The organism is Ornithinimicrobium cavernae (genome assembly GCF_003121625.1).
GTDB lineage: Bacteria > Actinomycetota > Actinomycetes > Actinomycetales > Dermatophilaceae > Ornithinicoccus > Ornithinicoccus cavernae.
In genome coordinates, this window is sequence record NZ_QDDJ01000006.1 from 1 (window position 1) to 56605 (window position 56605).

Annotated in this window: 56 protein-coding genes (1 of these 56 cut by a window edge); 44 read left to right on the forward strand and 12 right to left on the reverse strand. The window is 72.6% G+C overall.

What is annotated here, in order from left to right; translation table 11 throughout:
• Window positions 1-308: 308 nt before the first annotated feature.
• Entirely contained in the window at window positions 309-1505 is a 1197-nt protein-coding gene (locus DA085_RS07665; protein WP_109472383.1) for a 3-hydroxyisobutyryl-CoA hydrolase, read from the reverse strand.
• Between the two features lie 64 nt (window positions 1506-1569).
• On the opposite strand from DA085_RS07665, the gene DA085_RS07670 reads away from it, so the two are divergent.
• The 3 genes from DA085_RS07670 to DA085_RS20900 all read left to right on the forward strand — a co-directional run bounded on the left by DA085_RS07670 (window position 1570) and on the right by DA085_RS20900 (window position 4818).
• A complete protein-coding gene (locus DA085_RS07670) occupies window positions 1570-2439 on the forward strand; it encodes a DUF5926 family protein (RefSeq protein ID WP_109472384.1) in 870 nt (289 codons plus the stop codon).
• 2 nt (window positions 2440-2441) lie between these two features.
• Window positions 2442-3227, forward strand: coding sequence for a glycosyltransferase (locus DA085_RS07675; RefSeq protein WP_109472385.1), 786 nt, complete (start codon window positions 2442-2444; stop codon window positions 3225-3227).
• Window positions 3228-3306: 79 nt separating this feature from the next.
• Window positions 3307-4818: a plasmid pRiA4b ORF-3 family protein gene (locus DA085_RS20900; protein WP_154402130.1), complete on the forward strand. Its 1512-nt coding sequence runs from the start codon at window positions 3307-3309 to the stop codon at window positions 4816-4818.
• Window positions 4819-4902: 84 nt separating this feature from the next.
• On the opposite strand, the gene DA085_RS07685 is transcribed toward DA085_RS20900, so the two are convergent.
• Complete coding sequence (locus tag DA085_RS07685) at window positions 4903-7002, reverse strand: hypothetical protein (RefSeq protein ID WP_109472386.1); 2100 nt, start codon at window positions 7000-7002, stop codon at window positions 4903-4905.
• Window positions 7003-7237: 235 nt separating this feature from the next.
• Here DA085_RS07685 and DA085_RS07690 point away from each other — a divergent pair, with 235 nt between their 5' ends.
• A complete protein-coding gene (locus DA085_RS07690; RefSeq protein ID WP_237565376.1) occupies window positions 7238-7723 on the forward strand; it encodes a DUF4446 family protein in 486 nt (161 codons plus the stop codon).
• A gap of 6 nt (window positions 7724-7729) precedes the next feature.
• Here the strand turns inward: DA085_RS07690 and DA085_RS07695 are convergent, their stop codons facing one another.
• Complete coding sequence (locus DA085_RS07695; protein ID WP_237565377.1) at window positions 7730-8947, reverse strand: diacylglycerol/lipid kinase family protein; 1218 nt, start codon at window positions 8945-8947, stop codon at window positions 7730-7732.
• A gap of 52 nt (window positions 8948-8999) precedes the next feature.
• On the opposite strand from DA085_RS07695, the gene serS reads away from it, so the two are divergent.
• The 9 genes from serS to DA085_RS07740 all read left to right on the forward strand — a co-directional run bounded on the left by serS (window position 9000) and on the right by DA085_RS07740 (window position 17385).
• A complete protein-coding gene (serS, locus tag DA085_RS07700) occupies window positions 9000-10268 on the forward strand; it encodes a serine--tRNA ligase (protein WP_109472388.1) in 1269 nt (422 codons plus the stop codon).
• 150 nt (window positions 10269-10418) lie between these two features.
• Window positions 10419-11801: a sensor histidine kinase gene (locus tag DA085_RS07705; protein ID WP_109472389.1), complete on the forward strand. Its 1383-nt coding sequence runs from the start codon at window positions 10419-10421 to the stop codon at window positions 11799-11801.
• 44 nt (window positions 11802-11845) lie between these two features.
• On the forward strand, window positions 11846-12481 hold the full coding sequence (locus DA085_RS07710) for a response regulator (RefSeq protein WP_109472609.1): 636 nt from the start codon (window positions 11846-11848) through the stop codon (window positions 12479-12481).
• Window positions 12482-12614: 133 nt separating this feature from the next.
• Window positions 12615-13499: an ABC transporter ATP-binding protein gene (locus DA085_RS07715; protein WP_109472610.1), complete on the forward strand. Its 885-nt coding sequence runs from the start codon at window positions 12615-12617 to the stop codon at window positions 13497-13499.
• A complete protein-coding gene (locus DA085_RS07720; RefSeq protein WP_109472390.1) occupies window positions 13496-14674 on the forward strand; it encodes an ABC transporter permease in 1179 nt (392 codons plus the stop codon). The genes DA085_RS07715 and DA085_RS07720 overlap by 4 nt, the downstream gene beginning before the upstream one ends.
• Window positions 14675-14903: 229 nt before the next feature.
• Window positions 14904-15428 (forward strand): alternate-type signal peptide domain-containing protein, encoded by a 525-nt coding sequence (locus DA085_RS07725; RefSeq protein WP_109472391.1) that lies wholly within the window; start codon window positions 14904-14906, stop codon window positions 15426-15428.
• A gap of 40 nt (window positions 15429-15468) precedes the next feature.
• Entirely contained in the window at window positions 15469-16407 is a 939-nt protein-coding gene (locus DA085_RS07730) for a hypothetical protein (RefSeq protein WP_109472392.1), read from the forward strand.
• The gene (locus tag DA085_RS07735) at window positions 16404-16997 is read left to right on the forward strand and encodes a signal peptidase I (protein ID WP_109472393.1); all 594 of its coding nucleotides are present in this window, start codon (window positions 16404-16406) and stop codon (window positions 16995-16997) included. The genes DA085_RS07730 and DA085_RS07735 overlap by 4 nt, the downstream gene beginning before the upstream one ends.
• Window positions 16998-17112: 115 nt before the next feature.
• Entirely contained in the window at window positions 17113-17385 is a 273-nt protein-coding gene (locus DA085_RS07740) for a hypothetical protein (protein WP_109472394.1), read from the forward strand.
• Window positions 17386-17477: 92 nt separating this feature from the next.
• Here DA085_RS07740 and DA085_RS07745 read toward each other — a convergent pair whose 3' ends face one another.
• Together DA085_RS07745 and DA085_RS07750 are read right to left on the reverse strand one after the other, a co-directional pair.
• Complete coding sequence (locus DA085_RS07745; protein ID WP_109472395.1) at window positions 17478-17813, reverse strand: ribosomal protein L7/L12; 336 nt, start codon at window positions 17811-17813, stop codon at window positions 17478-17480.
• A 1-nt stretch (window position 17814) separates the two neighbouring features.
• Window positions 17815-18666, reverse strand: a complete 852-nt coding sequence (locus DA085_RS07750; protein WP_109472396.1) for an HAD family hydrolase — start codon at window positions 18664-18666, stop codon at window positions 17815-17817.
• Between the two features lie 96 nt (window positions 18667-18762).
• Between DA085_RS07750 and DA085_RS07755 the strand changes: the two genes are divergently transcribed.
• The 4 genes from DA085_RS07755 to DA085_RS07770 all read left to right on the forward strand — a co-directional run bounded on the left by DA085_RS07755 (window position 18763) and on the right by DA085_RS07770 (window position 21674).
• Entirely contained in the window at window positions 18763-19581 is an 819-nt protein-coding gene (locus DA085_RS07755; RefSeq protein WP_109472397.1) for a TrmH family RNA methyltransferase, read from the forward strand.
• Between the two features lie 211 nt (window positions 19582-19792).
• Complete coding sequence (locus DA085_RS07760; protein ID WP_202619148.1) at window positions 19793-20056, forward strand: hypothetical protein; 264 nt, start codon at window positions 19793-19795, stop codon at window positions 20054-20056.
• Between the two features lie 111 nt (window positions 20057-20167).
• Complete coding sequence (locus tag DA085_RS07765) at window positions 20168-20803, forward strand: VOC family protein (RefSeq protein ID WP_109472398.1); 636 nt, start codon at window positions 20168-20170, stop codon at window positions 20801-20803.
• Window positions 20804-20993: 190 nt separating this feature from the next.
• Window positions 20994-21674: a hypothetical protein gene (locus DA085_RS07770; RefSeq protein ID WP_109472399.1), complete on the forward strand. Its 681-nt coding sequence runs from the start codon at window positions 20994-20996 to the stop codon at window positions 21672-21674.
• Between the two features lie 110 nt (window positions 21675-21784).
• On the opposite strand, the gene DA085_RS07775 is transcribed toward DA085_RS07770, so the two are convergent.
• The 6 genes from DA085_RS07775 to deoD all read right to left on the reverse strand — a co-directional run bounded on the left by DA085_RS07775 (window position 21785) and on the right by deoD (window position 26698).
• On the reverse strand, window positions 21785-24094 hold the full coding sequence (locus DA085_RS07775; protein ID WP_337189768.1) for a heavy metal translocating P-type ATPase: 2310 nt from the start codon (window positions 24092-24094) through the stop codon (window positions 21785-21787).
• 67 nt (window positions 24095-24161) lie between these two features.
• Complete coding sequence (locus DA085_RS07780) at window positions 24162-24395, reverse strand: heavy-metal-associated domain-containing protein (RefSeq protein WP_109472400.1); 234 nt, start codon at window positions 24393-24395, stop codon at window positions 24162-24164.
• 28 nt (window positions 24396-24423) lie between these two features.
• Window positions 24424-24705, reverse strand: a complete 282-nt coding sequence (locus DA085_RS07785; RefSeq protein ID WP_109472401.1) for a metal-sensitive transcriptional regulator — start codon at window positions 24703-24705, stop codon at window positions 24424-24426.
• A gap of 105 nt (window positions 24706-24810) precedes the next feature.
• Window positions 24811-25434 (reverse strand): guanyl-specific ribonuclease, encoded by a 624-nt coding sequence (locus tag DA085_RS07790; RefSeq protein WP_109472613.1) that lies wholly within the window; start codon window positions 25432-25434, stop codon window positions 24811-24813.
• Window positions 25435-25439: 5 nt separating this feature from the next.
• Complete coding sequence (locus DA085_RS07795) at window positions 25440-25985, reverse strand: barstar family protein (RefSeq protein ID WP_109472402.1); 546 nt, start codon at window positions 25983-25985, stop codon at window positions 25440-25442.
• Window positions 25982-26698 (reverse strand): purine-nucleoside phosphorylase, encoded by a 717-nt coding sequence (gene deoD / locus DA085_RS07800; protein ID WP_109472403.1) that lies wholly within the window; start codon window positions 26696-26698, stop codon window positions 25982-25984. The genes DA085_RS07795 and deoD overlap by 4 nt, the downstream gene beginning before the upstream one ends.
• A gap of 69 nt (window positions 26699-26767) precedes the next feature.
• On the opposite strand from deoD, the gene DA085_RS07805 reads away from it, so the two are divergent.
• From DA085_RS07805 to DA085_RS07935, 27 genes are all read left to right on the forward strand, one after another.
• On the forward strand, window positions 26768-29197 hold the full coding sequence (locus DA085_RS07805) for an excinuclease ABC subunit UvrA (RefSeq protein ID WP_109472404.1): 2430 nt from the start codon (window positions 26768-26770) through the stop codon (window positions 29195-29197).
• A 213-nt stretch (window positions 29198-29410) separates the two neighbouring features.
• Window positions 29411-30061 carry a hypothetical protein gene (locus DA085_RS07810; RefSeq protein ID WP_109472405.1) on the forward strand — a complete coding sequence of 217 codons (651 nt, stop codon included), beginning with the start codon at window positions 29411-29413 and terminating at the stop codon, window positions 30059-30061.
• On the forward strand, window positions 30049-30999 hold the full coding sequence (locus DA085_RS07815; protein WP_109472406.1) for a hypothetical protein: 951 nt from the start codon (window positions 30049-30051) through the stop codon (window positions 30997-30999). The genes DA085_RS07810 and DA085_RS07815 overlap by 13 nt, the downstream gene beginning before the upstream one ends.
• 49 nt (window positions 31000-31048) lie before the next feature.
• On the forward strand, window positions 31049-31753 hold the full coding sequence (locus DA085_RS07820) for an SAF domain-containing protein (RefSeq protein WP_237565378.1): 705 nt from the start codon (window positions 31049-31051) through the stop codon (window positions 31751-31753).
• 1 nt (window position 31754) lies between these two features.
• A complete protein-coding gene (locus tag DA085_RS07825; protein ID WP_109472407.1) occupies window positions 31755-32543 on the forward strand; it encodes a CpaE/TadZ family protein in 789 nt (262 codons plus the stop codon).
• Complete coding sequence (locus DA085_RS07830) at window positions 32540-34195, forward strand: TadA family conjugal transfer-associated ATPase (protein ID WP_109472408.1); 1656 nt, start codon at window positions 32540-32542, stop codon at window positions 34193-34195. The genes DA085_RS07825 and DA085_RS07830 overlap by 4 nt, the downstream gene beginning before the upstream one ends.
• A complete protein-coding gene (locus DA085_RS07835; RefSeq protein WP_109472409.1) occupies window positions 34192-35049 on the forward strand; it encodes a type II secretion system F family protein in 858 nt (285 codons plus the stop codon). Before DA085_RS07830 ends, DA085_RS07835 begins: the two co-directional genes overlap by 4 nt.
• Window positions 35046-35957: a type II secretion system F family protein gene (locus DA085_RS07840; RefSeq protein ID WP_109472410.1), complete on the forward strand. Its 912-nt coding sequence runs from the start codon at window positions 35046-35048 to the stop codon at window positions 35955-35957. Before DA085_RS07835 ends, DA085_RS07840 begins: the two co-directional genes overlap by 4 nt.
• Window positions 35958-36027: 70 nt before the next feature.
• Window positions 36028-36228 (forward strand): hypothetical protein, encoded by a 201-nt coding sequence (locus DA085_RS07845; RefSeq protein WP_109472411.1) that lies wholly within the window; start codon window positions 36028-36030, stop codon window positions 36226-36228.
• Window positions 36228-36659: a TadE/TadG family type IV pilus assembly protein gene (locus DA085_RS07850; protein ID WP_237565379.1), complete on the forward strand. Its 432-nt coding sequence runs from the start codon at window positions 36228-36230 to the stop codon at window positions 36657-36659. Before DA085_RS07845 ends, DA085_RS07850 begins: the two co-directional genes overlap by 1 nt.
• Complete coding sequence (locus DA085_RS07855) at window positions 36656-37117, forward strand: TadE/TadG family type IV pilus assembly protein (protein WP_109472413.1); 462 nt, start codon at window positions 36656-36658, stop codon at window positions 37115-37117. The genes DA085_RS07850 and DA085_RS07855 overlap by 4 nt, the downstream gene beginning before the upstream one ends.
• 2 nt (window positions 37118-37119) lie before the next feature.
• Window positions 37120-37563: a pilus assembly protein gene (locus DA085_RS07860; protein ID WP_237565380.1), complete on the forward strand. Its 444-nt coding sequence runs from the start codon at window positions 37120-37122 to the stop codon at window positions 37561-37563.
• Window positions 37560-40973 (forward strand): LysM peptidoglycan-binding domain-containing protein, encoded by a 3414-nt coding sequence (locus DA085_RS07865; RefSeq protein ID WP_154402131.1) that lies wholly within the window; start codon window positions 37560-37562, stop codon window positions 40971-40973. The genes DA085_RS07860 and DA085_RS07865 overlap by 4 nt, the downstream gene beginning before the upstream one ends.
• Before the next feature lie 379 nt (window positions 40974-41352).
• Window positions 41353-42153 (forward strand): hypothetical protein, encoded by an 801-nt coding sequence (locus DA085_RS07870; protein WP_109472415.1) that lies wholly within the window; start codon window positions 41353-41355, stop codon window positions 42151-42153.
• Between the two features lie 64 nt (window positions 42154-42217).
• On the forward strand, window positions 42218-43045 hold the full coding sequence (locus tag DA085_RS07875; protein WP_109472416.1) for a hypothetical protein: 828 nt from the start codon (window positions 42218-42220) through the stop codon (window positions 43043-43045).
• A complete protein-coding gene (locus DA085_RS07880; RefSeq protein WP_109472417.1) occupies window positions 43042-43347 on the forward strand; it encodes a hypothetical protein in 306 nt (101 codons plus the stop codon). Before DA085_RS07875 ends, DA085_RS07880 begins: the two co-directional genes overlap by 4 nt.
• A complete protein-coding gene (locus DA085_RS07885) occupies window positions 43347-44210 on the forward strand; it encodes a hypothetical protein (protein ID WP_109472418.1) in 864 nt (287 codons plus the stop codon). Before DA085_RS07880 ends, DA085_RS07885 begins: the two co-directional genes overlap by 1 nt.
• Before the next feature lie 24 nt (window positions 44211-44234).
• On the forward strand, window positions 44235-45791 hold the full coding sequence (locus DA085_RS07890) for a hypothetical protein (RefSeq protein WP_109472419.1): 1557 nt from the start codon (window positions 44235-44237) through the stop codon (window positions 45789-45791).
• A 73-nt stretch (window positions 45792-45864) separates the two neighbouring features.
• Window positions 45865-47367 carry an SCO6880 family protein gene (locus DA085_RS07895; RefSeq protein WP_109472420.1) on the forward strand — a complete coding sequence of 501 codons (1503 nt, stop codon included), beginning with the start codon at window positions 45865-45867 and terminating at the stop codon, window positions 47365-47367.
• Between the two features lie 4 nt (window positions 47368-47371).
• Window positions 47372-48922 carry an ATP-binding protein gene (locus tag DA085_RS07900; protein ID WP_109472421.1) on the forward strand — a complete coding sequence of 517 codons (1551 nt, stop codon included), beginning with the start codon at window positions 47372-47374 and terminating at the stop codon, window positions 48920-48922.
• 3 nt (window positions 48923-48925) lie between these two features.
• Window positions 48926-50533: a peptidoglycan DD-metalloendopeptidase family protein gene (locus DA085_RS07905; protein WP_109472422.1), complete on the forward strand. Its 1608-nt coding sequence runs from the start codon at window positions 48926-48928 to the stop codon at window positions 50531-50533.
• 28 nt (window positions 50534-50561) lie between these two features.
• Window positions 50562-51020, forward strand: a complete 459-nt coding sequence (locus DA085_RS07910; RefSeq protein ID WP_109472423.1) for a conjugal transfer protein — start codon at window positions 50562-50564, stop codon at window positions 51018-51020.
• Window positions 51017-52465 carry a type IV secretory system conjugative DNA transfer family protein gene (locus tag DA085_RS07915; RefSeq protein ID WP_109472424.1) on the forward strand — a complete coding sequence of 483 codons (1449 nt, stop codon included), beginning with the start codon at window positions 51017-51019 and terminating at the stop codon, window positions 52463-52465. Before DA085_RS07910 ends, DA085_RS07915 begins: the two co-directional genes overlap by 4 nt.
• A 2-nt stretch (window positions 52466-52467) precedes the next feature.
• Complete coding sequence (locus tag DA085_RS07920; protein WP_109472425.1) at window positions 52468-53115, forward strand: hypothetical protein; 648 nt, start codon at window positions 52468-52470, stop codon at window positions 53113-53115.
• The gene (locus DA085_RS07925; RefSeq protein ID WP_109472426.1) at window positions 53112-54671 is read left to right on the forward strand and encodes an ATP-binding protein; all 1560 of its coding nucleotides are present in this window, start codon (window positions 53112-53114) and stop codon (window positions 54669-54671) included. The genes DA085_RS07920 and DA085_RS07925 overlap by 4 nt, the downstream gene beginning before the upstream one ends.
• On the forward strand, window positions 54668-55357 hold the full coding sequence (locus tag DA085_RS20905) for a hypothetical protein (RefSeq protein WP_154402132.1): 690 nt from the start codon (window positions 54668-54670) through the stop codon (window positions 55355-55357). The genes DA085_RS07925 and DA085_RS20905 overlap by 4 nt, the downstream gene beginning before the upstream one ends.
• Window positions 55350-55529: a hypothetical protein gene (locus DA085_RS07935; RefSeq protein ID WP_109472427.1), complete on the forward strand. Its 180-nt coding sequence runs from the start codon at window positions 55350-55352 to the stop codon at window positions 55527-55529. The genes DA085_RS20905 and DA085_RS07935 overlap by 8 nt, the downstream gene beginning before the upstream one ends.
• Before the next feature lie 7 nt (window positions 55530-55536).
• On the opposite strand, the gene DA085_RS07940 is transcribed toward DA085_RS07935, so the two are convergent.
• Window positions 55537-56605, reverse strand: partial view of a tartrate dehydrogenase gene (locus tag DA085_RS07940; protein WP_109472428.1) — the 3' portion only. The gene runs 23 nt beyond the window's last position; only the last 1069 of its 1092 coding nucleotides appear in the window; its start codon lies off the right edge, out of view; its stop codon occupies window positions 55537-55539.

The window sequence follows — 56605 nt, forward strand, 5'->3', positions numbered from 1 at the left end:
AGACCGAGGTCATCTGGCACATCCCGCGACCCTTCACCGCCACCGGCTTCGGGTGACCACCCCGCCCCGCACCCCGCCACCACCGGCGGGGTGCACACCCATGTCGAGAACCCCCCAACACGGCCCGCCGACCGAGGACCCGCCACCGGCTGCCGTCGACCGAGGACCGGCCACCGGCTGCCGTCGACCGAGGACCGGCTACCGGCTGCCGTCGACCGAGACCAGACCACCGGGGCGCAGCCGGCCGACGACTGGGCCCGTCATCCAGCCGATGTGTGCTGGGGGACTCCGGTGCGCAGGAGCAGACCCTAGTTCTCCGAGTGGTGATCGAACGCGGCCAACACCTGCGTGGGGTCGACGTCCGCGACAGAGGCGTCCGCCCACCGTGGGGCGTTGTCCTTGTCGACGAGCAGGGCCCGCACGCCCTCGACGAAGTCCGGGTGCGCCGCGAAGTGCCGGCCGAGCCGGGTGTCCTGCGCCAGCACCTGGTGGACGTCCATGTCGGCGGCCCGGCGGAGCGCCTCGAGGGTGACCACGACCGAGTGTGGGGAGCGGGCCGCGATCGCCTGGCCGGCGGCGCGTGCCGCAGGGTCGGCGTGCTCCCGGAGGCGACGCAGGATCTGTGTCGCGTCGCGGCCTGCGTAGCACTCGTCGATCCAGCCGCGCTGCGCCTCGAGCTCCGAGACGGGGGCGACCTGCGCCTCCTCCTGTGCTGCCTCGTCGCCGCCGTCCGGTTCGACATCCTCGCCGTCCGGTTCGGCAACCTCGCTGGACGGTTCGACATCCTCGCCGGACCGTGCGGCGCCAGACCGTTCCGCGCTGGACGGCTCGGCCCCGTCGGGTCGTGACGCCTCGAGCCCCGCGGCCAGGTCGGCCAGCACGCGCTCCTTGTCACCCTGCGCCACCACCCCGTCGGCCACCCCCAGCACGACCGCATCGGCGGGTCCGACCGGCAGGCCGGTCAGTGCCACGTGGGTGCCCAGCTCGCCGGGGGCGTGGGCCAGGTAGTAGAGCCCGCCCACGTCCGGGAAGAAGCCGATGATGGTCTCGGGCATCGCGACCTTGGCGCGCTCGGTGACCAGCCGCTTCGAACCGTGCGCCGAGATCCCGACCCCGCCGCCCATCACGACGCCGTCCATCCAGGCGACATACGGCTTGGGATAGTCCGCGATCAACGCGTTCAGCTGGTACTCCTCCTGCCAGAAGCGCAGCACCTCCTCCTGCTCGCCCGCCAGGATCAGCTCGCGCAGCGCCCGCACGTCCCCTCCGGCGCACAGGCCCTTGTCTCCCGCGCCCTCGATGAAGACGGCCCCCACACCGTCGTCGACCGCCCAGGCCCGCAGCTGGAACAGGAGTGAGACGCACATGTCCGTCGTCAGCGAGTTCAGGGCCCGCGGACGGTTGAGCCGCACCCGACCGATCCGGTGCGCGACGGCATACTCCACATCAGGGGTGTGGCCGGGAGCGGGGGCGAACGTGAGCTCGGCAGCAGTGGTGGAGGTCATGGGCACGACCCTACGGCGACGGCGCGAGCCGGTGGGTGGTGGCTGCGCACGTAGACTTCCGCGCATGGGTAAGGCATCACGACGCAAGCGGCAGGCCGAGGGCACCAAGGCTCCGGCCCGGGCCCCGTTCGTCAACCGACCGTTCGAGGGACTGGCCAACGAGACCGACTGGGTCGCGATGCGCGAGATCATCCCGGCGGCGACGGCTCAGGTCACCATGGAGCTCGACGGCACGCCGCGGGAGGTGACCCTGGTTTCTGTGCTCCCCGGGGCCCTGCCGGCGCTCCACCGTGCCAGCGGAGAGATCCTCGTGGCGCTGCAGTCGCGCACGCACAGCGGTGACGCCAGCCGGGACATCGTGCTCGCCGCGCAGACCGCGCAGGCCACCGAGCCCGGCCAGCCGGTGCCGGCGATCCCGACCGCGACGGCCGAGACCCCTCGCCTCCAGGACGTCCTGGCCGACGGGACCGAGCTGGTCGTGCAGGTGCAGGACAACTTCAACTTCTGGATCGCCGAGGAGGACGCCACTCCCGAGGTGCTCGCCTCCCTCGAGCAGACCAACGAGGCCGCCGTCCCGACCGTGCCCGTGCCCGGCCGGCCCTCGACCTACTGGTGCAAGATGAGCGACCGCACCTACGTCCGCTGGATCCTCGGCGAGGACGAGGACGAGGCGACCAGGGCGTTCGCCCGTCTGCAGGCGGCCGGCGAGCACACCCTCGGCGAGGGCACGGCGCTGCTCGGGGCGTTCCGGGCCGCCGGGCTGCTCGTCCCGGTGCTCGAGGTCGACCCGGCCACCGACCCGGCCGACCTGACCGGCCCCCTGCAGGAGCTGGCCGACCGGTATGCCGCCGCGCTGGCCGAGGACGACCCGCTCACCCCGGAGGAGCGCCGGGCCCGCGACGGCCTGGTCAGCCGGCAGGTCACGCTGCGGTGAGTATGCCGTCAGGCACCGACAGCGGACCGGCTCCGGACCCGCAGGGGTCGGGTCGTGGTCCGGAGGGTCGGTTGCCGGAGCGGGTGGCCGCCATCGTGTCGGCCAAGGACGAGGAGGAGCGCCTCGGCGCAACGCTGGATGCGCTCGCCCGGATCACGGTGGTCGACCTGGTCGTCGTGGTCGACGACGGCAGCACGGACGGGACCCTGCGTGTCGCCAACCTGGCCGGCGTGCAGACCGTCAAGCACCAGGCCAATATGGGCAAGGCGCAGGCGATGACCAGCGGTGCGAAGGTCGTCGCCCTGCTGGAGGCGGAGGAGGGCGGAGCCCACCAGACGGACAATCCGCGTGCGCTGCTGTTTGTCGACGCGGACCTGGAGGAGAGCGCCGTCAACCTGGATCACCTCTGCGTGCCCGTCGTGACTGGCGAGGCCGACATGGCGATTGCCACCCTGCCGCCGCAGAGGACCTCGGGCGGTGGTTTCGGCTTCGTGGTGCGTCTGGCCCGCGACGGCATCGCCCGGCTGGCGGGCCGCACGATGGCGCAACCGCTGAGCGGCATGCGCTGCCTCACGAGGGAGGCCTTCGAGGCGGCCCTGCCGCTGGCCCCGGGCTGGGGCGTCGAGGTGGGCCTCACCGTCGACGTGCTGCGCAACCGTGGACGCGTCGTTGAGGTGCCCGTCGAGCTGCACCACCGGGTCACCGGGCGCGGACCGGGGGCACAGCTGCACCGGCTGCGGCAGTACCGCGACGTCGCCCGGGCACTGAAGGTGCGCGGAACCAGCTGACGCATCCGCGGCGACGGGCACGCCCTCAGAGGCGTGCGTCCTCTACACAGTCGGCCGATCCCTCGGGTACGTTGTGCGGGTGTCGCCCGACGACCCCATGGACCACGTCCGCCGCAGGGTGCTGAACATGTCACCGGAGGAGGTCTCCGCCGCTCTCGAGCAGATCAGCGCCCTCGGGACGGGGGAGCAGTTCGACTTCCGACCGGTGCGCAACCGCGCCGTGGAGCTGCCGGCCCCGCCGTCCACGCCCCAGTCCCTCACGGTGCGGGTTGCGGTGGACCACACCACTCCGCTGGTCTGGCGACGACTCGTGGTGCGCGGGGACGTGACGCTCGACGCGTTCCACGAGGTGATCCAACGCTCGCTCGGCTGGCAGGGCCACCACCTTCACCGCTTCTGGGCACCCACGGATGAGGGGCGCACGCGTGGGGCACACTTCGAGACCGAGGCCGACCTGGCCGAGGGCGAGGAGGGTACCCCCGAGGCCGAGGTGCGCCTGGACCAGCTCCTGCGGGAGCCGGGGGACCAGGTCGCCTACACCTACGACTTCGGCGACGGCTGGGACCACACCGTCGACCTCGAGACCACCGGACCGCTCGACCGGGACGCGCCGAGGGCCCGGTGCCTGGCCGGGGAGCGGGCCGGGCCGCTGGAGGACTCGGGAGGACCCCCGGGCCACCAGGAGCTCGTCGAGGCCTTCGCCAGCGACCCGGCCCTGTCCTCGCTCCGGGAGGAGGTGCGGGAGTGGCTACCGACGGGGTGGGACCCCGGCCACCTGGACCTGGACCAGGTCAACACGGCGCTGTCCCTCGTCGGAGCCACCGCCGACGAGATCTTCGCGACCTGTGCCGGCGGCCACCCGCCCCCCGAGGCCCTCGGACCGCTGCTGGAGATCGCGCCGCCCGATGTGGTGATCGAGATCGCCGCCATGTGCCGGGACGCGGCCACCACAGAGCTCGACCTGGACGCCGACGACCTCGCCCAGCTGGCCCGGCCCTACCGGTTCCTGGTCGACCTGGCCGGTGCGGACGGCATACCGCTGACCTCGGCCGGGTGGATGAAGCCGGCCGTCGTCGAGCAGATCTTCACCGGGCTCCGCATCGGCGAGCGGTGGATCGGCAAGGGCAACCGCGAGGACCTGACACCGCCGGTCGCCGAGCTGCGCGCGCTCGCCGTGGACCTGGCTCTGCTCCGCAAGCACAAGGGACGGCTGCTGCGCACCCAGGCTGCAGCCCGACGGTCCACCGACCGGGAGTTCGTGGGCCTCATCGCCGGTGCGCTCCTGCGCCACCGCAACCCCTGGGTCCAGTCGGCGCGGGCGCTCTTCGCCCTCTGCACGGCGAGTCGCGGTCGGCAGGCCGGGGAGTGGGCGGACACCGTGGCCGACCTGATGACACGCAGCGGGCTGGGCACCGGAGCCTTCGGGATGGACCGGTGGGACGTGCTGGACCTGGTGGATCCGACCAAGGCGGTCCTCCACCCCTCCGGGACACCCTGCCTGCCGCCGCACCCGCGTGAGGACCAGCACGCCGTGGCGCTGGCGGTGTTCGCGCTCTGGCCGGCGCGGCTGTCGGAGCTGGGCGCGCAGTAGGAGGGGTGCCACGGGCCAGTCGCGTCCGGTGAGGGCACACCGGGCGCGAGTCAGTGGTCGTGCGTGGGCGGCTCCGGATGGTTGTCACTGGTCCCGCGAGGGCTCCTGGGGGACGCCGGTCGTGACCTGGCTACCGACGGCGACGGCAGCGGCGATGGCCACGGCCAGGCCGATGCCGACGATCGCGATGCCCGAGTCGTTCAGCGCCCACCCGAGGGTCACGCAGGTCAGCACGGCGCCGGCGGTGGCGCGCGACAGCGGAAGGTGCCACAGGGGAGCGAGCCGCCGACCGGCCCACGAGGTGGGACGGAGCACCGCCCACACCAGCACCACCAGGACGAGGACCGCCACCCAGGAGACGGGGTAACGCACCAGGATGCCCAGGCTCTGGTCCAGCTTGCGGGCCACGATGTCCACGGCTCCGCCGTCCATCACCGACTGCAGGAAGTCGCCCAGGTGGGTGCGCGAACCAGCCGGCCGCAGCCAGTCGACGAGCATCAGGACCCCTGCCACGACCACGGCTGTGGCACCCATCAGGAGAGCACGGAGGGGAGTGAGATGGATGCCGGCCGCAGCCAGGCCGAGGACGCCCACCGCCACGACGAGCGCGGGCACCCCGCCGAAGTCCGCGCCCCACATCGGTGCCCCGTCGGTCAGCACCAGCAGCAGGCCCAGAACCCCGACGACGAGCACCGCCGCCGTTCGTCGTGCCATCGGTCTCGACCGCAGCAGGCCCGCGAGGAACCCGGCGAGCAGCAGCCCGGACACCGCGAAGATGCCGTAGCCCACGTTGCCCATCCCGTGGAAGCGTCCCGCGGTGAGGGGCTGCACGCCGAGGATCGAGATCAGCCCCAGCCTGCCGCCGAGGACGACGTCGGCGCCGAGCACCACCACGGTGAGCGCGGCCACCACGATCGGTGGGCCCAGCGGATGCCGCCGCCACGGTCCGGCCAGCGCGACCGTGGCGTGGACCGCGGCGAGGAGAACGGTCGCGGCGACGAGCGCCACCCAGCGGGGCTCGGCCCGCCACCACGGCACAAGTCCGGCGAGGAACGTCGAGGACGGGAACGCCATCGCGCCCAGCGCCACCCACCGGGTCGCTGCGCGGCGGCCCGTCGCCGCGAGCACGCCGAGCACCCCCAGCACGAGGAGGCAGCCCAGACCGAGCAGCGGCACGGCGAGGGCCTGCGCTCCGCCGGTCGCGGCGGCGAGTCCCTGCAGGGTGTCCAGCCGCTCGCTGGCGCCCGCCCTGGTGGGCACCACCTCCACGGGTTTCCCGCTCACCTCGTCGGGGGCCTGCGCGCCCGCCAGGGCCAGGACGGTCGCGGTCAGGTCGGTCGTCTGCACCAGGCCGGTCTGCTGCGTCGTGCCCGAGTGCAGTGCCCCGGCGACCACGCCCTCCCGCCACACGACCGCCGCCTGCACCGCGGCCCGGTCGTCCCGGTCGGCGAGTCCGGCCACCACCAGCGTCGCGTCACGGGGCAGCCGGTCCTGCAGCGCCGCCAGCTCGGCGTCGAGGGCGGCCGCGTCGCCCGCGTCCGAGACGACCCCGCCGTCCAGCAGGGTGACCCCGCAGACATCCGGCTCGTAGGCCGTCAGCCCACCCTCGGCATACCGGCTCACCCCTCCCTGTGGCGCGGCTGCCCCCAGCGCAGCGAGCGGACCGACCGCCCGGACGCAGCCCCCGGACGCCTTGAGGGTGGCAGCGAGGGTGCCGAGGCGGGAGTCCAGGGGGCGTCGTTGCGCGGCCTCGACCCAGGAACGCCACTCGGGGACGCTCGCGGTGACGTCACCCCCTGTCATCGACTCGCCCGTCACGACCTCCGGCACTGCCGCACAGTCCTGCACCCCGTCGTCGTCCGCCGATGCGCGCTGGCCGGCCCCCAGCGTCAGCCAGCCGTCGGCGGGGCAGGTGACCTCGTGGGTCCCTCGGACGATCAACCCCGCCGACGCCCCGTCCGCGACCAGGGACCAGAGCGTCGGGGTGCCCTGCCTGCTGACGTCGGACCAGGTCAGGCCCGGTGCCCCCACGAGCACGACCTCGCCCCCGGTCCTCTCCACCGGCTCCGCGCCCACGCCCGTCGTGCGCGCTCCGAGCAGGCTCGCCGCCATCGTGCCGACGAGCAACAGGACGACCAGTCCGAACACCGCCCACGCGAAGCGGCGCCCTCCGGACTCGGTCATGACCCGACACTATCCAGGCCTCCTGACCCTGACCTGGAGGTTGACCCTCACCACACGGACTGGCAGTTCGCGCTCCCCGACGACCCGGTCGTGCTGAGTCCGGATCGGGATGGCCCGAACTGCCAGTCCGTGTGGCGGCTCTGGGCGGACGGCACTGGCGAGCGAGTGCGATGGGGGGACGCCTGCGGGCGTGCCGTCGCCGGGGAGAGGTGAGCGATCGGCATACGCTCTGGGGGTGAGCACCACCGCCCTGATCGTCGCCGTCGCGGCCCTGCTCGTCGCGCTCGCCGCGCTCGGTCTGGGGTGGCTCGCCCACCAGCGGCACCAGCTCATCCAGCGCCGGTATGCCGTGCTGTGGGGCGAGGGGACGGCTGACGTGACCTCGGTGCTGGCTCAGCAGGCCCGGCGGATCGGTGTCGAGCGCGCCCGGATCGACGCCGTGGAGAAGTCGGTGACCGGCCTGCGTGGAGACCTCGCCCAGGCGCTGCAGCACGTCGCTGTCGTGCGCTACGACGCCTTCGGTGACATGGGCGGGCGGATGTCGTTCTCCGTGGCGGTCATCGACGACAACGGCGACGGCATGGTGATCAGCTCGATCCACGCGCGGGGGGAGTCCCGCACCTATGCCAAGGGGATCGTCGGCGGTGGCAGCGACACCACGCTCACGCCGGAGGAGCAGCAGGCACTCGCGGCCGCACGGGACGACTCCGCCGGGGGGTGACCGGTCTCAGTCACGGGGGAGGCGGACCAGCAGGCTGCCGGGGTTGACCGTGACGCTCATCGCGGTGGCCCGGCCCAGGGTGTCGCCGTCGAGCTGGATCTCCACCGGGGAACCGGCCACCACCTCGACCGTCTTCGCCGTGAAGTAGTCGACCCGCTGGTGCCCCCGGCTGCTGCGGGTCACGAGCCGGGTGACCACCGCGCCCCAGCCGACGAGTCCCTCGGGGGAGAGCAGCACCAGGTCGAGGATCCCGTCGTCGGCCCTGGCCTGCGGCACGAGGTTGAGCCCGCCGGTCAGCTTGCCGACGTTGCCGACCATCACGCTGCGCACCCGGCGGTGCATGCGGGTGTCGTCGTCGGCCTGCACCTCCACCTTGAACTGCGGGCCGCGCAACCGCTGCACCCCCGAGACCAGGTAGGCGGCCCAGCCCATCTGCTTCTTGAGCTTCTCCGGCGCGTTGGCCATCACCTCGGCGTCGAACCCGAGCCCGGCCATCACCAGGAAGACGTGGTCCTCGACCTCCCCCTCGCCCCGGCCGGGCACCGGCGGGACCTCATCCAGGTCGTCCGCGTCGACCGGCGGCGGGGTGTCCTCCTCGTCGGCGTGCAGCGGCCGCCGCAGCCGCAGGCTGCCCGTGTCGATCGGAGAGCTCTCACCTGTCAGCGCAACCGTCATGCCCTGGGAGAGGCTGGTGACCGGCAGCGAGAGGTTGCGCGCCAGGAGGTTGCCGGTGCCACCGCTCAGCAGACCCATCGGCACCCCGCTGCCCACCAGCGCCGACCCCACGATGCGGACCGTGCCGTCGCCACCGAGGGCGCACACCAGGTCCACCCCCTCGGCCAGCGCCTGCTTGGTCTGCCCGTAGCCGGGGTCGTCCTCGGTGGTCTCCAGCCACAGCGGGTCGGCCCAGCCGTGCGTGCGGCACACCTCCTCGATCTCGGCGCGCGGCTTGTCGGTGTTGTTGCCGTCGAACTTGGTGGGGTTGACGACAACGGCGGCACGGGGCCGGTCCGCCTGGGCCTGCCCCTCAGTGGCCGGCTCGGTGCGTTGCCGCCCCCGCTTGCCGCCTGCCGGGGCGACCGAGCCGAACACTCCCGCGCCGACCGCCAGGACCGGGCCCAGCCCGGGGAGCCGTCCGGCTGCGTGGGTCTGCGACATCGCGAGGCGTAGCAGCAGGGCGATCAGCACGAGGACGATCAGGGTCAGGAACCACCAGTCGGTCACCTGCTCAACGTACCCGCCCGTAACCCCGTTCGCGGACACGTACCCTGGGAGGGTGATCGATATCCGGCAGCTTCGTGAGGACCCAGAGCGGGTGCGCGCCTCGCAGCGCGCCCGCGGTGAGGACGACGGCGTGGTCGACGCCGTCCTGGACGCGGACCGCAGGCACCGTTCCGGCCTGTCCCAGTTCGAGAGCCTGCGCGCCGAGCAGAAGTCGTTCGGCAAGAAGGTTGCTGCCGCCAAGGGCGAGGAGAAGCAGGCGCTCCTCGCCGAGGTCAAGGAGACCGCCGCCCGCGTCAAGGAGCTGGAGGCGGCCAAGGACGAGGCCGCCGTCGAGCGCGACCGGCTGCTCCGCTCGATCGGCAACGTGATCATCGAGGGTGTTCCCACGGGTGGCGAGGACGACTTCGTCACCCTCGAGGAGGTCGGCTCGCCGCGTGACTTCGCGGCCGAGGGCTTCGAGCCCCGGGACCACCTCGAGCTGGGTGAGCTGCTCGGTGCCATCGACATGTCCCGGGGGGCCAAGGTCTCCGGCTCGCGCTTCTATTACCTGACCGGGCCCGGCGCCCGGCTGGAGCTCGCCCTGATGAACCTGGCGCTCGACCGCGCCCGGGACGCCGGCTTCGTGCAGATGCAGGTGCCGACGCTGGTGACCCCCGAGACCATGGCTGGTGCCGGGTTCCTCGACGCCCATGCCGACGAGGTCTACCGCCTCGAGGCCGACGACCTGTTCCTCACCGGCACGTCCGAGGTGGCGCTCGCCGGCTTCCACGCCGACGAGATCCTCGACCTCAGCGCCGGACCGCGCCGCTACACCGCGATGAGCACCTGCTACCGCCGCGAGGCGGGCAGCTACGGCAAGGACACCCGGGGCATCATCCGGGTGCACCAGTTCCAGAAGGTCGAGATGTTCGTCTACTGCCGTCCCGAGGACGCGGAGACCCAGCACGAGAGCCTGCTGAAGTGGGAGCGCGGCATGCTCGACGACCTGGGCCTGGCCTACCGCGTCATCGACGTGGCTGCCGGCGACCTCGGCGGACCCGCGGCCCGCAAGTTCGACTGCGAGGCCTGGATCCCTACGCAGGGCGCCTACCGGGAGCTGACCTCCACCTCCAACTGCACGACCTACCAGGCACGCAGGCTCAACACCCGCGAGCGTGCCGAGTCCGGGACCCGGATGGTCGCCACCCTCAACGGGACCCTGGCCACGACACGGTTCCTCGTGGCGCTTCTGGAGACCCACCAGCAGGCCGACGGCTCGGTCACGGTGCCCGAGGTGCTGCGTCCCTACACCGGCTTCGACGTCCTCACCCCCGTTGGCTGAGTAACCACCCAGGGCCTGGGCAGCCAGCGGGCGGACGCCGTCACGTCCGTTGCTGAGCAGCCACCCAGGGCCTGGGCAGCCAGCGGGCCGACGTCCACCTCCGCCGCACGGGGGAGGCACCGCCGGCGCGCGCCGTCCTACCCTTGGCGGATGGACCGTATCGCCCACCTGCTGGGGGCCGACGAGGAGTGGGAGCGTCCCACGCCCACGGCTGCCCAGCGGCGCAGCGACGTGTGGCTCGCCGTCGGTGCCTACCTGTTGGCCGCCCTGTCGATCGAGCTGGCCCGCAGCCTCGGCGTCCTCGAGGACGCGAACGGGGCGGTCGACGTCCTCACCCAGCACGCTGCCGCCGCGTCCGGTGCGGTGCTGCTCATCTGGCGCCGGTCGCGCCCGCTCGTGATCGCCGCGCTCGCCAACCTGCACCTCTATGTCGTCGGGACGCTCCAGCCGGTCGTCGCGGGGAGCCTGGTGATGCAGGCGCTGTACTTCTTCGCGGTGTTCTCCGGCGTCGCCTGGGCCCGGGACCGGCGCTCCCTCGGCTACCTGTTGCTCAGCTTCTTCGTGCTCCTGGCGCTCTGGCTGGCCTGGCTCTTCGCGCTGAGCTCCGGGCTGCAGGACATCTACAACAGCCTGGGGGTCGACACGGGCTTCACCGGCGGACTGTTCAACGTCCCGACGGCGGCGGTCGGCTGGGTCACGCTCAACAACCTGCTGTTCCTCGGAGGGGCCATCCTGCTCGGCCAGGTGGTCTGGCGCGGTGCCCTCCACACCGCGGGTGAGCTGGAGGCCGCCGCCACGGTCCGCGCACAGGCGGCCCGCCTCCGGGACCAGGCGGTGGTCGCCGAGCGGCTGCGGATCGCCCGGGAGCTGCACGACGTCGTCGCACACCACGTCTCGGTGATGGGCGTGCAGGCGGCCGCCGCCCGGCGCGTCCTGGAGAGGAACCCGGACGCCGCGCGCGAGGCGCTCGGTGCGATCGAGGGCTCCTCGCGCAACGCCGTCGGTCAGATGCGTGAGCTGCTCGGCACCCTGCGCAGTGGCGAGCTCGCCGCGGACGGCTCCACGGAGGACGGCGGGCCGGACCCGGAGACGGACCGGGCACCGCAGCCCGGGCTGGACGACCTGCCGGAGCTGGTGCACCAGGCCTGCACGCCGACCTGCGAGGTCAGCTACGCCCTCGTCGAGAACCGGCCGGGCGACGCCGGCGAGGTGCCGGCCGCCCTGCAGCTCACGGCATACCGGATCGCCCAGGAGTCCCTGGCCAACGTGCGCCGCCACTCCACGGCGACCCGCGCCTCGGTGGTCGTGCGCGTCGGGGAGACGCTCGAGGTCGAGGTCCTCGACAACGGCGCGCCACGCCACGGGACGTCCGGCACCGGTCTCGGGCAGCAGGGGATGCGGGAGCGCGCCGAGCTGCTCGGCGGTGCCGTCGAGATCGGCCGGCGGCACGGTGCGGGCTACCGCGTCCGGGTGACCCTCCCGCTGTCCGGGGTGGGTGCCCACCCGGCGATCGGCGCCGGAGCCGGCCGGTGAGCGTCCACGCGACCGGCGGTCCGGCCAACCGTCCGATCCGGGTCATGCTCGTGGATGACCAGCCGCTCCTGGTGTCCGGCTTCACTATGATCCTGTCCACCGAGGAGGACATCGAGGTCGTCGCCCAGGCCAGCAACGGTCGCGAGGCCGTCGCCGAGGTGGCCCGGGTCCGGCCGGACGTGGTGCTGATGGACGTCCAGATGCCCGTGCTGGATGGCATCGAGGCGACCCGCCTCGTGGCGGACGCGACCCGGGTGATCATCCTGACCACCTTCGACCGTGACGACTACCTCTTCGATGCGCTGTCGGCCGGTGCGAGCGGCTTCCTGCTCAAGAACGCCGATCCCGACGACCTGGTCGACGCCGTGCGCGCCGTCGCCCACGGCCACGCGCTGCTCGCCCCCGAGGTGACCAGCCGGGTGATCGCGCGGATGACCGAGGGGGGCCGGTCGGGCTCGGCCAGGCACGCGGAGGCGCTGGACCGTCTGACCGCCCGCGAGAGGGAGGTCCTTGGTCACGTCGCCCGCGGACTGAGCAACGCCGAGATCGCCGCCGAGATGTTCGTGGGGGACGCCACGGTCAAGACACACGTCTCCAACGTGCTGTCCAAGCTGCACCTGCGCGACCGCGTCCAGGCGGTGGTCTTTGCCTATGAGGCGGGCCTGGTCACGCCACAGTGAGCCGCTGCGGGTGGACCCCTCGGCCCGGCCTCCCCCGCGCGGCGGAGGCCGAAGATCCCCCTCGCCGCCGATGTGCAGGACGGTGTCCTCCTGACAGATTGGGGGTCTCACCGAAGGAACGAGGGGAGTGCAGATGTTAGGGGCACACGGGCTGACCCGGCAGTATGCCGAGGTGCGGGCGGTCGACGACGTCACCTTTGAGGTGCCGGCGGGCAAGATGATCGGCTTCGTGGGGGGCAACGGTGCGGGCAAGACCACGACGATGCGGATGCTGATGGGGGTGCTCGCACCGACCGCTGGGGACGTCAGCTGGGACGGTCGTCCGGTGACGCGCGCGGACCGCACCCGCTTCGGCTACATGCCGGAGGAGCGGGGGCTTTATCCCAAGCAGGGCGTGCTGGACCAGCTGACCTACCTGGGCCGGCTGCACGGCATGAGCCAGCACGATGCGCAGGGCCGGGCCCGGTCCCTCCTCGAGCGGTTCGGTCTCGGCGAGCGGCTCAAGGAGAAGGTCGAGAAGCTCTCGCTGGGCAACCAGCAGCGCGCCCAGATCATCGCTGCCGTCCTCGGGGACCCGCTCGCGCTCATCCTCGACGAGCCGTTCTCGGGGCTCGACCCCGCGGCCGTCGACCAGATGGCCGACCTGCTGCGCGAGCACACCGCCAACGGCGTTCCGGTGCTCTTCAGCAGCCACCAGCTCGACCTCGTCGACCGGCTGTGCGACGGGATCGTCGTGCTGCACAAGGGCCGGGTCGTGGCCAGCGGCACCTCGGAGGAGCTGCGTGGCAGCGCCCCGCTGCGCTATGTGCTGAGCCTGACCGCTGACGCCGGCTGGGTGCGGGGCGTGCCGGGCGTGCGGGTGCTCGACCTCGACGGCGCGACCGTCCAGCTGGAGCCAGAGACCGAGGAGGTCGCCCAGCGGTTGCTCACCGAGGCCGTCTCCCGCGGCGGGGTCCGCGAGTTCAGCAGGGTCCGTCCCTCCCTGAGCGAGATCTACCGAGAGGTGGCCGCGGCATGAGCACCACGTCACCCTGGTCACTGGTGGCGCTCCGCGAGCTCCAGGTGCGGCTCACCGACCGCAACTTCCTGCTGGGCACCGGAGCGACCATCGTCGTGATCATCGGCATCTTCGCCGTCCAGGGTTTCCTCATGGGCGGCGGGGCACCGTCGTTCACGGTCGCGGTCACCGGCGAGGACGGCGCCACGGTGGTCGCCGAGGCGAGGGAGGCGCTGCAGGAGACCGACGAGGAGGCTGTCCTGGAGGCGGTGCAGGTCGCTGACGCCGCCGCAGCAGAGACCGCCCTCACCGACGAGTCGGCCGACGCCGCGCTGCTGCCCGTCGCCGACGGGTGGGAGTTCGTCACCGACGGCGAGGCGGACAGCCAGCTCCAGGGCGTGGTCAGCGAGGCCGTGCGCTCCACGACCCTGCAGGCCAACGCCGAGGCGGTCGGCACCAGCGTGGAGGACCTGACCGCGGGCACCGTGGTGCAGAACCGCGACATCTCAGGCGGCGACGACGAGTCGCGCTTCGTGGTGTGGGTCGCCGGCTTCGCGATGGCGATGCTGTTCTACATGTCCGCCATCATGTTCGGGATGGCGATCGCCAGCTCGGTCGTCGAGGAGAAGCAGTCCCGGATCGTGGAGATCCTCGCCGCCGCGATCCCGGTGCGCGCGCTGCTCACCGGCAAGGTCCTCGGCAACACGGTGCTGGCCTTCGGCCAGATGGCGGTGATGGGCGCGGTCGCCCTGGTCGGCCTGACCTTCACCGAGTACGACCAGTACCTCTCGACGCTCACCCAGGGCTTCCTCTGGTACATCCCGTTCTTCATCCTGGGGTTCCTCGCGCTCGCCTGTGTCTGGGCAGCGGCCGGGGCGATGGCCTCACGGACCGAGGACCTGCAGGCCACCACGATGCCGCTCACGATGGGGCTGGTGCTGGTCTTCATCGTCGGCCTCAGCCTGGAGGGCACGGCCCGGGTGATCGGGTCCTTCGTGCCGGTGCTGTCCACGATCCTCATGCCGATGCGGCTGCTCGACGGCACCGCGGCGTGGTGGGAGGCCGCTCTCGCGCTCGTCCTGACCGCGGTGTTCTGCCTCGTGACCATCGGGGCCGGCACCCGGCTCTACCGCCGGTCGCTGCTGCAGACGTCCGGACGCGTCTCCCTCAAGGCTGCCTGGGCAGGCGGCGAGTGAGGGTCTGACCCGGCGGGGTGCCCGGGTCAGGGTGGGTCCGGCGGGGGTCGGAGCCACCACACGGTGGGTCGGTCGCGCAGGGGGCGACCGACCCACCTCACGATTTTCTCCGCATAAGGTCAAAGAATGGTAAAGTAGGCCGCTAGGTCGATGAACCGCGGGGGGACCGCAGGCATCGCCGAAACCACCCACCCGCTGCCCGCGGGATCTCGACGAACGGAGCCCTGCCATGCGCACGACCTCTTCCCCCTCCTCAACCCGCTCGGCCACCAAGGCCCTTGTCGCAGCCGGCCTCGGCGTCGTCCTGCTGGCCGGTGCCGGCGGCACCTTCGCCCTCTGGAGCGCCGAGGACAGCACGACTACCGGCACGGTCACGGACGGCCACCTGGCCCTGGACGTGGCTGCCGGGCACTGGGAGACCGCCGCCGGCGCGCCCATCGGTGACCTCGCGGCATACCGGATGGTTCCCGGCGACTCCATCACCTTCGTCACCGAGGTCACCCCGACCATCGTGGGGGACAACCTGAGGGCCACCCTGCAGGGTGCGCTGCCGCAGCAGCCGGCGACCCACTGGGAGGTCGTCGCGTCCCTGCCCGACGGTCTGACCGTCGTCGACGCCGGGGACAATGGCGTCGCGATCCCCCTCACGGTGAGCGTCACCCTGCCCGCCTCCTCCGGCAACGAGAGCCAGCAGCAGGTGCTGGCCCTGGACGACCTCACCCTCACGCTGCAGCAGGTCGCCTCCACGATGTGAGCCCGGGCCCGACCGACAGTCCTGAGGAGGTGAGCAGCAGATGAGGACCTGGGTGCGACGCGGCCTCACGCCGGTGCTGGCGCTGCTCTGCCTGGTGGCCGTCGCCGTGACGGCCCCCGCCGGCGTCACCCAGGCGGCCTGGACCGACTCACGGTCGGTGCCGCTCGGAGTGGTCACCAACGACGGGATATCAGTTGACGTCACTGCCGACGATGGCGTGGCGGACCTGGCGGACACCACCACGCTCGGCGTGCACAACACCTCCGCCCGCCTGGACGGCCTGCTCTCGGTCGAGGCGGGAGTCGCCCCCGTCGGATGGGACAGCGGGCTGGCGGCCCGGTTGACGACCGGCTATGCCACCTGTGCGTCCGGCCGGCCGGTGGGTGAGGAGCCGCTGGCCGCCGGCGCCTTCACGGAGCTGTGCCTGCGGACGACGCCGGCACAGTCGGGCGGTGAGCTGCTGCGTGCCCACGCCGGTGCGACGGTCGAGATCACGAGCACCGTGACCCAGCGGGCGGCCACAGCGCCTTCCTGGGATGCCCGGGACGCGGTCACGACCCGTCATGCGCTCGAGTTCCCGCGGCCCACGCACCCCGGCGACGCCCTCACCGTGGAGGCGGTCTGCCGGAGCTCACGGCTCGGGCCCGCGACGCTTTCCTGGGCGTGGCCCGACTCGAGCGGACACGCTCCGGGCCAGGCCTCGCCCGCTGTGCACCACTGGGGGCTGCAGCGGTGGGACGCCCGGGCACAACGGTGGGACGAGGTGCGGTCCTTGGCGGGCAGCGAGCGCTCGACGACGCTGGGTGCCGAGGTGGTCCTCGGTCTCCTCCAGCCCGACACGTTCCGCATCGTCGGCTATCCCTCAGCCGACCCCGGCCGGCCCCACATCGGCACCTTCCAGGTGGACGTCCGCACCGTGCTCGGCCTGCTCGGCGTCGTCGTCAGTGCCTCGTGCACGGGAGTGCAGGCGGTGTCGTGAGGCACCTGCGACGGCTGTCCGCGGTCGTTGCCTGGGTCGCCCTGGTCGGCGTCGCCGGGCTGCTCGTGGTGATGGTGCTCGTCCCCCGGCTCACCGGCTGGGTGCCCCTGACCGTGCTCACCGGCTCGATGGAGCCGGCGATCCCCGCAGGGAGCATGGTCGTCGTCGAGCGGATCGACGGTGAGGCCGACCTGGACCGGATCCAGATCGGTGACGTCATCACCTTCCTGCCCCGCACGGACGATCCCCACCTGGTCACGCACCGCGTCGTCGGTGAGGGAGGGCGGTCCGACGGCAGCACGGTCTTCACCACCCGGGGCGATGCCAACGGCGCGGACGACCGCGAGCCGGTCGGTGCCACCCAGATCCGTGGCCGGGTGCGCTATCACGTGCCCGGCGTCGGACACGTGTCCCAGCTGCTGAACGTGGAGCAGAAGCGGCTGGGCGTGATCGTGGTCGCCGGGGTGCTGTTCCTGTATGCGGGTGGTCAGGTCGTGCGTGCCGTCCGGCGGCGCCCGTCGGCCGGCTCCGGGCAACCTGCTGAGGACGGGTCAGGGCAACGTGATGAAGATGACAGCGAGCGGGCATAATCCGGGGCCGTTCATTGTTGACAAAGCCATAGAATGGCGTTGGCTGATGAACCGGCGGGGTCCGCACGTCGTCACCACCCCCCACCCCTCTTTTCCTGAAATGGATGCTGCACGCATGACCGGCCACTTCGCGATCTCGCCCCGCACCTCTCCCACCGTCTGCCCGCGCTGTGGTCGCGGCGTGGACGTGTCCGCCATGGGCACCCTGGCTCCGCACAACGTCCGCCCCGTCGGCGGCCCCTCCTGCGAGGGCTCTGGCAAGGCGCCCGCCTTCGTCCCCCCGTGGCCCGGGACCGTCAAGCTGAGCCAGCCGCGGGTCCTGCGCCTGCGGACGGGGCGCCTCGGCCGGATCGGGCGCAGGTCCAGGGGCGACGTCCCCGCCGCCTGAGGCACCGAGGGGCAGCTCCGCCTGACGGCTGGGCGACGATCTCGGGCGCGATGGACCTCAGAGCTGGTCGACGACCTTGGGCGTGACAGGCCTCAGAGCTGGTCGACGACCCGCTTGGCGTCAGCCAGTCCGAGGCCGGTGAGCTCCCGCACCAGCTTGATCGCGGGGATCACCTTGCCCTCCCGCTTGAGCGCCCGGACCCGCTCGAGGTCGGCCCGGACCTCGCTCGGGATCTCCGCAGCGTGCTGCGACGCAGGAGGAGGGGGCTCGCCCGGTCCTGCCTGGGCCGACGCACCCGGGGCGGAGGGGTCCTGCTGCACCCGGTCCCGGAGGGCGTCCACCTGTCGGGTCAGCCGGTCAAGCTTGGTCTCGAGCTCGCTGACGCGCGCGGTCAGCCGGTCGATCTCGGGGTTGCCGAACAGCGCCATGTCAGCCCTCTCGCGTGGCCGCCAGGGACAGCAGGTCGGAGGCAACCTGCTCGAGGAGGACCGCCAGGCCGTCCTCCTCGACGGGCGCCGTCGTCTCGTCTGCCACGGCGATCACCTCCGGCGGGGCCTGCCCCATGGCCACTCCTCGGGCCGCCCAGCCGAGCATCTCCAGGTCGTTGCGCTGGTCGCCGACAGCGATGGTGCACGACGGCTCGATGTGCAGCTGCCGGCGGACCTGCTCCAGCGCACTGCCCTTGGAGACGCCCTCCGGCGCCAGGTCGAGCCACGCCGTGAAGCCGACCGCGTAGTTCACGCCGTGCAGGCCGATCCGGTCGACCAGCTCCGAGAAGCTCTCGGCGGAGCCGTTCGGGTCCCGGAAGGTCACGCGGGTGGCAGGGGAGGAGACCAGCTCCTCGTGGTCCACGATGCGCAGGTCACCCTGGAGCTCGCCGTCGGGGAAGGGCGCGCTCAGCTTGAACCCCACGCCCACCTCCTCGACCGCCACGAGGGCGTCGGGACGCGCCTCGCGGAGCAGCTCCACAGCCGGCCGCGGGTCGAAGGTGACGGCTTCCGTCACGCGGTACCCCTCGTCATACTCCGGGTCCAGGGCCAGGGTGATGGCACCGTTCGAGCAGACCGCGATCCCGCCCTCCCGGACCAGCCCGAGCTCCTCGATGATCGGCATCGTGGCCACGGCCGAGCGGCCGGTGGCAATGACGATGTGGGCACCGGCGTCGCGGAGGGCGCCGATCGCGTCGGCCACCCGCCGTGAGAGGTGACCGTCGTGGTGCAGGATCGTGCCGTCGACGTCGAGCGCGATGAGGAGCTGCTCGGCTGGGACCTGTTGGCTCACGCGCCTCACGCTACCGGCCCGTCCGGGCCTCAGGGCCGGGGGGCTCGCTGGAGTCGGCTGGCTGGGGTGCCCGGTGGTCTGGAATGCTGGCCCGCGATGGAAGAGCTGCTGATCACCTCGCCGGCAAACCCCCGACTCAAGGCCCTGGCCGGCCTCCGCCGCCGACGCGTCCGTGAGTCCGAGGGGCGGACCCTCATCGAGGGCTACGAGGAGCTGGAGCTGGCGCTGGAGGCCGGGGTGGTCCCCCGCGTGGTCTTCTACTGCCCCGAGCTGATGCACGACCCGCTGGCTCAGGCCCGCGTCGTCGACACGGTGCGCTCCCGGGGGTCTGAGGTCGTCCGGCTGGGGCGCGCCGCCTTCGAGAAGGTCGCCTATCGGGAGGGGCCCGACGGCTTCCTCGCCGTGGTGGACACCGTCACCCGCAGCTGCGCCGACCTGGACGTCCCGCAGAACGCGCTCATGCTGTTCTGTGAGGCGGTGGAGAAGCCGGGCAACCTCGGCGCGATGCTGCGCACCGCGGACGCCGCCGGGGTGGACGCCGTGCTCGCCGCGGACCCGGTCACCGACTGGGGCAACCCCAACCTGGTGCGCGCCAGCAAGGGCACCGTGTTCTCGGTCCCGGTCGTGAGCGACACGACCGACCGTGCCCTCGGGTGGCTTGCGGACCACGGGATCGCGCTGGTGGCCGCGACACCGGACACGGAGGTGGAGTACACCGACCTGGACTACACCGGACCGGTCGCGGTGGCCGTGGGCGCGGAGAAGACCGGCCTGACCGAGCGCGTGCTGGCAGCGGCCACGCACCGGGTGCGGATCCCGATGGTGGGGCGCGCGAACTCCCTCAACGTGTCGACGTCGGCGGCGATCATCACCTACGAGGCGGTGCGCCAGCGCCGCAGTGCCACGCACCCGTAGCCGCGCCACCCACCCGTAGCCGCGCCACCCACCCGTAGCCGCGCCACGCACCGTAGCCGCGCCACCCACCTGTAGGGGGCCCGCCCTCTCGGCACTCCTCTCGCCCGTCTACGCAGCCTGACGTAGCTAGGAGCCTCCCGGTGGCGGACGCGTCGGCGGCCCGATCCGAGCACGGTGGAGGAACGACAGTTCCCGACCCTCGGAGGAGACCATGAACACCCTGACCGACCTCGCCACCCTCGCTGCCGGCACCGGCGACCGGTGGGACGGACCACCCTTTCCGTTCTTCCTGTTCCCGCTCTTCTGGCTGGCGGCGTTCGCGCTCGTGGCGGTCCTGATCTGGACCGGCCGCAGGCGTCGCGACCGGACCGCGGGCCGCCGGGCAGGTGAGCAGCGGCTGGCCGAGCGCCTGGCCGACGGTTCCATCGACGCCCAGGAGTACCGCGCCCGGCTGGAGATCCTGCGGGAGAAGTAGCCACTGCGCTGCCGGTGGCTCGTCGCCCGGGCCACCGGTAGCACGGCGGTCCCGGGCACGGCCACCGGGCCTGGTTAACAGTTGACCAAACCGGTGTGCCACGATGACGCAATGCGGATCGATCACGTGAGTTACGCGGCGAGTCCGGCGGGGCTGCAGGCGACGGCAGAGGAGCTCGGTCAGAAACTCGGCATCACGCCGCGCGACGGTGGTGTGCACCCGCGGTTCGGGACCCGGAACGTCATCCTCCCCCTGGCCGGCGACCGTTACCTCGAGGTCGTCGAGGTGCTCGACCACCCCGCATCCGACAAGGCCCCGTTCGGCCAGGCAGTCCGTGCCCGGTCCGAGCTCGGTGGCGGCTGGATGGCGTGGGTCATCGCGGTGGACGATCTGGGCGGGGTCGAGGAGCGCCTCGGACGGCGGGCCGTCGAGGGACAGCGCCACACGCCCGAGGGAGTCGAGCTGCACTGGCGCCAGATCGGGATCCGCGGTCTGATCGCTGATCCCCAGCTGCCGTTCTTTGTCCAGTGGGCCTCCATGGAGCACCACCCGTCGCGCCTCGACCACTCCCCGGTCAAGCTCACCGGGCTCCACATCTCCGGTGACCCCGCGCGGATCCGGGAGTGGCTCGGCATCGCCGAGCGCGGCGACTGGGAGCAGGAGGTGGACTTCACCTTTGAGCAGCACGAGCGCCCAGAGCTGGAGTCCGTCACCTTCCAGTGTGCCGACGGCCCGGTCACCATCTGAGCGTGCGGGGCCGTCGGGAGCACTGCTCCCGGCACGTGGTCAGACCCCAGGGAACAGACGTCATACCAGCGGGTGAGCTGCGGCTCACCCGTTGGTTGCGACGGCGCCCCGGTCTGCCTCCCGGCGGTGTGGCGAGAACGCGACCTTGAGGCGATCCGTTGCGGGACAGCTGATTTCTAGCGTCGGGGACATGGTCTCTCGACGCTCCTCCTCGTTCGTGCTCGGTCTCGCGGCTCTCGCTGCCGCCGGTGGTCTGACCCTGGTCACCACCGGTGCCGAGGCCGGTCAGGAGGAGACGCCGGCCGCTGCAGCGGTCCGGGCACTGACCTCCGGCACGGCAGCGGAGGCGCTGGCCGCGGTGCCGGAGGACTTTGCGCAGGTCCGTGGCTACCAACCCGTCCTCGAGGACGGGCAGCTGGTGCGGGCCGACGGCAGCTGCTCGTCCCCCGTGCCGCTCCCCGCCGGCTTCGAGCCGGCTTGTCGGCAGCACGACTACGGCTACGACCTGCTGCGGTATGCCGAGGAGGTCGGCTCGCCGCTGGGCCGCTGGGCCCGGGGAGCGATCGACGACCGGTTCGCCGAGCGTCTCCACGAGGTGTGCGCTGCGCCGGCCGACCCTGCGTCGGCTGAGGCGACATCGGCCGACCCTGGGTCGGTCGAGGAGGCACCGGCGGCCCCTGCGTCGGTCGAGGCGTGCGAGGTCAGTGCGACGGTCGCGGTCACCGGGATCGAGATCAACTCGCGTCGGCAGGGTGACGGCGTGCCCGAGGAGACGGTCTTCACCCGGGCCGGGCTGGCGAGCTCGGCCCTCGGCGTGGCCGGGCTGATCGGCGCGGTGCCCCCGTCCCGCCGGCGCGGGGTCGCCCGTTGAGTGACCTGGCCACCGCGGGCACCGTCTGCGCGCAGACGGGTGAGTGAGTCACCCCACGACTCAGTCACCCGTCGCTGGCAGGCGCCACGTTCAGGCCCGACCGGCGGGGCTCAGCGCCCGTAGCCGCGCAGCCGCAGGCTGTTGAGGACCACCAGCACGCTGGACAGCGCCATGGCACCGCCGGCGATCATCGGGTTGAGCAGTCCGAACGCGGCCAGCGGGATGGCCGCCGTGTTGTAGCCGAACGCCCACACCAGGTTCTGCTTGATGACTCGCAGCGTCTGGCGCGACAGGCCGATCGCCTCCGCCACGGTGTCGACGTCGGCGCGCATCAGCACGATGTCGGCCGACTCCATCGCGACGTCGGTGCCCGAGCCCATCGCCATGCCGAGGTCGGCCTGGGCGAGGGCCGCCGCGTCGTTCACGCCGTCGCCGACCATGGCGACGACGCGGCCCTCCCGCTGGAGCGCGGTGATCCGGGCGTGCTTGTCCTGGGGGAGCACGTTGGCCTGCACGTGGTCGATCCCCACCTGCTGGGCGACGGCGGCGGCGGTGTGCTCGTTGTCACCGGTGAGCAGGTATGGCGTGAGGCCGAGCTCGCGCAGACGGCTCACCGCCGCGGCACTCGTGGGCCGGACGGCGTCGGCGACGGTGAGGGCGCCGTGGGCCGTGCCCTCCCAGCCGACCAGGACGGTCGTGCCCGTGCCGGCATCCAGTGCGGCCTGCAGGTGGGCGGGGACCTCCTCGAAGAGGTCCGGCTTGCCGACCCGCACCGTCATCCCGTTGACCGAGCCCTCGGCGCCCTGCCCGGGAAGGTTGGTGAAGCTGCGGACCCGGGGCAGGTCGATCCCGCGGTCCTCGGCGGCGCTCACGATCGCTCGCGCGATCGGGTGCTCGCTGCCCTGCTCGACGGCGGCCGCGGCCTTGAGCACGGCGTCCTCCCGGAACGTGCTCACGATGTCGCCGAGCACCGGCTCACCCGTGGTGACGGTGCCGGTCTTGTCCAGCACGACGGTGTCGATGGTGCGGGTGCTCTCCAGGATCTGCGGGCCCTTGATGAGGATGCCCAGCTGTGCGCCCCGGCCGGTGCCGGTCAGCAGTGCGGTGGGTGTGGCCAGCCCCAGCGCGCAGGGGCAGGCGATGATGAGGACCGCCACGGCCGGCTCAAGAGCCTCCGTCACGCCGTGTCCGGTGACCAGCCACAGCAACAGGGTCACCGCAGCGATGACCAGGACGGCCGGGACGAACACGGCGGACACCCGGTCCGCCAGCCGCTGCACGGGGGCCTTGCCCATCTGGGCGTCCTCGACGAGCTTGGTGATCCGGGCCAGGGTGGTCTCCGCGCCGACCCGGGTGGCTCGCACGATCAGTCGGCCGTGACCGTTGATGGTGCCACCGACCACCTCGTGCCCCTCCGAGACCTCCACGGGCATCGACTCGCCGGTGACCATGGAGGTGTCCACGGCGCTGTCGCCCTCGAGGACCGTGCCGTCGGTGGCGATCTTCTCGCCAGGGCGGACCACGAAGTTGGCGCCGATGGAGAGCTGCTCGACCGGAATCCGGTGCTCCCGCCACGCGCCGGCACCGTCGGTGCGCAGCACCGCGACGTCCTTGGCGCCGAGCTCCAGGAGCGAGTGCAGGGCCGACCGCCCCTGGGCCTTGGCCCGGGCCTCGATGTAGCGGCCGATCAGCAGGAACGCCGTGACCGCCCCCACCACCTCGAAGTACAGGTGGTCACTGAACCCGGTCAGCACGGCCACGACCGACCAGCCGAAGGCAGCGGTGATGCCGATCGAGACCAGCGTGTCCATCGTGGAGGACAGGTGCCGGGCGTTGATGGCCGCGGCCCGGTGGAACGGCCAGGCCGCCCACGTGTAGATCGGGATGGTCAGCACCAGCTCGAGCCACGGTCCTGCGCCGCCGAGCGCGTCCCTGACCGGCATCACCATCGCGATGAGGACCACGAGCGCACCCAGCGCGGACGCCACGATCGCCCGGCGGCGCAGTGAGTCGGCCGGTGCCACATCGTGGGCCAGGTGGTCCTCGGGCGCCGGCTCCGGCGCGCGGTGCTCGTCGTGGTCACCGGACTGCCGCACCGGGCCCGCGGACCCTTCGGGGCCCGTGAGCGGCTCGGAGCCCGCAGGGCTCCCGGGGCGCTCGAGGGTCGCCGGGGCGGCGGTCGGGACCGACCCCAGGGGTGCCGCGCCGTAGCCGGCCGACTGGACCGTCTTCACGATGTCGGCGACGGTCAACGGCGCGGCATACTGCACCCGGGCCTTCTCGGTGGCGAGGTTGACCGCGGCCTCCACCCCCTCGAGCTTGTTGAGCTTGCGCTCGATGCGCGCCGAGCACGAGGCGCAGGTCATGCCGGTGATGGCCAGGTCGATGCTCTCGGTGGGCTGGTGCGTGGGAGCGGACACGGTTCTCCTCAGGGTGCCGGTGGTCCGGCGGGGTCGGGCAGGTGCTGCGGTGCGGGTCGCCGGAGGGTCAGCGGACGACGGTGTAGCCCGCCTCCGCGACGGCGGCCTCTGCCGCCGCGATGTCCAGCGGCCCCTCGCTGCTGACGAAGACCTCGGAGGCGCCGCCGCTGTTGAGCTCGACACGGACGTCGGTGACGCCGGACACCTCCTGCAGCTCCTCGGTGACGCTGCTGGCGCAGTGGCCGCAGGTCATGCCGGTGACGACGATCTTGTAGGTCTGGTCCTGGGCGGGTGCGTTCATGTCGTGCTCCTGTGGGTGAGGGTGTGGGTCAGCTGCGCACGAGACGCGCGATGGCGGCCGAGGCCTCGGTGACCTTCACGGCCGCCGCCTCGTCCGACTCCCGCGCCGCGTCGATGACGCAGTGCGAGATGTGGTCCTCCAGCAGGCCGAGGCTGACCGCCTGGAGAGCCTTGGTGGCCGCACTCACCTGGGTGAGCACGTCGATGCAGTAGGTGTCGTTCTCGACCATCCGGGCGATCCCTCGGACCTGACCCTCGATGCGGGCGAGCCGCTTGAGGTAGTCCTCCTTGGTGCCCGCGTATCCGTTCACAGCCATGCACCAATTATACCCCCCTTGGGTATTTGGTCCAAGTGTGACCTCCGGGAGGGCCCGCGGCACGTCGCGCGGTCACCGGCAGGAGACCCGAGGCGGTGCTCAGCCCTCAGGGGCCAGGTCGGGGTCGAACTCGCAGAAGCTCTCGTAGTGGTCACCGGTGAAGTACCAGTGGTCCGGATCCGTCTCCTCGAAGCCGCCGGTCACGATGCGCCGCGCTCCGCGGTGGTCCAGGCCGGGCGTCTCGACGGTGAACTCGCGATAGTAGTCCCGGTCCTCGTCGGGCAGGATCCCCTCGCGGTTCTGGAACCGCACGCCGTCGTTGCGCGGATAGTCATAGGGACCGCCGGCCTCGATGTCGTCGATGACGGGCAGGGCGGTCGCCGGCAGGTCGAGCACCTCACACTCGGGTATGCCGGGTGCTCCCAGGGAGGGTCGGCTCTCGTCCGTGGGGGTCGGGTCGGGCGAGGACGACCCATCGGGGGGTGTCGAGGGGGTGGTCCCCGTCCCTGGTGTGGGGGTCCCGGCGCCTGAGGTCGGCGGCCCGGACGCACCGTGCGGCGTCTCCCCGTCGGCGGGGGTCAGGAGGTCGCCCGGTGCGCCTCCCTCCTGCTGGGTCGGTGTCTCCGCCGTGTCCTGCGTCGGGGCGGAGACGATCTGGCACCCACCGAGCAGGACCGCGAGGGCGGCGGTCGCGGCGAGGGCCCGTGCACCCCGGCCCGGCATGCGGCTCACGTGGGCTCCTCCGGGAGCGCCAGCACCCCGTGCCGCTCGACCAGGGCCACCGTCTCGAAGAGGCGGTCGCCCGGTGCACCGCCGCGCCACAGGTCCTCGCTCGCCCCGTGCAGGATCTCGGTCAGGGTGTGCCAGCCCGGCAGGTCGCTGTCCACCAGCGCCGCCGCCCCGTGGAGCACCAGGACGATGCGCTCGGACCGCGGCCACCACGTGGCCAGGTCCCGCAGCGAGTCGACCAGCGCGTCGAGGTTGCTGCCTGCGGTCTCCGGCAGGCGCAGAGCCGTGGCGACGGCGCGCTGGGCCGTGCGCAGCGAGGTGGCCGGAGGGTCGCCGTCGAGGTGGTCGGCCGACCCGGCCGCCCCGGGTGGCCGCACCGGAGACACATCCGGGTGCCCGCCCGTGGTCAGATCGGCCTCGGCAAGGGTGAACCCGGCGGAGGTGAGCGCGTGGCGGACCCGGTCGACGTCGGCGGGGGCGGCGAGGACCACCCCGCGGCCGCGAAGACCGGGCAGGACCGTGGTGACGCGGGTGGGAGCGCTCATGACAGCGGGGTGGCGAGCATCGCGTCGAGGGCGAGGGTGACCATCTCGCCGAAGCTCTGCTCCCGCTCCTGTGACGTGGTGGTGGTGCCCGTGACGAGGTGGTCGGAGACCGTGCAGACGGCCAGGGCGGCGCGGTCGTGCCTGGCGGCGAGCGTGAACAGCTCAGCCGCCTCCATCTCCACCGCCAGCACCCCGAAGTCCACGAGCCGCTCGGTGAGGTCCGGTCTGTCGTGGTAGAAGCTGTCCGAGCTGAGGAGGGTGCCGACCAGGTGTCTGACCTGCGCGGACTCCGCGGCCTCGACGGCGTGACGCAGCAGGCCGAAGTCGGCGGTGGCGGGATAGTGCAGCCCCTGGAAGCGGTGGGTGTTCATCGCCGAGTCGGTCGCGGCCGCCTGGGCGATCACGACGTCACGCAGCCCGAGACGCTCGGTGAGGGCCCCGCAGCTGCCGACGCGGACCAGCTGCTGCACGGCATACTCGCTGATCAGTTCGTTGACATAGATGGACACGGTCGGCATGCCCATCCCCGTGCCCTGGACCGACACCCGTTCACCGCGGTAGGTGCCGGTGAACCCCAGCATGCCCCGGACCTCGTTGTAGCACTCGCTGCCCTCCAGGAAGGTCTCCGCGATCCACCTCGCCCGCAAGGGGTCACCGGGCAGGAGGATCCGCGGGGCGACCTGGTCGGGCCGGGCGGCGATGTGGGTGCTCACCGACCCAGGGTATGCGGTGTGGGGCCGCGGTCTGCCGCCCACCACGGCCGGTGGTCGGGGTGTGAGGATGTGGCGGTGTCTATCCACGTCCACGGAGCCCGCCTGCACAATCTGCGCGACGTCGAGGTGTCGATCCCGCGCAACCGGCTGGTCGCCGTCACCGGTGTCTCGGGGTCCGGCAAGTCGTCGCTGGCGTTCGGGACGATCCACGGCGAGGCGCAGCGCCGCTACTTCGACTCGGTGGCGCCGTTCGCCCGGCGGCTGATCCACACCGCGATCGACCCCCAGGTGCGCGACGTGACGGGGCTGCCGCCGGCGGTGGCGATCGAGCAGCGCCGGGCGACGCCGTCCGCGCGGTCCACCGTCGGGACGATCACCACGACCGGGAACACCCTGCGGATGCTGTGGTCGCGGTGCGGGGTCTACCCGCCGGACGTGGCGCCGATGGACTCCGACCACTTCTCGCCCAACACGGCAGTCGGTGCCTGCCCGGAGTGCTCGGGCCTGGGCACCGTGCACCGGCCGACCGAGGCGACGATGGTGCCCGACCCCTCCCTGTCGATTGCCGAGGGCGCGATCGCCGCCTGGCCGGGCGCGTGGCTGGGCAAGAACTACCGAGACATCGTCGCGACCCTCGGGCACGACATCGACGTGCCGTGGCGGGAGCTGCCCGCGCAGACGCGGGACTGGATCCTGTTCACCGACGAGCAGCCGGTGGTCACGGTCGTGCCCACCCGGGACGCCGACCGGATCAACCGCCCCTACCAGGGCACCTACTCCAGCGCCGCCCGCTATGTGCTGCGCACGCTCAGCGAGACCAGGAGTGCCACCCAGCGTGCCCGGGCGCTCCGGTTCGTGGAGAGCTCGCCGTGCCCCGTCTGTCAGGGCCGACGGCTCCACCCGGACGCGTTGCGGGTCAGCTGGCAGGGCCTGGCCATCGACGAGGCCCAGCACCGTCCGGTCGGCGAGCTGCTGCCGGTCCTGCGGGGCCGGCTGGAGGAGCTGCCGGACGAGGGCGGCCGCGCCGCGGAGGCGGCCGAGCGGCTGCTGCTCACCGACCTCGTCTCCCACCTGGACGTCCTGCTCACCCTCGGTCTCGGGCACCTCGACCTGGCCCGGCCGACGCCGTCGGTGTCCACCGGCGAGCTGCAGCGGCTGCGGCTGGCGACCTCCCTGCGGTCCGGACTGTATGGCGTGGTGTACGTCCTCGACGAACCCTCGGCCGGGCTGCACCCCAAGGACGTCGAGCCGCTGCTCGAGGTGCTGCGCGGGCTCGTCGCGGCCGGCAACTCAGTGCTCGTCGTCGAGCACGACATGGCGATCGTGCGGGCCTGCGACTGGGTGGTGGACGTCGGACCCGGCGCCGGCTCGCACGGGGGTGAGGTCCTCTACTCCGGTCCGGTGGCAGGGCTGCGCGACGTGCCGGAGTCGGTGACCGCGCGCTATCTGGACCAGCCCGTCCACCTGGCGCAGATCCGCACCGGAGCGCCCCGGGAGCCCTCGGGCCGGCTCGCCGTGACCGGCATCGAGCACCACAACCTGCACGGGGTGTCCGTGGAGGTGCCGCTCGGTGCCCTCACCGTGGTGACCGGCGTCTCCGGCTCGGGCAAGACCAGCCTGCTCCACGGCATACTCCGGGCCGTGGGTGGCCGGCTCGCCCGGGTGGAGGAGCAGGTCGAGGAGGCGAGCGAGGAGCCCGACGAGGCAACCGAGGGCCTGGGCGAGGCCCGGGCCACCGGCGACGGGCAGCCGACGCGGCTGGTGCGCATCACCCAGCAGCCGATCGGCCGGACCCCGCGCTCCAACCTGGCGACCTACACCGGCCTGTTCGACCGGGTGCGCACGCTGTTCGCCAGGACCCCTGCGGCGCGCGAGCGGGGTTTCACGGCCGGGCGGTTCAGCTTCAACACGGCGGCGGGACGGTGTGCGACGTGCCAGGGTGAGGGAGCGGTCTCGGTCGAGCTGCTCTTCCTCCCGGGCACCTACTCGACCTGTCCCACCTGCGAGGGCGCGCGGTACAACCCCGAGACCCTCGAGGTCACCTGGGAGGGGCGGACGGTGGCGGACGTTCTGGGGCTCACGGTGACCCGGGCCCTCGAGGTCTTCGCCGGGGAGCCGCCGGTCCACCGCGCCCTGGCCGCGCTGGAGGCACTCGGCCTCGGCTACCTGACGCTGGGTCAGCCGGCCACCGAGCTGTCCGGCGGTGAGGCGCAGCGGATCAAGCTGGCCAGCGAGCTGCAGAAGGAACGGCGCTCGCCGACGCTGTACCTGCTCGACGAGCCCACCTCGGGGCTGCACCCCGCCGACGCCCACCGGCTGCTGGCGACACTGCACGCCCTGGTCGACGCCGGGCACACCGTGGTGGTCGTGGAGCACGACGCCGCGGCCCTGGCCACCGCCGACTGGGTGCTCGAGCTCGGGCCGGGTGCCGGGGAGGACGGGGGTCGCGTCCTGAGCGCCGGACCCGTGAGCGGGTGGCGAGACTCGTACGCGCAGTAGGGCTTAAGCAGACCAAATCTTTACTGATTGGCCACCATGCTGTCGTCCGGGCCGGGCTAGATTGCAAGCTGGCGGACCCGTGCCGCCGCTCCTGTCTCAGCTGCTAGAGGGTTTTTCCCGCCGGGGCAGGAACCAAAGCCCGAGAGGGTCGGTCTCAACGAGTGAGTCCCTGAGGGAGCTTGCGGGGGCCTTCGGGTGACGAGGAGGTGGGCGATGCGACGGCTCATGAGCGTGATGGCCGCGACGGTGCTGGCGGCGACCGTGGCCGGCTGCGGGTCCGGGGACGACCCCGGCCCGGTCAGCACGAGCGGTGACAGCGCCGCCGAGACCTCCGTGGCCGCTCCCCCTGCCACCCCGGACGACGACGTGGAGACGACCGCGCCGCCTGCCGCGGACGCGACCGAGGACGCTGCGGCGGCCACTGCCGCCGCGCCGAGCCTCCCGGCGCTCGAGGACGCCGACCAGCGGGCGGCCGCCGAGGCGGTGGTGTCCTTCTGGGCGCTCCGTGACCGCCTCTCGCAGGACCCCGAGATCAAGGTCCAGGAGCTGGCCTCCGTGGCCCGCGGGCAGGCCGTCAGCCAGACCGTCTCCACGATCCAGGCGCAGCGGGATGAGAAGTCGGTCCAGGGAGGCGACACCGTGGTCACGGTGGAGGCCGTGGAGACGGTGGTGGAGGGCGAGCGCTATGCCGTCACCGTCTGTCTTGACCTCACCGACGTGGAGTTCGACGGCGAGAAGCCCGACCGCAGTGACCTGGGTGGTGACCTCCAGCGGATCACGTATGCCGTGCAGTCGGGGGCCACGAGCCAGGACCAGTTCTTCGTGACGGAGGATCCGATGGAGTACGAACCGTGCGCGCCCTGAGGCTGGTCCTGCTGGTCGCGGCCGCCTTTCTGCTGCTGGCGCCGCTCGCGGCCGTCGCCCCGGCGGAGGCGTCGCCCGTCCGGTGCGCCCCCGGCGAGGTCCGGGACCCGGTGAGCGGGAAGTGCGTCATCAAGATCACCCCGCCGGACCCACCCTCCGACCCGTCCCCCGAGCCACCCGGCGGCGGGGACCCTGTGCCACCACCGCCCCCGGACCCGCGCTGCTTCGAGACCGCCCACGGCACGGAGGTCCCGTGCACGCTGGCCCACGGCTGGCACTGGGTGCAGGGGATGAACTACTACGCCCGGCTCCTCGACCCGCAGCCGCCGCACACCGACCCGGTGTGGGAGGGGCACCTGGACGGTGCCATCTACGAGATCGGCATCTGGATGGGCAACCCGCGTCTCGACCCGGGGCTCTTCGGGTGGCGCTGGTTCCCGGACCCGCCGTGGGCGAACCCGCCCGACCCGCGGGACCTGGCCGAGGACGCGACCAGTGAGATGTCCCTCCGGGGCATCGACATCGGGATCGTGCCCGACGACTCCCCGGGCAGCGTCGGTCTGCTGGGCCTGCCCACCTGGATGTGGGCGGACGGTCCCATCGAGGAGAACATGGGCCCGATCACCCGGTCCGCGTCCGCCGGTGGCTACACGGTGACCGCCACGGCGGTCGTCGACAAGGTGGTCTGGGACATGGGCGACGGCACCGAGGTGACCTGTGAGGGCCCCGGCACCGTCTATATGGACGTCTACCAGGACTCTGACTCCCCGACCTGCGGGCACCGCTACCAGGAGACCGGAACGTATGACGTGACCGCGACGTCGCACTGGGTGATCAACTGGGCCGGAATGGGACAGAGCGGGACCATCGAGATGCAGGTCGAGAGCCGCACGACGGTCGCGATCGGGGAGGCGCAGGTGCTCAACCAGGCGCCGTGACCGAGCAGGAACCGACCACCGGCCAGGCGTCCAGGGGAAAGGGATGAGCATGGCGAAGCAGAAGACCGCAGAGCAGGCCAGCGGCGGCGGCACCGCTGGCCAGGAGGCCGCGGACCAGGAGATCACTCCGGCCTCGCTGCCCGCACCACCGAAGCTCCGTCGGCGACCCCTCCTGGTGCTCGGCGGGCTCGCGCTCATCGTGACCGGCGCGCTCCTCGGTGCCTGGGCCTGGCTGGCGATGAGCGAGTCCAGTGAGGTCGTCGCGGTCCGGCACACCGTCATGCGTGGTGACACCATCGGCGCCGAGGACCTGATGACCGTCCAGATCAGCCCCGACCCGGCGCTCCAGGTGGTGCCGGGGGCAGAGCTGGACGCCTTCGTCGGGCAGCGCGCGGCACGGGACATGAGCGCCGGCTCGCTCGTGACGCGGGAGTCGGTGACCACCGAGGTCGTCCCCGGAGCCGGGCAGTCCGTCGTCGGCCTCGCGCTGGCGCCGGCCCTGATGCCCGGTGAGCCCCTGCAGGTCGGTGACGCGGTGCGCGTCGTGGGCACCGCTGGTCTCCAGGGCGACCCGGCTGCGCTGGAGCCGACCACCATCTTCGACGCCGAGGTGGTCGACGTGACGACGGCCGCCGACGCCAACGGGACCACCGTCGTGTCCGTCCTCGTGGCCGAACGGGACGCGGCCACGGTGGCCCGGTGGGCGGCCTCCGGTCGCGTGGCCCTGGTGCTGGACAGCCGCGAGGTGGGCTGACATGGCCGTCATCACGCTGACCTCCGCCTCCGGCTCCCCGGGGGTGACCACCACCGCTGTCGGGCTCGCCCTGAGCTGGGCCCGCCGGACGATCCTGCTCGACGCGGACCCGACGGGCGGCTCCTCCATCCTGGCGGGCTACCTGCGGGGGCAGATGGTCCCTCCGGACGCGCTGGTGGAGCTCGTCGTCGCCCAGCAGCAGGGCCGGCTGCGCAGCACGATCCCGACGGTGACGATGCCCCTGCCCGAGTCGCAGGTCTCCCTCATCCCGGGGCCCCGCGCGCACCACCAGGCCCACGGCCTGACCGGCCTCTGGGACCACCTCCTGGCCGCCCTCAAGGATCTCGCCCCGACAGGTCAGGACACCATCATCGACCTGGGCCGGCTCGGGCTGTCGGGCTCCGCGATGCCCCTGCTCTACGGCTCCGACCTGGCCCTGGTGGTCTGCCGGTCGGACCTGGTCTCCCTGTCGGGGGCCCGCTCCTGGGTCTCCACCCTGCGCTCGGAGTTCGAGCAGCTGGGGGCCGCCAACGCCCTCGGCGTGCTCCTGGTGGGCCCGGGCAACCCGTACGCCGCCGACGAGGTGAGCAAGGTCCTGGGCGTGCCGGTCACGGCCGCCCTGGACTGGGACCCCCGGGCCGCGGCCGCGTTCTCCGCCGGTGCCTCGGCGCGCAAGCTGTCCACCAGCCCGCTCGTGCGTTCGCTGCGGGGGGCTGCCGGCGTGATCACCAGGACGGTGGAGGCCAACCGCGCGCACCTGGTCGGCGACGCGACGCCGGAGGCGTCATGACCACGGACACCGAGCAGTTCCTCTCCGAGCAGGGCGGGGCCAGCACAGACCCCACGGCGCTGCCGCTCTTCGGCGGCGCCGCGTCGGTGGACGAGACCCGACCCGGCCGCAACCGCGGGTCCTTCGTCCTCCCGGGGAGCAGCTCCGCCGCGTCGACGACACCTGGCAGCACCCGACCGTCCGGGGCTACGCAGTCCTCCGGGACCGGCCAGCACCCCGGCACCGGCCAGCACCCCGGCAGCGGGCAGGTCTCGGCCGCACCGCACGGCTTCACCGGAGGGACGACCACCTCGGCGGGTGACTGGCGCGCCAGCGACCAGATCGACTGGCAGCTGGTGGCCATCCTGCGTCAGCAGACCGCCGACCGGCTGAGCCAGGAGAGCACCGGCAGCGCCGAGGACCGCGTCCTGCAGCGCGAGCGCGCCCGCGCCATCGTCTACGACCTGCTCTCCCGCGAGTCCACCGAGCGCGCCCGCGCCGGCACCGAGGCGTGGAGCACCGTGGAGCAGGACCGGCTGGCGCGCGCCGTCTTCGACGCGGTGTTCGGGCTGGGACGCCTCCAGCCGCTGGTGGACGACCCAGAGGTCGAGAACGTGATGATCTTCGGGCACGACCGCGTCACGCTGGAGATGACCGGTGGCCGCCAGGTGCAGGCGGCACCCGTCGCCGACTCCGACGAGGAGCTGCTCGAGTTCCTGGCCTTCGTCGCCACCCGGTCCGAGGTCAACGCCCGACCCTTCTCCCCGTCGCACCCGCGGCTCCACCTCCGGCTGGACGGAGGCGCCCGGTTGGCCGCCCAGGCCTGGGTGACGCCTCGACCGCAGGTCGTCATCCGCCGGCACCGGATGACCGAGATCAGCCTGGAGGACATGGTCGGGCTCGGGGCGCTCACCCCGGTCGCGGCGTCCTTCCTGGGCGCTGTCGTGCGCAGTGGCCGGTCCATCGTGGTCTCCGGCGCCCAGGGTGCGGGCAAGACGACGGTGGTGCGGGCCCTGTGCAACGAGATCCCGCGGCACGAGGTCATCGGGACCTTTGAGACCGAGTACGAGCTGCACCTGCACGAGCTCCCCGAACGGCACCCGTACTGCTTCGCGTGGGAGGCCCGACCAGGTTCCGGAGAGGTCGGTCCCGACGGGCGCAAGGCGGGCGAGTTCACGCTCGAGGAGGCGCTGTTCGACTCCTTCCGGATGAACCTGAACCGGCAGATCGTCGGCGAGGTCCGGGGGCCGGAGGCGATGGCGATGCTCAAGGCGATGCAGTCCGGCGCCGGCTCCATCTCGACCACCCACGCCGCGCACGCGACCGGGGCGATCGAGAAGCTGGTGACCTGCGTGATGGAGGCCGGAGAGCACGCCACGCACGACTTCGCGGTGCGTGCGGTGGCGGCCGGCATCAACGTCATCGTGCACGTCACCAAACAGACCGACCTGGACCCGGACGGCACCGCATGGGTCCACCGCTTCGTGTCCGAGATCGTCGCCGTGACGCCGGGTGAGGAGCACATGGGCTACGCCACGACCCACATCTTCAAGGCACCACCGGGGGTGCAGCAGGCGCGGCCGGCCGTGCTCCCCGAGGAGTTCCGCGACCTGGGACGCTTCGGGTTCGACCTCGGCAGCTTCGTGGAGCAGCAGGGCGGTGCGCTGACATGAACCCGGTCGTGCCCGCGCTGGCCGGTGCCCTCGTCGTCGGCGGCCTCCTGGCGTTCGGCTACGGGTTGGTGCCGCGGCTCCCGCGGCCACCGGCACCGCGCCGCGGACCGGGTCGGCTGCCCCGGATGGGCAGTCGCACGCGCACCCTCCTGCTCGTGGGCGTGGGTGTCGGTGTGCTCGTCGCGATCCTGACCGGCTGGATCGTCGCGGTCGTCGTGGTGCCCGCCGCCGTCGCCGGCCTGCCGCTCCTGCTGGCCGCCCCGGCGGCCAAGCAGGAGCTCGCACGGCTCGAGGCGATGAACGAGTGGGTGCGGTCGGTGGCCGGCGTGCTGACCGCGGGTGTCGGCCTGGAGCAGGCGCTGATCACCTCGCTGCGCTCGACACCGGACCCGATCCGCCCCGAGGTCTCGCGCCTCGTGGGGCGGCTCCGCGCGAGGTGGGACACCCAGTCGGCGCTCCGTGCGTTCGCCGACGACCTGGACGACCCGACCGGTGACCTGATCGCCTCCAACCTCCTGCTCGGCGCGCGCCGCCGGGGCGCCGGCCTCTCCCAGGTGCTGGAGGCGCTCGCCGAGTCCGTCACCGACGACGTCAAGGCGCGCCGGGAGATCGAGTCCGACCGTGCCAAGCCCCGGGGCAACGCCCGCCTCATCACCTTCATCTCCCTGGCCGTGCTGGGCGTGCTGTCGCTGTCCGGCAGCTACATCGAGCCCTACAGCACGCCGCTGGGCCAGGTGGTGCTGCTGATGCTCCTCAGCGGCTACGTCGGCTCGCTCCTGTGGATGAAGGCGATGTCCCGCTCCAAGCCGATCCCGAGGTTCATCGGGTCACACCTGAAGGCGTCCGCGTCGTGACCGGGCTGCAGCTGGTCATCGCGGCCGGTTCACTGGTCGGCCTGGGTCTCACGGTGCTCCTGTGGCGCTGGGTGCCCGCCGAGCCGGACCTGGGCGAGACGCTCAACCGGCTCTCACCGGCCGGGGCCCGATCGGCCCAGGCCCACCGCACGCGGCAGTTCAGCAGGTCCGACGACGTCAGGGACGTGCTCGGCACCTACGGTGAACGGGTCCTGCCCGCGCGTGTCTGGGGGTCCGTCTCGTCCGAGGACCTGGCCATCCTGCGGATCACCCCCACCCGCTACTACGGCGAGAAGCTGCTCTTCGCCTTCATCGGGCTGCTCTCGGGGCCGATGCTCACCATCGTGCCGATGATCGCGTGGTCCGGCATCCCGATCTACGTCCCGGTGGTGGCCTCGCTGGGACTCGCCGCAGGACTCTGGTTCCTGCCCAACTACAACGTCCTCGACGACGCACGCAAGGCGCGGCTGGAGTTCTCGCGCGCCCTCGGTGCGTTCATCGACCTCGTCGCCCTCGAGCGTGCGGCCGGCTCGGGCCCGCGCCAGGCGATGGAGGCGGCCGCCACCGCAGGCGACTCCTGGGTGTTCCGGCGGATCAGCGAGGAGCTCGCCCGCACCCGCTGGTCCGGCACGACACCCTGGGAGGCCATGCGTCAGCTCGGTGACGAGTTCGGCGTCGTCGAGCTGCACGAGCTGGCCGACATCGTCCGCCTCTCCGGCGAGGAGGGTGCCCAGATCTACGGCCAGCTGCGCGCTCGTGCGGCGAGCATGCGCTCGGCCATGCTCATCGAGCAGAAGGCCGAGGCCAACAAGGTGAGCGAACGGATGGTCCTGCCCACCAGCCTGATGGTGCTGATCTTCCTCGCGCTCCTGCTCACTCCCCAGATGCTCCGCCTGCTCGGGGGGTAGGCACGACCAGACCACTCCCGACCAGCCGAACCGTCCGGCGACCTCAGATACCCGTTGAAAGGTGACACCCATGAAGAAGTCCACGATCAACCTCCACACCCGCCTCCGCGGGCACCTGCTGCACCTCCGCGAGGAGGGCGCGGCCGCGCGTGAGCGCGGCGGCATCGGCGTCGAGTACGTCGTCATCGCCGTCGGTGTGTTCGCCCTGGCCACCCTCATCATCGCCGGCATCACCGCCTGGGCCACCGGCAAGCTCGAGATCCTGACCTGATGCCGACCGGGCAGGTTGACGCACCCCGGCTCCCCGGGCGGTCCCGCATGCCGCGGGCCCGGTCCGGGGAGCGGGGGTCGGTCAGCGTGGAGACGATGATCCTCCTGCCCCTCCTCTTCCTGTTCATGTTCCTGGCCGTGCAGGGCGGCCTGTGGTTCCACGCCCGCAGCGTCGCCCTCGGCGCCGCGCAGGAGGGAGCCCGGGTGGCCGGTGCGGAGAGCTCCTCGGCGGCCGCCGGTGCAGCGGCGGCCGCGAGCTTCGTCGCCGACGCGGGCGGCGAGGGCGTCCTCCTGGGCGCCTCCACGACCGGCTCACGCAACGCGACCACCGCCACGGTGACCGTGACCGGCGAGGCCCAGAGCGTCATACCCGGATGGACACCCGGCATCGTCCAGTCCGCGAGCGTCCCCGTGGAGCGGGTGACCGGATGAGTGCCCTGACGACGCACGGTCGACGCGGCCGGGCCACCGGGGCGGAGCGGGGCTCGCTCTCGGTCGAGATCGTGATCCTGGCCCCCGTGCTGCTGCTCTTCGTGCTCATGGTGGTCTTCGCCGGCCGGTGGTCCATCGCCCAGCAGGGTGTGCAGTCCGCCGCCGCCGAGGCGGCCCGTGCCGCCTCCATCGCGCGCTCTCCGGGCGAGGCCTCGGGAAGCGCCCGCGAGGCCGCCCTGACCTCGCTGACCAACCAGGACCTCCGCTGCTCCACGCAGACCGTCGTCGTCGACACGGCCGGTTTCGCCGGCGCGCCGGGGACCCCCGGCACGGTCAGCGCCACCGTCACGTGCGTGGTCGACATGCGCGACCTCGCCGTCCCCGGAGTCCCCGGCACGCGCACCCTGACCGCGACCATGTCGTCTCCGCTCGACACCTACCGAAGTCGTCAGGGGTGACCGTGGGACAACGACTCCGGGAGCTGCACCGCGCCGGCGCCGACCGCGGCACCGCGGGGATCTTCGTCATCCTCATGGCGACCACCGTCCTGGTCGTCATGGGCATCGCGGTCGACGTCTCCGGCCACCTGCACGCGATGCAGGAGGCCCGCAGCGTCGCGCGGCAGGCCGCGCGGGCCGGAGGTCAGCAGCTGGAGATCTCCACCGCCGTCCGGGGCCAGGGCACCGTCGCCGACCCGGACCGCGCCGCCGCGGCGGCCAACGCATACCTCTCCGCAGCCGGTGTCTCCGGCTCGGCCTCGGTCACCGGGACAGACAGCATCAGCGTCTCCGTGACCTCCACCTATGAGACCCGGTTCCTGAGCATGCTCGGGATCGGGGGCCTGAGCGCAACCGGTCAGGCCGAAGCGCGTGTCACCCGCTCCTTGGAAGGGGTAGAGCAGTGAATCTCCGTCAACGACTCGTGGGCCTGGGTGCCCTGGTGGTCCTGGTCGGCATCCTCGTCGGTCTGCCGGCACTCCTGATCGCGCTGGGGGGCAGTCCGCTGCCCTCGGGCGTGCCGTCCCTGGACCAGGTGCGCACCGCCCTGACGACGCCGGACGACGGCACCCTCGTCCTCGGTGCCGCGAAGCTGCTCGGCTGGCTGGTCTGGGCGGCGCTCGCCGGCTCCATCCTGGTCGAGCTGGTGTCCCAGCTCAGAGGGATGCGGGCTCCCCGGCTCCCGGCCCTCGCGCTGCCCCAGTCGACGGCACGCGGCCTGGTGAGTGCCGCCCTGGCGGTCTTCATCAGCGCCCCGGTCGGTGCCGCGATGGCCGCGGGTGGCCCGGTCCCGGCGGACGTCGCGCCCGTCACCATGTCCGTGGCGGTCGCTGCGCAGGCTGAGGCCTCGCCCGCGCCACACGCGGGGGCCCCCGGCACCGGGCCCGCTGTCGGGCTCACAGCCGACGCGCGCGCCGCCGGTCACGCGGCGGTGACGTCTGCCCCCGAGCACACGGCCGGACCACGCACCACGGAGACGACAGACAGCACGCCCGCCGCCGAGACGGTGACCTACACCGTGCAGCCTGGCGACACGCTCTGGTCGATCGCCGATGCGCACCTGGGGTCCGGCCGGGACTTCTCCGCCATCGTCGAGCTCAACCCGGAGGTGCTGACCGACGGTGCCGACTGGGTGACTCCCGGCATGGTGCTGCGCCTGCCGGCGCAGGGGGCCACCGGACCGGTCGACGAGCAGGGTGCGTATGTCGTTCAGGAGGGTGACACCCTCAGCGACCTGGCCCTGCAGCACCTGGACGACGGCAACCGGTGGCCCGAGATCTTCGAGGCCTCCAAGGACCGGGTGCAGCCGGACGGCCGACGCCTCACCGACCCGGACCTGATCTACCCCGGCTGGCAGCTGAGCATCCCGGGAGTCACTGGTGGCGGGGCGGAGAAGGGTGACCCGGCACCGGCCGACCCGGGGGCGGCGGAGCGGGCGGCCGAGAAGGGGACGGCCACCGGCACCCAGGTGGGGACGACCGCGCCCGTCGACCTCGACAACGTCACCCGGATCGGCGCGCAGGCGGGGACGACCGGCGCCGAGCTGGGGGCGGCTCACGCCAGCGGCGCCGAGGACGACGCCACCCCCACGCCGGAGGAGCTCGCCGCCGGGGTCGCCGGGGCCATCGCCCCGCTCGCCCAGTCCGACGCCCCCGCCGAGGAGACGCCGGAGGACGACGGGCCCTCCTGGATGCTCGCGGGCCTCGCCGGCAGCGGCGCGCTGCTGAGCGGCGGGATGCTCGTGGTCCTGGCGGCCCGGCGGCGCGGGCAGTTCCGCAACCGGCGTCCGGGACGCTCGATCGCCGGACCGGACCCAGAGCTCGCGCCGGTCGAGAAGACGGTGCAGACGGTCGGTGCCACTGCGGCGCTCACCCTGCAGGACCTGGACGAGACGCTCCGGCGCCTGGGCGGCTTGTCCTCCCGTCTGGGCACGCCGGTGCCTGTACTGGCCGCCGCCCAGGTCGGCCGCAGGGAACTGACCCTGCACCTGTCCGAGCCGGCAGACCTCGGGGCGCCGTGGACCGGCACCGCTGACGGGCTGCACTGGTCCCTGCCGGCAGACACCCCCAGGGACGAGGTCGGACCGCTCGCCCCGGACCAGCCGGCGCCCTACCCGTTGCTGGCCTCGATCGGCGCCGGAGACGACGGTTCCCGGTGGCTGCTGAACCTGGAGGACCTGGAGGTCTCCATCTCCGGGGACGACGACTACGCGCGCGACCTGGCCCGCTACCTGGCGGCCGAGATCGCGGTCAACCCGTGGGCAGCAGGAGTCCGCCTCGACTGCGTGGGCGTGGCCGAGGAGGTCACCCCGATGAACCCGGCCCGCCTCCGCGCGGTCGGCACGGAGGCCGTCGGTGACGTGCTCGCCGAGGCCGTCGCGACGATCGACCGGCTCGGGGAGGACCTCGATGTCCCCACCGCGCGTGCCCGCCAGGAGGGCGACGACACCTGGACCGCCAGGATGATGATGATCAGCGCCGAGGCGGCGGGCGCCGTCCCCGAGTACCAACAGCTCAGCGACCTCCTGGTCAGCCACGCCGGCAGCACCGCCGCCGCCGTGGTGGTCCGGGGCGAGCGCCGGGGGGCGCACACCGTGCAGCTCGTCGCCACCGACCAGGGCCGCGTGCTGATGCCCCAGTCGGGCCTTGACCTCATCGGCGTCGGCCTCACCGACCAGGAGGCCAGGGGATGCGCCCAGCTGCTGGCCCAGGGGGAGGCGCTCGAGGACGTCCCGATGCCGGCCAGGCCGGTCGACGACGTCGGCGAGGGCTGGCGCACCTGGGTCGACGAGGCCGGCGCCCTGCGCCGGGAGCACACCCTTGCCCGGCACCCCGAGGGGGGCGAGGAGGGACTTGAGGAGACGCACAGCCTCCTGCCCGACGACGAGGACAGCTATCTCGTGAGTGCGGCCACGACCGCCGAGGACCTCGACGCCCTGGCACCGCGCGTCTCCGCGGAGGTGGCCCGTCAGGTCGTCGATGCGGACCCCACCCTCGACGAGGACCTCGCGGCCTGGTGGGACGAGGACAGTCGGCTCCCTCGTCTGCGCCTCCTCGGGGCCGTGGGTGCCCGGACGCGCGGCAAGCCGCTCGTGGACCGTAAGCCCTACTTCACCGAGCTCCTCGCCTACCTGGCTCTCCGGCCCGAGGGGGCGACCGTCGAGGAGACGGCCGAGGCGTTCGGCATCAACGCCGGCAAGTGTCGCGACTACATCGGTCGGTGCCGTGAGTGGCTCGGGACCAACCCGCGGACGGGCGAGCCGCACCTGCCGCACGCCTCCAAGGCGCCCGCGGCCGCGGTCCGCGGCGTGAACGTCTACCAGGTGCTGGACGTGCTGGTCGACATCGACCTGTTCAAGCGACTCCGTGCCCGTGCCGAGGCCCGCGGTGGGACGGACGGCATCGCCGACCTGCGGGAAGCTCTGCGCCTCGTCAGGGGACGTCCCTTCACCCAGCTCCGTCCGGGCGGGTGGGGGTGGCTGTTCGAGGGCGACCGCATCGACCACCACATGGTCTGTGCCGTCGTCGACGTCGCCCACCTCGTCGCCGTGCACGACCTCCGGGCGGGCGCGTTCCAGAGCGCCCGGCTGGCCGCCGAGACGGCAGCGCTCGCGGCACCGGAGGAGGAGATCCCGACGCTCGACCTCGCCGCCGTGGCCTCGGCCGAGGGCCACCACGCCGAGGCGGTCCGGTTGCTGCGCAGCGACGTCTGCAACCGGGTCGACGACGAGGACTCGGTGCCCGGGGAACTGCCGGAGCGCACCCAGGAGATCCTGCGGCGACACCGTTGGCTCGACCAACAGCGTGAGGCCGGCTGAGGCCGCACCACGACGGACCGAGTAGCCCCCACGACCTTTCCCCCGTGGGGGTTACTCATGTCCGGGGAGGCCGGCGACCCGCGGGCCGGGACCTGCCTGGCCGGGTTGCCTGGCCGGGTTGCCCGCCCGGGTTGCCTGCCTGGCCGGGGCCGCCAGCCTGGCCCGGACCACCGCCGACGACCCTCGGTGAGCCGTCCAGGGGCGAGATGTCCACCCTCTGGCCGCAATGACTTCGGGGACGTTCGGGGACATGCGCTGACCTGCACCGATGCCAACGTCCCCCCGAGTGGCTGGGCCCAGGGACGTGCTCACCGGAGATGTTCCGGGGGGTGTCTGCGCGAGACCTTCTGTCGTGTCCGCACGACGAAAGGAACTCGCGATGAGCGTCGCCACAGAGCTCGGGCTGAACGACCCCGAGGGAGAACTGATGCAGCTGGCCCGGCGCGGCTGGAGCCGCTGGCGGGTGGACCACCCGGCGCTGGACGTGGCCGAGGACCTGGTGGATGTGCCGGCCCGGATCCGCTCGGACCGGGAACTGGCCAACCGGGTGCTGCTCGCCCTCGCCGAGCTCGCCGCCCATGATGGCGGCAACGACCCGGCTGCCACCGCCGCCCTCTCCTGGTTGCTGCTCCCGGGGGCCTGCACGACCGCCAACCGGCTGCGGCGGCACAGCGACCGGATCGATGAGGTGGTCGCCGCCCAGCTGTGGATCGAGGCGCGCACCACCAACTGGCGCAGCGGCTACGACGTCGCGGCCAACGTGATCATGAATATCCGCAAGGGCGTCCTGCGGGACCTGGGCGTTCCGTCCCAGGACCGTGACCGGCGGGACCGCGCCTGGGCGATGGCCACCCTCACCGACGAGCTCGAGCACGTGGCTCCCCACGAGCCGAGCCAGGAGTCGGCCACGTCCGACTTTCTCTACGACCTGCTCGCCGAGGCAGTCGAGGCCGGCGTGCTGGGCGCCGAGGACTGCAGGTGCCTGCTCGACCTCGCCGACGCGGTCGAGCTCGCTCCGGAGGCACGGGTCAGCCGGGGTTACGCGGGGCTGCTCGGCAAGAGTGCCACCGCTGCCGTGGCTCGCTCCTGGGGTGTCTCCCACAGCACGGTGTCCCGGCGCGCACGACGGGCCGTGGAGGCCCTTCGCCAGGAGTACGACCACAAAGTTCTCAGTGCGTGAATCCCTGGAGCCTCCGACGGTGGCCTGAGGGGAACGTGAGGGAACGACAAGGGGAGGAGGAGTCATGACGGTGGTCACGGTCGAGGAGCTGCAGCGTGCCTGGCGTGCCGTGCAGGCCGGTGACTTCCGCCACCACGGCGCCCCCGGCCCACGTCGGCCGGCGCGCGGAACGGCGACCACCGAGTGGGTCCCCGAGCACCCGGTCCTCCCCGTCCTGGGCTGCCACGGTGGCGCGGGGACCACCACGCTCGCCGTCGCCCTGGCCACGGCGAGTGACGTGCCTGCACGCGTGGTCGAAGCGAGCAGTCTCCTGGCCACCGGGCTGGCAGGCTGCGCGACCGCGGAGTTCGGCAGGAGCGGGCCGGGGTGGCTGCGGGGCACGCGCGACGGCGTCCTGCTCGAGCACTCCAGCGACGTCCTGGCCACCCCCGCGGACGCACCGGTGCCCGGTGCGGCCGAGGACGCCGTGTCCCTCACCGTGCTCGATGCGGGGTGGGAGGCGGGCGCCCTGTTCCTGTCTGACGGCTGGCTGCCCCGAGCGGTCTTCGCCGGACCGGGGCTGGTCCTGGTCACCACGGCGACAGTTCCCGGGATGCGCCGCCTCGAGGGGGTGCTCCACCTCCTCGGCGAGGACCTGGAGCCGCTCGTGGCGGTGACCGGTCGGCGCCGGCGCAAGTGGCCCCGCGAGGTGACTCACGCCATGGGTGACCGGACCCGACGTATCGACGATGCCGAGGCCGTGGTGGACGTGCCGCACGACGCCGCCCTGGCCACCAGCGGCCTCGACGGCTCCCCGCTGCCGGCAGGTGTCCTCGCCGCCGCGACCCAGATCCTCCGGCTCTCCGAGCCGGGGTTGTCAGCGCAACACACTCCGAAGGGACAAGAAGTATGAACGCGCTCACTGAAGCCGGCTACCACGTGGCCACCCGCTTCGCCACCGTCTGCCCGAAGGCGCCCCCGGGGGCGCAGGCTCCCGTCGACCAGATCCTCGGGTATGTCCTCTGGGCCGTGGGGATCCTCTTCCTCCTCGGCGTCGTCATCGGCATCGGCGGCCTCGTGGCCGGCCGGATCGTCGGCATGCCGCACGCCTCGAAGGTCTCGATCAGCGGGCTGGTGATGGTCTTCATCGCCGCCATCGGCTACTTCGTCCTGCCGAGCATCCTCGACACGATGATGGGCACGGGCTGCATCTGATGGACACCGCAGCCCAGGACGAGTGGAGCCGGCGCAAGCTGCTGGCGATCCTCGGAGCGACCTGCCTGGTCGGGCTCGTGCTCCTCCTTGGGCTCGTCCTGGCCGTCCGTGAGGCGCTGGGCGCCTCCGGTGGCGAGGACCTCGCAGCCGACCCGGCGGTGGTGGTCCCCGCGGGTCTGCCTGGCACTCCTACCGATCCGGACGTGGCCGTCGAGGAGGCCCGTGAGCTGCCCGCAGGGCCGGAACGTCGGGCCGCCCTGGCCTCCGCCCCGATGCTCTCGGTGCCGCCGGAGGCCTATCGGCAGGGGACGCCGTCCACCACACCGGCACCGGCCATCGAGGTGCCGGTCGCGACAACGTCCGGCCCCGCCGGGGTGCGGAGCGGCTTCCCACAGACGCCGGAGGGAGCCGTGGCCCAGCTGGCGGCCATCGACACCACGGTGCTGCACGCCATGTCGATCCCCGTCGCACACGACGTGCACGCGGCGTGGTCGCAGCAGGGAGCCGCTCCGGCGGAGGAGTGGGTGATGACCGACAACGTGCGGTCGTTCCTGGACTCGGCGCGGCAGATGGGACAGACGAAGGGGCCAGGGGTCACCATCACGGCGCAGCCCGTCGGTGGACAGGTCAAGGGGACGGACGGTGACGACTGGGTCGTCGCGTGCGTGCTCCTGGACATCAGGGCCGTCATCACCGACGAGGCCCGTGTCGCCTACGGCCACTGCGAGGCGATGGCCTGGGACGGCACGAGGTGGGTCATCGCCGCCGGTCCGAGCGCGGCTCCCGGCCCCTCGACGTGGCCCGGCACCGACCTCGCCGCCGAGGCCGGCTGGCGCACCTGGACCTCGGCCACCGGCGACTGAGCACCCTGACAACGAGGAGTAGTCGTGTTCGGAATCCCGAATCCCTTTGACTTCCTGGGCGACGGAGCCGCCAAGATCATCGCGGACGGCTGGACCACCGCGATGGTGGCGATCTGGTCCGCGGGGCTGTGGGTCCTGCGGTGGTGCCTCGGCGTCGTGGACGTGTTCATGACCCCCAACCTCCGCGGCTGGGGCCCGATGCACGACGCCTACAGCGTGACGCTGTGGCTCGGCCTCGCGGTCATGACGATCCTCACGCTGGTGCAGCTCGGTGCCGCCGCCTTCCGCCGGGACGGGCAGTCACTGGCCCGGTCCTTCATCGGCGTCGGCCAGTTCGTCGTGGTGTGGGCCGTCTTCATCGGCTACGCCATGGCGGTCGTGCGCGCCTGCAGCAAGCTGACCACGGGCATCCTCGAGGTGATGTTCGAGGTGAACCTGTGGAGCGCGATGCCCAACCTCATCGCACCTGGCAACTTTGTTCCGGAGGACATCACCGACGGCATGCTCGCCACGGTGCTCGGCTTCATGGGGCTGTTCCTGTGGCTGGCAGCCATCGGGCACTTCGTGGTGATGCTCACCAGGTCCGCCGCCCTCATGGTCATCGTCGTGACCCTCCCGATCGCGGCGGCTGGTCTGTCCTCGGACATCGGACGGGTGTGGTTCTGGAAGTCCGTCCGCTGGTTCCACGCGGCGGCCCTGACCCCCGTGCTGATGGCTCTGGTCCTCGGGATCGGCGTGAAGATCACGTCCGGCGTGGCGACGCGGCAGGGAGATGACTTCGCCCAGGAGATCGGCACGGCCATCCCGGGGGTCTTCCTCATCTGCATCGCCTGTTTCGCTCCGCTGGTGCTGTTCAAGCTGCTGGCCTTCGTCGAGCCGGGGACCAGCTCGGGCGCCGGCATGCGCGCGGGTCTCGCCGGGGTCGGCGGCGTCCAGGGGCTCCTCTCCGGTGGGGGCGGCTCGAGTGCCGCCTCGAGCACCGACGACCAGGGGCGCTCGCAGGCCGAGCTCGCCGCCCAGGAGGACACCAGCGCCCGGGCCGCCCAGGCCACGAGCGGTGCGATCAGTGGGGGCAGCAGCGCCATCGCGCTCGCGGGAGGGCCGGTCGGAGCCGCTGTGGGTGTGGTCGGCGCGGGGGTCGCGCTGGGCCTCAACGCGATGGTCTCCGCAGGCACCAAGGGTGCGGTCGTGGGGGCGGACCTCACCAACCAGATGGGAGTCGGCACGGACACCTACATCCCGGACGACGGGGCCGGGACCTCCCGCAAGGGACGCAACGACAACTCCCGGCCCGACAACGACAACGACACGTCGAGGGGGGACGGTGACCACACCGGCGGCGGCGACGACGGAGGCGGCGGCGGGGACGTCCCCGGACAGCAGCTCCCGACGTTCCCGGCCAGGTCGGGCGGTGGATCGCCACAGGCGTCCCCGGCCGCCGCTCCGGCCCCCGCTCCCGCCGCCGCCCCGACGGGCGCACCCGCCGGCGCGGCGGGCGGTGCGGGAGCGGCCGGCGCAGGCGGTGCCGGGGCGGCCGGCGCGGGCGGTGCAGCAGCCGCCGTCCCGGTCGTGCCGGTCTGATCACCACCATCCCTGACGTCCTCGGACGTCCCCACACCTCCACCGACACACGACGAGAAGGGCAGGAGCGGAGATGACGGTCTACTCGGACTACTCCCGCGCACGCATCGGCTGGTTCTTTGGTCTCTCGGGCCCGCAGCTGGCCACCGTGAGCCTCATGGTGCTGCCGGTCGTGATCTCCATCTCGAAGCAGGCCTGGGCCTCGGCCGGTCTCTTTCTGCTGCTGTGGGCCGCCGTCGTGGCTGTGACCGTCGTCCCGGTGCAGGGACGGTCGGTGACGGGCTGGCTGGTCGCCTCGGTGAAGTTCGCGTTCGGGGGGCTGGCCAGGTGGACCCGGTTCCGGTCCCGGGCCGGGACCGGGCGCGCGCGTGACCTGGACGAGGTCGACCTACCGGGCGTCATGCAGGGCATGGAGATCCACGAGGGACCGCCGAGCGGCCACACCTACAAGCGGATAGCGATCATCCAGAACCACGCCACGCGCACGTGGGCGGTCACCGCCCGCATCGTGCACCCGGGTCTGGGCCTCTGTGAGGGCGAGGATCGCGACCGCTACGGCAACGGCCTGTCCGAGCTGCTCGACGTGGCGGTGCGCACCGAGCTGGTGGACGAGGTGCTGCTGCTGGTCCGCACCGTTCCTGAGGACGGCGCGGAGCGCGAGCAGTGGGTCCGCCGCCACCGGCGCCCGACGGGGCCGGTCGCGGCCCGACGGATCAACGACGACCTGCAGACCTCCCTGACCTCTGCGGCGGTCCGGACCGAGGCGTTCTTCACCTTCGTCGTGCCCGAGACGAGGCTGGCCAAGGTGGCCAAGGAAGCCGGCGGCGGCCTCAACGGCCGGGCCCGGGCGCTGTATGCCGTGGCCTCCGAGCTGGAGGGGCACCTGCGGGGTGGCCTGGGTGTGGACGATGTCGACTGGCTGACCAGCCCCGAGCTGGCGATCGCGTGCCGGACGGGGTTCGCGCCCGGGGACCGCGCCTCGATCGTGGAGGCACTGGGGGCGCGGGAGACCGACCCGTCGGTGAACGCCGACGTGCCCTGGGCCATGGCCGGGCCGTCCGGCGCCGACCCGGCGCCGCGGCACTACTCCCACGACGCGTGGAACTCGGTCAGCGCGACGCTCAAGCTGCCCGTGAAGGGTGCGGCCATGGGTGCCCTGGCTCCGGTCCTGTCAGCCCGCGAGGAGGGGGAGCGGCGCAGCTTCGTCGTCTGCTACCCGGTCGTCTCCACCTCCCGGGCAGACCGTCAGTCGAGCAACGCGGAGTGGGCCGCCGACATGGGCGAGGAGCTCCGGACCAAGGCGAAGATGAAGCAGCGCACGCGGTCCCGGGACGAGGCGGACAAGGTGCGTCGCCTGGAGGCCAAGATGGCTCGCGGCAACTCGATGACCGAGCCCTACGCGGTCGCCACCGTCACGGTCCCCAAGACGGTGCGGGCGGCCGAGGCGGGCCGCCGGCTCGACTCGGCGATCCGGCGCGCCGGGTTCGCGCCCCTGCGGCTCGACCTCGCCCACGACGTGGCCTTCGCCACCTCCACCGTGCCGATGGGCGTCAGCCTGGCCCGGCAGGGGGGCTGAGTCCATGACGACCAGGACCCCGGCCCGCCCCCGTCCGCGTCGGAACGCCGCCGGACGCGATGTGTCCACGCTCCTGTCCGACTTCGGGCACGACCTGCCGACCGTCCCGGCGGCGACCAAGACACCGAAGGAGGCGCGGGTCTTTCGTCCCGTCCCGCGAGCGGGGCAGCGCAGCAGAGGACGCGGCTGGACCCCGGCCCGGGCCGCAGTCGCGCGGTGGCGGATGACCAGTGACCAGGCGCCGGCCCTGTGGCCCCTCATCGCGACACCGGGCCTGCCGCCCACCGGAGCCCAGATCGGGATCGACATGCTGGCCGGCTCGGCGTTCTACTGCGACCCGCTGGGCTGGGTGCTGCGCGATGACGTGCCCGTCACCAACCCCAACATCATGTGCTTCGGCAAGCCGGGCACCGGCAAGTCCGGCACCACCAAGGCGTTCTGCCTCCGGATGATGGACTTCGGCTACCGGTCCCTCATCCTGGGTGACACCAAGGACGAGTACGAGGCCCTGTGCCGCTATCTCGGGGTCGAGCCGATCTCCCTCGGGCCGGGCCTGGCCGCACGGGTCAACCCCCTGGCGATCGGTCCCCTGGCGATGGGATGGGAGAGGCTGGACGCGGCGGAGGCACAGTCCCGCGCGGCCATCGTGTTCGGTCGGTGGCTGACCCTGGTCCGGGGGCTGGTCGGCTCGCAGCGGATCGGCGAGCTGCGGGTGCCGTTCGGCCCGACCGACGAGGTCGTGGTCAAGACGGCACTTGCCGAGCTCACCGGTTACTCGCGGGGGGCGACCACGTTGACGGAGACCACGATCCCGGCCCTCTGGCAGGCTCTGGACAACCCCACCGACGAGCTGGTCGCGGCGTGTCGTTTCTCGTCCGTGCGGCACTTCCTGGACCACACGCGGCTGTTGCGCGATGCCCTCGGGCAGCTCGTCGACGGTGCGCTGGCCGGGCTGTTCGACGAGCACACCAACATCGAGATCGACTGGACCGCGCCGATCCAGTCGCTGTCGCTCTCCCGGCTGCGGCCGCTGGGGGACGAGGCGGTGGGCATCGCCCTCACCTGCCTCAACTCGTGGGGCCGGGGTATCCGCGAGGTGGCGGGTGCCGGTGACCTGCGCATCGTCGTGCGCGACGAGTCCTGGCTGCAGCTGCGCCTCGGCCCCGAGGCGGTCAAGAGCTTCGACGCCGACCTGCGGCTGTCCCGTGGCGTGGCCGGGCGGGGTGGCGACATCCAGTACGCCGTCGCGCACAAACCGTCCGACCTGCTGTCGGCGGGTGACCAGGGATCTCAGGCACAGACCATCGCCAAGGACCTGCTGCACCTGGCCGACATCAAGATCCTGCACGGTCAGCGGACCGGGGTCGCCAGCGAGCTGGACCAGATGCTCGGGCTGGGGCCCCTCGCCCGCGACGTCATCACGGGATGGGCGATGCAGGCCAAGGGCCGCGCCCTGTGGCAGGTCGGTGAGCGGTCCTACCAGGTGCAGACGGTGCTCCACCCGGACGAGGCCAACCTGACCTACACCAACGAGGCCATCGAGGGTGCGCGGTAGGTCATGAAGGGCATCGCGATCGGGCTGGTTGTCGTCCTGGCCTTCTTCTTCGGCATCCCGTTGGGGCTCGTGCTGATCATGACGACCGTCGCGGCCCCGGCGCTGGGGGAGGAGTACCGCACCCAGTACTGCGAGGGCGCGATCCCACCCACCGGGGAGTGGCGGCCACCGTTCCAGCAGGAGTACACCGTCACCTCCGGGTTCGGGGACCGGTTCCACCCGATCGACCACGAGTGGCGACTCCACTCGGGCATCGACCTGGTGTCCCTGCCCGGACCCGGACCGGTCGTGGCGGCGTCCGCCGGTCGGGTGACCTTCTCTGGCTGGGCCGGTAGCGGCGGGAACAGTGTGTCGATCGAGCACGCCGGCGGCATCGTCACCAGGTACCACCACATGGCCAACCCGAGCAGCCTCGCCGTGGGTGACCCCGTCTACTCGGGGCAGCAGGTGGGGATGGAGGGCACGACCGGCTCGAGCACCGGCAACCACCTCCACTTCGAGGTCTGGGTCAACGGGGAACCGGTCGACCCCGCACCCTTCATGCTCGCCCGTGGGGCCGCCCTCAACGGCTCCGCGGTCGCGCCGAGCCCGCCACCCGGTGAGGGCCCTGAACCGGAGCTGCCCGAGGACGGAGAGGGCGGGATCGGCTTCGAGCTGCCGCCTCCGGGGGAACCGCGCCAGGCGTCCCTGAACAACCCGCCGACCCCGATCCCGGCCGGCATCGAGACGTTGTACCGCGAGGCGGCCGCCGAGTACAACCTGCCCTGGGCGCTGCTGGCCGGGATCGGCATGGAGGAGACCAACCACGGCCGGAACACCGCCACCAGCTCGGCGGGGGCCCAGGGCATGATGCAGTTCATGCCCGCCACCTGGGCGAGCTACGGCGTGGACGGGAACGGGGACGGCGTCGCGGACATCCACAATGACGCCGACAGCGCGTACTCTGCGGCGAACTACCTGGTCGCCTCGGGTGTCATGGACGGCCCACAGGGAGTCCGGGACGCGCTGTGGGCCTACAACCACGCGGACTGGTACGTCAACGACGTGCTCTACTACGCCGCGGCCTACGGCGGTGGCCTGGTCCTGGCCGAGGGCGTCGACTGTGGTCCGGGCAGCGAGGTCGGCAACCCCAACCTGCCCCCGATCGACAACGCGCGGGTCGAGAAGATGCTCACGTTCGCCGGCAACCAGGTCGGGGACTCCTACATCATGGGCGCCAACGGGCCGAACGCCTGGGACTGCTCCAGCCTGACGATGACGGCGCTGGCGCACATCGGCATCACCTCACCCCGGACAGCGGGGGCCCAGCGCGACTGGCTGGCCGCGGGCAACGGCTTCCGGGTGCCGGTGGAGGAGGCGCAGCCGGGCGACCTGCTCTTCTGGGACTCCTACCTGGGACCGAACCAGATCGGGCATGTCGCGCTCGTCTGGGACCCGGCCACGAAGACCACGATCGAGGCAGCCAACCCCTCTCTCGGCGTCGGGCACTTCTCCTACGCCGACAACCTGGACAACAACATCTTCGAGGTGTGGCGCGTCGGCTCGATCTCGGACTCGCCGAAGACCCCGGCGCAACCGATGAGTCTCACAGGCCATGCCGAGGGGCATTAGGCAACCAGGAACGAGAAGGGAGACCTACATGCAGCGCGACCGGAGGCACAATCCGTACCCCTTCACCTGGGAGATCCCGGTGGCCATCGGGTGCGGTGTCCTCCTGCTCGCTGTGCTGGGGGCCCACGCCGGCCGGACAGCGGCCAACCTGGTGGCGGGAGGCGGTCTGACCTTCCCCGCCCCGGAGAAGGTCCTCGGCAGCCTGGGGGCGCTGCTGCAGGGCGACGCCGGGGCGGGTCTGAGCGTCGTCCCCGCACAGGTCGCCGGGCAGGGTGCTCTCTGGGGTTGGATGGCGGCCTCGGAGGTGCTGGTCCTGGTGTTGTCTGCCTGGGCGGTCGCGGCGATCCTGCGGCGGTGGGGACCGGGGCGCGTGCGGGGCATGGCGAGCCGGAGCGAGGCCCGCGAGCTCCTCGGGGTGCAGCGGCTGCGCAGGGCACGCGCCGTCGTGCGTCCCGACCTCTACGGCCGACAGGGGACAGGTCGATGAGCCGGTTCGACCCGCGCGACGTGGGCTGGCACCTGGGCCGTTCCCGGGACCCCCGGGGCACGGACCTCTGGGTGCCCTGGGACCGGACCACCGGTGTCATCGGGCCGCAGGGGTCGGGCAAGACCCTCGACCTGCTGACGCCCGCGCTCCTCGACGCCCCCGGTGCGGCCCTGGTGACCCTCACCAAGCCGGACGACCTGCTGCTGACGTTCACCGAACGGGCGTCCGACGGCCGCCCCTGCGTCGTGCTCGACCCGTTCGGCCTGGTGCCCGGACTGCCGGAGCTCCTGTGGGACCCGATCGCCGGGTGTGTGGACCCGATGGTGGCCGAGCGCCGTGCCAAGGCCTTCACCGCCGGCACGGTCAAGGGCGCGGTGGCGGAGGGACACGGGGACCAGGCGGCCAGGTTCTATGCCGCCGAGGCCGCCAAGGTGATACAGGCCTACTTCCACGCCGCTGCCCTGACCGGGCGGACGCTGGAGGACGTCCTGGCCTGGGTCGCCAACCCGCTCAACGCCCACGAGCCCGGGGAGATCCTGCGCGAGCACCCGCACGCCGCCCGGTTCTGGCACGGGCTCCTCCACGGGGCCCTGCACGGCGACGACCGGACGGCAGGCAACACCACCACGACGGTGCAGCAGGCGCTGTCCCTGTTCTTCCAGGCGCCGATCCGGCGCCGCTGCGTCCCCGGGCCGGGGCGGCCGGCCACCGACCTGGACGAGGTGATCGCCCGCGGCGGGACGATCTACCTGCTCGGTCGTGAGGACCCGTACGCCTCGGCGTCCCCCCTGATGACGGCGCTCGCCGAGCACGTCCTGGACACCGCGCTGCGGGCCGCGCAGGTGTCCCCCTGGGGACGGCTGTGTCCCCCCATGCTGGCCTGCCTGGACGAGCTGCCGTCGACCGCGCCCCTGCCCACGCTGAGGACCCGGATGGCCAACGAGCGGGCTCTCGGGCTGTCCTTCATCTGGGCCGCGCAGACCCGGGCGCAGCTGGACGCGATCTTCGGACAGCAGGAGGCCCGGGCAGTGCTCGGGCTGACCAACAACCTCGTCCTCTTCGGCGGGTCCAAGGACGTGACGTTCAACAACGAGATGTCCGACCTGATCGGCAAGGTCCGGGTCGGGCGCACCCAGTGGAGCACCGGTGAGCGGTCGGGACGGAGCATGTCCGGCGAGGACATCGCCGTGCTGACCGGCTCCGAGATCCGCCAGCTGCCGGAACGTCACGCGCTCGTCGTGTCCGAGAACGGCAAACCGATCATCGCGCGGCTCAACCGGTGCCTCGACGGCCGGGCGGGCAAGCGCCTGCTCGCCGCCCAGAGCGGGCTGAGGGCCCAGCTCGTGCAGCGGCGGGGAGCGGACGTCACGGCGGAGGCGCGCACGATCGCGGCCCTGGCCGAGGCACGCCGCCTGCACCTCGAGCGGAGCGGGGTGGACCGGTGAGGATGCGACCTGGTGACCCGACCCCGAGCACCCGGAGGGCGCCGGTGCCCCTGGCCCTGCCCTACCCGCAGCCGGGCCCCGCGCTGCGCAACGCCTACCTGGACCTGGACCTGGTGCTCGACGGCACGGACGCCGACCGGGCGGAGCTCGGAGACCCGAGCATGCTGCCCAGACCGTGGGACCCCTCCACGATGACCACGCCCCGGCTGCGTGCCGAGCTGTGGGAGTGGCTGGAGGCCGTCACCACCTGGATCAACACGGAGTACGCGTGGGACAGCAGCGCCGGCATCCCGGCGTGCTGGCCGATGCATCCGCACCTGGTCCACGAGATCGCGGTGATCGCCGACCAGCGCTACAAGGCGGCCCTGGCCTACAGCAGCGACCTGCTGGAGGACTGGCACCGGTATGCGCTGCCGGCCTTCCTGGACCGGCTCAACGGCAGGGTCCGCACCATGTGTGACGAGCGGCACCAGGAGTGGCCCGGTCGCAGCAGGTACGCCCGGTTCGCCGCCGACGCGGCGCGCCGCAAGGAGGCCTACCGCCTCGACGAGGAGACCAGTGCCCCGCCGCCCCCCGACGAGCAACCCCGTCTCCGGGTCGTCGAGCAGCCCCGTATCGACCCCCTGACCGGAGAGGTGACCTACCAGTGAGCCAGCCCGAGCAGCGGTGGAACCTGCCCGCCTACCCGGCGCATCCGCCATACCCGACCCGTGCCCCGCAGGTGGGCCCGACCGTGACCCGACCGGCCGGGGCCGTGGACCTGCGACCAGCAGGGCCGGTCGCCCAGGGACCGGCGGGCCAGGTGCTGCCCAACCCGTACACGCCCGGTGAGGTGGCGTGGGACCTGCCCGGCCGTGAGGCGGAGCTCTCGCGTATCGAGCAGACCCTGGACCGGGTGGCCCAGGACGGCGCCTCAACCGCACCTCCGACGGTCTTCCTCGGGCCGGAGGGGTCGGGCAAGACGTCCCTGTTGCGCTCTGCCGAGGACCTGGCCCGGAGCAAGGGGTATGCCGTGGCGTGGGTGCCGGGCGTGCAGGGCCAGCCGGTGCTGGCCGACCTCATGACGGCGGTGGAGCGGGCCCTGGAGGCCGTCGACATCGCCCCGCGCGCGGCCAGCCCGCGCTGGGACAAGCTGCGCGTCGAGCTCGGCGGCTTCGGAGCGAAGGTGGGAGCGGAGTTCGGTCGTCCTCCGGAGCCGGAGGAGCCGCAGGACGGGCGGGTGCTGGCGACCGAGGAGATGCTGCGCTCGGCGGGCAGGGCCACGCGCGAGAGGGGCGCGGGGGAGGGGGGCGCGGGCCTGCTCGTGGTCCTGGACGACCTGCACGCACCGGCCGCCGGTGAGACGGGGATCCTGGTGACCGCCCTGCAGAACCTGGCCCAGGCGTGGGAGCCGGCCAGCGTGGTGGTGCTCGGTTCCGGCCTTCCCTCCGCTCCGGGGCACCTCATGCAGACCTCGGCGTATGCCGAGCAGTTCGGGTTCGAGCAGCTGCGGCCACTGGAGCCGGCCGAGGCCGCGCGGGCGCTCTACGCGCCGGCCCGTCAGGTCGGGGTCACCTGGGAGCCGGAGGCGCTGGCGCGGACCGCGGAACGTGCCGGTGGCAACCCACAGCTGCTCCAGCTGCTCGGCTCGACGACGTGGGCCGCCGCGTCGCCGCAGCGGGGCGGTGCCATCACCGAGGCGCACGCGGACCGCGGCTGGGAGGTCGCCCAGGAGCGGCTCGCCACGCTGCACCGCGGGCGCTGGGACGCCTCGACCGTGGAGCAACAGACCTTCCTGGAGGCGATGGCCTCGCAGAGTCGCCCGACGGTCCCGCGGGAGGCGATCGCGGAGAGCACCGGGATGCCGATGCGGCAGGTGAGCCAGCTGCGCGACCAGCTCTCGGACCGGGGGATCATCACCCAGGGCAGGGACGGCGAGCTGAGCTTCGCCGTGCCCGGCTTCGTCGACCACGTCCGCGACACGACCGGCTGGACGCCCCCGCGGCACCGTGGGGCACCCGACGCCGGCGGGCCGCCTGCGCTGGACACGGGCCGCCAGGGACAGCCACGGCATCGGGCGGAACCGACCGTCGACGGGGAGGCGGCGAGCGTGCCGGCGCCGAGGCACCGGCCCGCGGCGACCGACGACGGCCTGAGCCGTTCGGTCCGTCAGCAGCGGCGGGAGCTCCCTCCGGCCAGCGGTCCCGCGCAGGGACCACGGAGATGACGACCGCAGGCGGACCGGGGCCGACACCGGACGGCACGTCCCCGGCCCCGGTGCGGTGGGCCAGGGAGGCGCTCGAGGCGGACCTGCGCGTCCTGGCGGTGGACGCGGCGGCGGTGAGCCGGGAGGTGCACCGTCGTCGGATCGACGCTGCGGCAGTGAGGGGGGTGCTGAGCACCGGGTCGGAGACGGCCCGGGACTCAGCGCCAGCCGCGAGGCCCGGTCGGGGTGGGACCGACCGGGCCACGGGGCCACGGGCAGGGGCCGTCGAGCTGGTCGCGGGGCTGCAGGACGCACGCCGCGAGGCCACCCGGCTGCTGGAGGGGCTGCAACGCACCCGGGCGGTCGCGCTCGCTGGCCACACGCACGCACCGAGCGGCGGAAGCGTTGCGGGACAGCTCTATCCGCTGACTGCCACGGCGGTCGCCCTGATGACCTCCCTCGACGCAGCCACTCATGCCCTGTCGTCCCTGGTGGGCACGGAGCCCGAACCCGTTGACGCCGATGGCGTCTCCCTCGTCGTGTGCGAGCGCTTTGTCGCGACCGCGGACGGCCTCGCTGCCGAGCTGTTGACGCTGCTCGGCGGTGCCGTCGACGCGATCTCCGCCGACCCCTGGCCGGCCGGCCAGACGCGTCGGCTGTATGCCGTGAAGTCACCCCACCGAGAGGAAGGAGTACACGATGGCTGACGAGGAGTGGCGTGCCACGGTCACTGCCGGTGCCACGCTGGAGGCGCGATCGGCCGAGCGGGTCAGGGCGCAGGAGCGGTTGCGTGCCGAACAGCGCCGGGCCCACAGCCGTGAGGTGTCGCGTCGGGAGCTCGACCGGCCCACTGCGGACCGGTCGGGCCCGAGCCGCTGACGGAGGGCTACTCGCCTGAGGTCACGAGGTCGGCGATCAGGTCGCCGAAGGACTGCGTCGTTCCGGTCCCGCCCAGGTCCGGGGTCGCGGTCCCGTCAGCAGAACCCTGGGCGAGCCCTGCCTCGATGGCGCGCTCCGTGGCCTGCGCCGCCTCGGTCTCTCCGAGGTGCTGGAGCATCATCGCCCCGCACCAGATCTGACCGACCGGGTTGGCGATGCTCTGGCCCGCGATGTCCGGTGCCGACCCGTGGACCGGCTCGAAGAGGCTGGGCTGCTCCCGCGTCGGGTTGATGTTGGCGCTCGGCGCGATCCCGATGGTGCCGGTGCAGGCGGGCCCCAGGTCGGACAGGATGTCACCGAAGAGGTTGCTGGCGACGACGACGTCGAAGCGCTCGGGACTGAGCACGAACCGGGCCGTGAGGATGTCGATGTGATAGCTGTCGACCTCGATCTCGGGATAGTCCTGGCCCACGGCCTTCACCCGCTCGTCCCAGAACGGCATCGTGATCGCGATGCCGTTGCTCTTGGTCGCCGAGGTCAGCTTCTTGCGCGGCCGGGTCTGGGCCAGCTCGTAGGCGTAGCGGAGCACCCGGTCCACGCCGGTGCGGGTCATCACGGTCTCCTGGATGACCACCTCGCGCTCGGTCCCGGGGAACATGTGCCCGCCGACGCTGGAGTACTCGCCCTCGGTGTTCTCCCGGACGATCATCATGTCGATGTCGCCCGGTTGCTTGTCGGCCAGCGGTGAGCGGACGCCTGGCATGAGGCGCACGGGACGCAGGTTGATGTACTGGTCGAACTCCCGGCGGAACTGCAGCAGGCTTCCCCACAGGGACACGTGGTCGGGGATCACCTCCGGCCACCCCACGGCCCCGAAGTAGATGGCATCGAACCCGGAGAGGGTGCTCTTCCAGTCCTCGGGCAGCATCGCGCCGGTGCGCTGGTAGTAGGCGGCCGAGGACCAGTCGAACTCCTCGAACTCCAGCCCGACGTCGAAGGCGGCGGCGACCCGGCGCAGCACCTTCAGGCCCTCGGGCATCACCTCGGTCCCGATCCCGTCCCCGGCGATGACGGCG

Bases quoted from the DNA above. Each gene is read 5' to 3' on its own strand.
- DA085_RS07910 (WP_109472423.1), top strand. From the start codon at position 50,562: ATGCAGCGCGACCGGAGGCACAATCCGTACCCCTTCACCTGGGAGATC.
- DA085_RS07685 (WP_109472386.1), bottom strand. From the start codon at position 7,002: ATGACCGAGTCCGGAGGGCGCCGCTTCGCGTGGGCGGTGTTCGGACTG.
- DA085_RS07755 (WP_109472397.1), top strand. From the start codon at position 18,763: ATGGAAGAGCTGCTGATCACCTCGCCGGCAAACCCCCGACTCAAGGCC.
- DA085_RS07780 (WP_109472400.1), bottom strand. From the start codon at position 24,395: ATGAACGCACCCGCCCAGGACCAGACCTACAAGATCGTCGTCACCGGC.
- DA085_RS07730 (WP_109472392.1), top strand. From the start codon at position 15,469: ATGAGGACCTGGGTGCGACGCGGCCTCACGCCGGTGCTGGCGCTGCTC.
- DA085_RS07770 (WP_109472399.1), top strand. From the start codon at position 20,994: ATGGTCTCTCGACGCTCCTCCTCGTTCGTGCTCGGTCTCGCGGCTCTC.
- DA085_RS07825 (WP_109472407.1), top strand. From the start codon at position 31,755: ATGGCCGTCATCACGCTGACCTCCGCCTCCGGCTCCCCGGGGGTGACC.
- DA085_RS07670 (WP_109472384.1), top strand. From the start codon at position 1,570: ATGGGTAAGGCATCACGACGCAAGCGGCAGGCCGAGGGCACCAAGGCT.
- DA085_RS20905 (WP_154402132.1), top strand. From the start codon at position 54,668: ATGACGACCGCAGGCGGACCGGGGCCGACACCGGACGGCACGTCCCCG.
- DA085_RS07765 (WP_109472398.1), top strand. From the start codon at position 20,168: ATGCGGATCGATCACGTGAGTTACGCGGCGAGTCCGGCGGGGCTGCAG.
- DA085_RS07885 (WP_109472418.1), top strand. From the start codon at position 43,347: ATGGACACCGCAGCCCAGGACGAGTGGAGCCGGCGCAAGCTGCTGGCG.
- DA085_RS07745 (WP_109472395.1), bottom strand. From the start codon at position 17,813: ATGGCGCTGTTCGGCAACCCCGAGATCGACCGGCTGACCGCGCGCGTC.
- DA085_RS07895 (WP_109472420.1), top strand. From the start codon at position 45,865: ATGACGGTCTACTCGGACTACTCCCGCGCACGCATCGGCTGGTTCTTT.
- DA085_RS07740 (WP_109472394.1), top strand. From the start codon at position 17,113: ATGACCGGCCACTTCGCGATCTCGCCCCGCACCTCTCCCACCGTCTGC.
- DA085_RS07920 (WP_109472425.1), top strand. From the start codon at position 52,468: ATGCGACCTGGTGACCCGACCCCGAGCACCCGGAGGGCGCCGGTGCCC.
- DA085_RS07710 (WP_109472609.1), top strand. From the start codon at position 11,846: ATGCTCGTGGATGACCAGCCGCTCCTGGTGTCCGGCTTCACTATGATC.
- DA085_RS07880 (WP_109472417.1), top strand. From the start codon at position 43,042: ATGAACGCGCTCACTGAAGCCGGCTACCACGTGGCCACCCGCTTCGCC.
- DA085_RS07795 (WP_109472402.1), bottom strand. From the start codon at position 25,985: ATGAGCGCTCCCACCCGCGTCACCACGGTCCTGCCCGGTCTTCGCGGC.
- DA085_RS07855 (WP_109472413.1), top strand. From the start codon at position 36,656: ATGAGTGCCCTGACGACGCACGGTCGACGCGGCCGGGCCACCGGGGCG.
- DA085_RS07720 (WP_109472390.1), top strand. From the start codon at position 13,496: ATGAGCACCACGTCACCCTGGTCACTGGTGGCGCTCCGCGAGCTCCAG.
- DA085_RS07790 (WP_109472613.1), bottom strand. From the start codon at position 25,434: ATGCCGGGCCGGGGTGCACGGGCCCTCGCCGCGACCGCCGCCCTCGCG.
- DA085_RS07935 (WP_109472427.1), top strand. From the start codon at position 55,350: ATGGCTGACGAGGAGTGGCGTGCCACGGTCACTGCCGGTGCCACGCTG.
- DA085_RS07665 (WP_109472383.1), bottom strand. From the start codon at position 1,505: ATGACCTCCACCACTGCTGCCGAGCTCACGTTCGCCCCCGCTCCCGGC.
- DA085_RS07835 (WP_109472409.1), top strand. From the start codon at position 34,192: ATGAACCCGGTCGTGCCCGCGCTGGCCGGTGCCCTCGTCGTCGGCGGC.
- DA085_RS07820 (WP_237565378.1), top strand. From the start codon at position 31,049: ATGGCGAAGCAGAAGACCGCAGAGCAGGCCAGCGGCGGCGGCACCGCT.
- DA085_RS07850 (WP_237565379.1), top strand. From the start codon at position 36,228: ATGCCGACCGGGCAGGTTGACGCACCCCGGCTCCCCGGGCGGTCCCGC.
- DA085_RS07900 (WP_109472421.1), top strand. From the start codon at position 47,372: ATGACGACCAGGACCCCGGCCCGCCCCCGTCCGCGTCGGAACGCCGCC.
- DA085_RS07845 (WP_109472411.1), top strand. From the start codon at position 36,028: ATGAAGAAGTCCACGATCAACCTCCACACCCGCCTCCGCGGGCACCTG.
- DA085_RS07915 (WP_109472424.1), top strand. From the start codon at position 51,017: ATGAGCCGGTTCGACCCGCGCGACGTGGGCTGGCACCTGGGCCGTTCC.
- DA085_RS07760 (WP_202619148.1), top strand. From the start codon at position 19,793: ATGAACACCCTGACCGACCTCGCCACCCTCGCTGCCGGCACCGGCGAC.
- DA085_RS07705 (WP_109472389.1), top strand. From the start codon at position 10,419: ATGGACCGTATCGCCCACCTGCTGGGGGCCGACGAGGAGTGGGAGCGT.
- DA085_RS07870 (WP_109472415.1), top strand. From the start codon at position 41,353: ATGAGCGTCGCCACAGAGCTCGGGCTGAACGACCCCGAGGGAGAACTG.
- DA085_RS07715 (WP_109472610.1), top strand. From the start codon at position 12,615: ATGTTAGGGGCACACGGGCTGACCCGGCAGTATGCCGAGGTGCGGGCG.
- DA085_RS07725 (WP_109472391.1), top strand. From the start codon at position 14,904: ATGCGCACGACCTCTTCCCCCTCCTCAACCCGCTCGGCCACCAAGGCC.
- DA085_RS07875 (WP_109472416.1), top strand. From the start codon at position 42,218: ATGACGGTGGTCACGGTCGAGGAGCTGCAGCGTGCCTGGCGTGCCGTG.
- DA085_RS07905 (WP_109472422.1), top strand. From the start codon at position 48,926: ATGAAGGGCATCGCGATCGGGCTGGTTGTCGTCCTGGCCTTCTTCTTC.
- DA085_RS07830 (WP_109472408.1), top strand. From the start codon at position 32,540: ATGACCACGGACACCGAGCAGTTCCTCTCCGAGCAGGGCGGGGCCAGC.
- DA085_RS07810 (WP_109472405.1), top strand. From the start codon at position 29,411: ATGCGACGGCTCATGAGCGTGATGGCCGCGACGGTGCTGGCGGCGACC.
- DA085_RS07675 (WP_109472385.1), top strand. From the start codon at position 2,442: ATGCCGTCAGGCACCGACAGCGGACCGGCTCCGGACCCGCAGGGGTCG.